Annotated in this window: 47 protein-coding genes (1 of these 47 running past the window's edge); 20 read left to right on the forward strand and 27 right to left on the reverse strand. The window is 58.1% G+C overall.

All coding sequences use genetic code 11. The annotated features are described in order from the left end of the window. From GOX53_RS20030 to GOX53_RS20040, 3 genes are all read left to right on the forward strand, one after another. A partial coding sequence (locus tag GOX53_RS20030; RefSeq protein WP_171179505.1) for a hypothetical protein occupies positions 1 to 336 on the forward strand: 336 nt, incomplete at its 5' end. A 356-nt stretch (positions 337 to 692) separates the two neighbouring features. Next, entirely contained in the window at positions 693 to 1,274 is a 582-nt protein-coding gene (locus GOX53_RS20035) for a methylenetetrahydrofolate reductase C-terminal domain-containing protein (protein WP_171179507.1), read from the forward strand. Next, on the forward strand, positions 1,271 to 2,263 hold the full coding sequence (locus tag GOX53_RS20040; protein WP_171179509.1) for a methylenetetrahydrofolate reductase: 993 nt from the start codon (positions 1,271 to 1,273) through the stop codon (positions 2,261 to 2,263). The genes GOX53_RS20035 and GOX53_RS20040 overlap by 4 nt, the downstream gene beginning before the upstream one ends. Positions 2,264 to 2,515: 252 nt before the next feature. On the opposite strand, the gene GOX53_RS20045 is transcribed toward GOX53_RS20040, so the two are convergent. Together GOX53_RS20045 and GOX53_RS20050 are read right to left on the reverse strand one after the other, a co-directional pair. Beyond that, positions 2,516 to 3,481 (reverse strand): pirin family protein, encoded by a 966-nt coding sequence (locus GOX53_RS20045; protein ID WP_171179511.1) that lies wholly within the window; start codon positions 3,479 to 3,481, stop codon positions 2,516 to 2,518. A 380-nt stretch (positions 3,482 to 3,861) separates the two neighbouring features. Next, on the reverse strand, positions 3,862 to 4,911 hold the full coding sequence (locus GOX53_RS20050; protein WP_171179513.1) for an OmpA family protein: 1,050 nt from the start codon (positions 4,909 to 4,911) through the stop codon (positions 3,862 to 3,864). Positions 4,912 to 4,994: 83 nt separating this feature from the next. On the opposite strand from GOX53_RS20050, the gene GOX53_RS20055 reads away from it, so the two are divergent. Continuing rightward, a complete protein-coding gene (locus GOX53_RS20055; RefSeq protein WP_171179515.1) occupies positions 4,995 to 6,119 on the forward strand; it encodes a caspase family protein in 1,125 nt (374 codons plus the stop codon). A 280-nt stretch (positions 6,120 to 6,399) separates the two neighbouring features. On the opposite strand, the gene GOX53_RS20060 is transcribed toward GOX53_RS20055, so the two are convergent. Beyond that, a complete protein-coding gene (locus GOX53_RS20060; RefSeq protein WP_217351858.1) occupies positions 6,400 to 6,786 on the reverse strand; it encodes a helix-turn-helix transcriptional regulator in 387 nt (128 codons plus the stop codon). 15 nt (positions 6,787 to 6,801) lie between these two features. On the opposite strand from GOX53_RS20060, the gene GOX53_RS20065 reads away from it, so the two are divergent. The 4 genes from GOX53_RS20065 (at position 6,802) to GOX53_RS20080 (ending at position 10,295) form a co-directional block, all read left to right on the forward strand. Next, positions 6,802 to 7,173, forward strand: a complete 372-nt coding sequence (locus tag GOX53_RS20065; protein ID WP_171179517.1) for a nuclear transport factor 2 family protein — start codon at positions 6,802 to 6,804, stop codon at positions 7,171 to 7,173. Next, entirely contained in the window at positions 7,170 to 7,529 is a 360-nt protein-coding gene (locus tag GOX53_RS20070) for a DUF1801 domain-containing protein (protein ID WP_171179519.1), read from the forward strand. The genes GOX53_RS20065 and GOX53_RS20070 overlap by 4 nt, the downstream gene beginning before the upstream one ends. A gap of 437 nt (positions 7,530 to 7,966) precedes the next feature. Then, on the forward strand, positions 7,967 to 9,160 hold the full coding sequence (locus GOX53_RS20075; protein WP_171179521.1) for a CaiB/BaiF CoA-transferase family protein: 1,194 nt from the start codon (positions 7,967 to 7,969) through the stop codon (positions 9,158 to 9,160). Between the two features lie 208 nt (positions 9,161 to 9,368). Beyond that, positions 9,369 to 10,295, forward strand: coding sequence for a carbohydrate kinase (locus GOX53_RS20080; protein WP_171179523.1), 927 nt, complete (start codon positions 9,369 to 9,371; stop codon positions 10,293 to 10,295). 238 nt (positions 10,296 to 10,533) lie between these two features. Here the strand turns inward: GOX53_RS20080 and GOX53_RS20085 are convergent, their stop codons facing one another. The 17 genes from GOX53_RS20085 to GOX53_RS20165 all read right to left on the reverse strand — a co-directional run bounded on the left by GOX53_RS20085 (position 10,534) and on the right by GOX53_RS20165 (position 32,816). After that, entirely contained in the window at positions 10,534 to 12,165 is a 1,632-nt protein-coding gene (locus tag GOX53_RS20085; protein WP_171179525.1) for an alpha-D-glucose phosphate-specific phosphoglucomutase, read from the reverse strand. Then, on the reverse strand, positions 12,153 to 14,147 hold the full coding sequence (gene malQ / locus GOX53_RS20090) for a 4-alpha-glucanotransferase (protein WP_217351859.1): 1,995 nt from the start codon (positions 14,145 to 14,147) through the stop codon (positions 12,153 to 12,155). Before malQ ends, GOX53_RS20085 begins: the two co-directional genes overlap by 13 nt. Before the next feature lie 14 nt (positions 14,148 to 14,161). Continuing rightward, positions 14,162 to 16,252, reverse strand: coding sequence for a glycogen debranching protein GlgX (gene glgX / locus GOX53_RS20095; protein ID WP_254446654.1), 2,091 nt, complete (start codon positions 16,250 to 16,252; stop codon positions 14,162 to 14,164). Then, the gene (gene glgA / locus GOX53_RS20100) at positions 16,249 to 17,685 is read right to left on the reverse strand and encodes a glycogen synthase GlgA (RefSeq protein WP_171179529.1); all 1,437 of its coding nucleotides are present in this window, start codon (positions 17,683 to 17,685) and stop codon (positions 16,249 to 16,251) included. The genes glgX and glgA overlap by 4 nt, the downstream gene beginning before the upstream one ends. 1 nt (position 17,686) lies before the next feature. Next, positions 17,687 to 18,946 (reverse strand): glucose-1-phosphate adenylyltransferase, encoded by a 1,260-nt coding sequence (glgC, locus tag GOX53_RS20105; protein ID WP_171179530.1) that lies wholly within the window; start codon positions 18,944 to 18,946, stop codon positions 17,687 to 17,689. 27 nt (positions 18,947 to 18,973) lie between these two features. Continuing rightward, positions 18,974 to 21,181, reverse strand: a complete 2,208-nt coding sequence (gene glgB / locus GOX53_RS20110; protein WP_171179532.1) for a 1,4-alpha-glucan branching protein GlgB — start codon at positions 21,179 to 21,181, stop codon at positions 18,974 to 18,976. Next, complete coding sequence (locus tag GOX53_RS20115) at positions 21,178 to 23,556, reverse strand: glycogen/starch/alpha-glucan phosphorylase (protein WP_171179534.1); 2,379 nt, start codon at positions 23,554 to 23,556, stop codon at positions 21,178 to 21,180. Before GOX53_RS20115 ends, glgB begins: the two co-directional genes overlap by 4 nt. A gap of 21 nt (positions 23,557 to 23,577) precedes the next feature. After that, positions 23,578 to 23,847 (reverse strand): helix-turn-helix domain-containing protein, encoded by a 270-nt coding sequence (locus GOX53_RS20120; protein ID WP_371810370.1) that lies wholly within the window; start codon positions 23,845 to 23,847, stop codon positions 23,578 to 23,580. 37 nt (positions 23,848 to 23,884) lie between these two features. Continuing rightward, entirely contained in the window at positions 23,885 to 25,357 is a 1,473-nt protein-coding gene (locus GOX53_RS20125; protein WP_171179538.1) for a mannitol dehydrogenase family protein, read from the reverse strand. Further along, positions 25,345 to 26,118 (reverse strand): L-iditol 2-dehydrogenase, encoded by a 774-nt coding sequence (locus tag GOX53_RS20130; RefSeq protein ID WP_305851960.1) that lies wholly within the window; start codon positions 26,116 to 26,118, stop codon positions 25,345 to 25,347. Before GOX53_RS20130 ends, GOX53_RS20125 begins: the two co-directional genes overlap by 13 nt. Next, a complete protein-coding gene (locus GOX53_RS20135) occupies positions 26,115 to 27,119 on the reverse strand; it encodes an ABC transporter ATP-binding protein (protein ID WP_171179540.1) in 1,005 nt (334 codons plus the stop codon). Before GOX53_RS20135 ends, GOX53_RS20130 begins: the two co-directional genes overlap by 4 nt. 15 nt (positions 27,120 to 27,134) lie before the next feature. Continuing rightward, positions 27,135 to 27,965, reverse strand: coding sequence for a carbohydrate ABC transporter permease (locus GOX53_RS20140; protein WP_171179542.1), 831 nt, complete (start codon positions 27,963 to 27,965; stop codon positions 27,135 to 27,137). A gap of 10 nt (positions 27,966 to 27,975) precedes the next feature. Continuing rightward, positions 27,976 to 28,842, reverse strand: a complete 867-nt coding sequence (locus GOX53_RS20145; RefSeq protein ID WP_171179543.1) for a carbohydrate ABC transporter permease — start codon at positions 28,840 to 28,842, stop codon at positions 27,976 to 27,978. 119 nt (positions 28,843 to 28,961) lie between these two features. Further along, positions 28,962 to 30,233, reverse strand: a complete 1,272-nt coding sequence (locus GOX53_RS20150) for a sugar ABC transporter substrate-binding protein (protein ID WP_254446663.1) — start codon at positions 30,231 to 30,233, stop codon at positions 28,962 to 28,964. Between the two features lie 154 nt (positions 30,234 to 30,387). Beyond that, positions 30,388 to 31,419, reverse strand: coding sequence for a LacI family DNA-binding transcriptional regulator (locus tag GOX53_RS20155; protein ID WP_171179547.1), 1,032 nt, complete (start codon positions 31,417 to 31,419; stop codon positions 30,388 to 30,390). Positions 31,420 to 31,720: 301 nt separating this feature from the next. Then, the gene (locus tag GOX53_RS20160) at positions 31,721 to 32,386 is read right to left on the reverse strand and encodes a GntR family transcriptional regulator (RefSeq protein ID WP_171179549.1); all 666 of its coding nucleotides are present in this window, start codon (positions 32,384 to 32,386) and stop codon (positions 31,721 to 31,723) included. Between the two features lie 43 nt (positions 32,387 to 32,429). Then, positions 32,430 to 32,816 carry a YciI family protein gene (locus GOX53_RS20165; RefSeq protein ID WP_171179551.1) on the reverse strand — a complete coding sequence of 129 codons (387 nt, stop codon included), beginning with the start codon at positions 32,814 to 32,816 and terminating at the stop codon, positions 32,430 to 32,432. A gap of 83 nt (positions 32,817 to 32,899) precedes the next feature. Between GOX53_RS20165 and GOX53_RS20170 the strand changes: the two genes are divergently transcribed. The 8 genes from GOX53_RS20170 to GOX53_RS20205 all read left to right on the forward strand — a co-directional run bounded on the left by GOX53_RS20170 (position 32,900) and on the right by GOX53_RS20205 (position 39,534). Beyond that, positions 32,900 to 33,784 carry a fumarylacetoacetate hydrolase family protein gene (locus tag GOX53_RS20170; protein ID WP_171179553.1) on the forward strand — a complete coding sequence of 295 codons (885 nt, stop codon included), beginning with the start codon at positions 32,900 to 32,902 and terminating at the stop codon, positions 33,782 to 33,784. Then, the gene (locus GOX53_RS20175) at positions 33,781 to 34,446 is read left to right on the forward strand and encodes a malonic semialdehyde reductase (protein ID WP_171179554.1); all 666 of its coding nucleotides are present in this window, start codon (positions 33,781 to 33,783) and stop codon (positions 34,444 to 34,446) included. Before GOX53_RS20170 ends, GOX53_RS20175 begins: the two co-directional genes overlap by 4 nt. 24 nt (positions 34,447 to 34,470) lie before the next feature. Beyond that, positions 34,471 to 34,917, forward strand: a complete 447-nt coding sequence (locus GOX53_RS20180) for an OsmC family protein (RefSeq protein WP_171179650.1) — start codon at positions 34,471 to 34,473, stop codon at positions 34,915 to 34,917. 37 nt (positions 34,918 to 34,954) lie between these two features. Next, on the forward strand, positions 34,955 to 36,028 hold the full coding sequence (locus tag GOX53_RS20185; protein WP_171179556.1) for a C4-dicarboxylate TRAP transporter substrate-binding protein: 1,074 nt from the start codon (positions 34,955 to 34,957) through the stop codon (positions 36,026 to 36,028). Positions 36,029 to 36,058: 30 nt separating this feature from the next. Next, the gene (locus GOX53_RS20190; RefSeq protein ID WP_171179558.1) at positions 36,059 to 36,610 is read left to right on the forward strand and encodes a TRAP transporter small permease subunit; all 552 of its coding nucleotides are present in this window, start codon (positions 36,059 to 36,061) and stop codon (positions 36,608 to 36,610) included. Then, positions 36,607 to 37,911 carry a TRAP transporter large permease gene (locus GOX53_RS20195; RefSeq protein WP_171179559.1) on the forward strand — a complete coding sequence of 435 codons (1,305 nt, stop codon included), beginning with the start codon at positions 36,607 to 36,609 and terminating at the stop codon, positions 37,909 to 37,911. The genes GOX53_RS20190 and GOX53_RS20195 overlap by 4 nt, the downstream gene beginning before the upstream one ends. Positions 37,912 to 37,921: 10 nt before the next feature. Next, the gene (locus GOX53_RS20200; protein ID WP_171179561.1) at positions 37,922 to 38,788 is read left to right on the forward strand and encodes a dioxygenase; all 867 of its coding nucleotides are present in this window, start codon (positions 37,922 to 37,924) and stop codon (positions 38,786 to 38,788) included. Between the two features lie 92 nt (positions 38,789 to 38,880). Then, complete coding sequence (locus tag GOX53_RS20205; protein WP_171179563.1) at positions 38,881 to 39,534, forward strand: hypothetical protein; 654 nt, start codon at positions 38,881 to 38,883, stop codon at positions 39,532 to 39,534. Positions 39,535 to 39,685: 151 nt separating this feature from the next. Here the strand turns inward: GOX53_RS20205 and GOX53_RS20210 are convergent, their stop codons facing one another. Together GOX53_RS20210 and GOX53_RS20215 are read right to left on the reverse strand one after the other, a co-directional pair. Continuing rightward, entirely contained in the window at positions 39,686 to 39,940 is a 255-nt protein-coding gene (locus GOX53_RS20210; RefSeq protein ID WP_171179565.1) for a helix-turn-helix domain-containing protein, read from the reverse strand. A 180-nt stretch (positions 39,941 to 40,120) separates the two neighbouring features. Then, entirely contained in the window at positions 40,121 to 40,405 is a 285-nt protein-coding gene (locus tag GOX53_RS20215) for a cyclic nucleotide-binding domain-containing protein (protein WP_171179568.1), read from the reverse strand. Positions 40,406 to 40,929: 524 nt separating this feature from the next. On the opposite strand from GOX53_RS20215, the gene GOX53_RS30225 reads away from it, so the two are divergent. Further along, positions 40,930 to 46,845 (forward strand): hypothetical protein, encoded by a 5,916-nt coding sequence (locus GOX53_RS30225; protein ID WP_171179570.1) that lies wholly within the window; start codon positions 40,930 to 40,932, stop codon positions 46,843 to 46,845. A gap of 640 nt (positions 46,846 to 47,485) precedes the next feature. Here GOX53_RS30225 and GOX53_RS20225 read toward each other — a convergent pair. The 5 genes from GOX53_RS20225 to GOX53_RS20245 form a co-directional block, all read right to left on the reverse strand. Further along, the gene (locus GOX53_RS20225) at positions 47,486 to 48,418 is read right to left on the reverse strand and encodes a sulfotransferase (RefSeq protein WP_171179571.1); all 933 of its coding nucleotides are present in this window, start codon (positions 48,416 to 48,418) and stop codon (positions 47,486 to 47,488) included. A gap of 87 nt (positions 48,419 to 48,505) precedes the next feature. Further along, positions 48,506 to 49,654, reverse strand: coding sequence for a glycosyltransferase (locus GOX53_RS20230; protein ID WP_171179573.1), 1,149 nt, complete (start codon positions 49,652 to 49,654; stop codon positions 48,506 to 48,508). 30 nt (positions 49,655 to 49,684) lie between these two features. After that, positions 49,685 to 50,773 carry a glycosyltransferase gene (locus GOX53_RS20235; protein ID WP_171179575.1) on the reverse strand — a complete coding sequence of 363 codons (1,089 nt, stop codon included), beginning with the start codon at positions 50,771 to 50,773 and terminating at the stop codon, positions 49,685 to 49,687. Positions 50,774 to 50,849: 76 nt separating this feature from the next. Then, the gene (locus GOX53_RS20240; protein WP_171179576.1) at positions 50,850 to 51,620 is read right to left on the reverse strand and encodes a sulfotransferase family 2 domain-containing protein; all 771 of its coding nucleotides are present in this window, start codon (positions 51,618 to 51,620) and stop codon (positions 50,850 to 50,852) included. Positions 51,621 to 51,663: 43 nt separating this feature from the next. Continuing rightward, positions 51,664 to 53,184 carry a lipopolysaccharide biosynthesis protein gene (locus GOX53_RS20245; protein ID WP_171179578.1) on the reverse strand — a complete coding sequence of 507 codons (1,521 nt, stop codon included), beginning with the start codon at positions 53,182 to 53,184 and terminating at the stop codon, positions 51,664 to 51,666. Positions 53,185 to 53,535: 351 nt separating this feature from the next. On the opposite strand from GOX53_RS20245, the gene GOX53_RS20250 reads away from it, so the two are divergent. The 3 genes from GOX53_RS20250 to GOX53_RS20260 all read left to right on the forward strand — a co-directional run. Beyond that, on the forward strand, positions 53,536 to 56,724 hold the full coding sequence (locus tag GOX53_RS20250) for a glycosyltransferase (RefSeq protein ID WP_171179580.1): 3,189 nt from the start codon (positions 53,536 to 53,538) through the stop codon (positions 56,722 to 56,724). A gap of 307 nt (positions 56,725 to 57,031) precedes the next feature. Next, positions 57,032 to 57,280: a hypothetical protein gene (locus GOX53_RS20255; RefSeq protein WP_171179583.1), complete on the forward strand. Its 249-nt coding sequence runs from the start codon at positions 57,032 to 57,034 to the stop codon at positions 57,278 to 57,280. Positions 57,281 to 57,405: 125 nt separating this feature from the next. After that, a protein-coding gene (locus GOX53_RS20260) for a glycosyltransferase family 2 protein (RefSeq protein WP_171179585.1) crosses the window boundary here: on the forward strand, positions 57,406 to 57,671 show its start. The gene runs 730 nt beyond the window's last position; the window shows 266 of its 996 coding nt (coding positions 1-266); the start codon lies at positions 57,406 to 57,408; its stop codon lies off the right edge, out of view.

The raw sequence follows: 57,671 nt of genomic DNA on the forward strand, positions 1-57,671 counted from the left end.
CACACTGACAACCATTTGGGAATCCCCCGATTCAAGTTTTCGGCGGGATGCTTTAGGCAAAACTACTACAGCGTCAGTTACAAATTCGAATATCAGGGGAGCGAGATCAAAGCTGACGATATCCGCGTGTCTGTTCCGGTGGGACGAAAACTTGCAGCTCAACGCAAGCAACAACGCAACACGCCGATCGACATCTACTACTTGCCGTCTCGACCTGAACTTACCCTTCCATCCATTGCTGTCGATACCTTCGATTTCGTGAACCTGAAGCTGATATTGGCCCTCGGCATGATCCTCGCACCCTTTGGGGAATGGGTGTTTTCCAGAAAATCCTGAAAGGAGTCTTCTGCCGAAAAGAAGCTGTCAGTAGATGAGGCTGTGACCCAGCCCCCTCTGATCTGGGCCGTTCTCCGTTGACGCTGCGGGCCATAGTAGTTGCGCAACGTGCTCGCCCACAGCGCCACGCCGATCGTTCCGGGTGTATGAGCATCGGCTCTTGCCTTGGCTTCGTAGTGTACGGCAGTGGCTTGTCATCTGGTTCTCAGCCTGTCCCGAGACACAGCACAAGAGAGGGTTCACTTGATCGCGCAAACCTCGGCTGCTTAGAATGAGAGACCAAAACCGCAGATGCTCCATATGCCTGTTCCGGAGCGGCAATCGGCACGCGCGGATGTTCGGAAAGGGTGAGCGTCATGTATCGATTGCGTCTGTATTCTGTCCGCCAAGCGCGTGCGTTTGAATGGATCTACAAGCGTGTCGAAGCTGTCATGGTTGCCCTGGATCCGGTGTTCCGGCGGCTCGGCTACAACCGGGTCGAACGACCGGTTGCCTTTGTCGAAAAGTGCGTCAAGACGCTGCTCTTTGATTGCAGGATGTGCGGCCAGTGTGTTCTGTCTTCGACTGGAATGTCCTGTCCGATGAATTGCCCCAAACAGCTGCGCAATGGCCCCTGCGGCGGCGTCAGGCCGGGCGGGTTTTGCGAGGTGAAGCCTGATATGAAATGCGTATGGGCTCTTGCCTGGGACGGAGCCAGCCGGATGCGCGAGGGCGCCGACAGGATCAATGAAGTGCTGCCCCCGGTCGAGCACGGGTTGACTGGGTCTTCGTCCTGGTTGCGGGTCAGCCGCGAAATCGCCGCCGCTCGTCGCACTGCCAAGGACGCCGCGAGACAGACCCTGGCAGAGGCGTTTTCCGGCGCGCGTGCCGCAGAACCGGCCGCGGCCCCCCTTGCGGAAGAGCCTGAAAAGGCCGTCAAACGGAATTCAGGCGTATGAGTGCCGCCGACGCCGGCAGCGACGCCGCCCTCGGGTATGTGCCCGTTCCCGACGGCTTCGTATCGCACAGCAGGCTGGAGCGGGTCCTGAAATCCGGACGATTTGCGGTCACTGCCGAGCTGAACCCCCCGGACAGCGCCGATCCCGAAGATGTGTATCAGGCCGCGCAGCCGCTTGGAGAAGTCGCCGATGCCATCAATGCAACCGATGCGTCGGGTGCCAATTGCCATATGTCGTCGATCGGTATCTGCGCGCTTTTGACCCGTGCCGGATATTCTCCGGTGTATCAGATTTCCTGTCGCGACCGGAACAGGATCGCAATTCAGGGGGATGTGCTCGGGGCGGCGGCGCTCGGTGTCAGCAACGTCCTGTGCCTTACCGGCGACGGGGTCGGTGTGGGAGATCAGCCGGGGGCAAAGCCGGTTTTCGATTTCGACTCGCTCACACTTCTTCGCACCATTCGCACGATGCGGGACCAGGGCAAATTCCTGTCGGGGCGAAAGATCGCGCGGCCTCCGCAATTGTTTCTGGGGGCCGCCGAAAACCCCTGCATCCCGCCATACGAATGGCGTCCCGACAGGCTGGCGAAAAAGATCAGAGCCGGCGCAGAGTTCATCCAGACAAATTACATCTTCGACATTCCGCTGTTCGAGAATTTCATGGCCCGGGCGCGCGACCTGGGTCTGGACGGGCGCGCTTACATCATAGCTGGCGTTGGACCACTTGCATCCCCGCGCGCAGCACGCTGGATGCGCAGCAACGTCCCCGGCATTCACATCCCGGACCCCATCATCCACCGAATGGAACAGGCGGAAAACCCGTCAGATGAGGGCAAGAAAATTTGCATCGAGCTCATTCAGCAAATCCGCGAGATTGCGGGCGTGTCGGGTGTCCACGTCATGGCATATCGGCGGGAACACCTTGTTTCGGATATTATCCTGGAATCGGGCGTGTTGCGCGGGCGCGGTCAAATCCGCACTGGCAAATAGCAAGGTGGCCGTCCCATAATTTGCGCGACGTAAGTGTGGCGACGATCACCTCTCACGCCGCACTCGATATCGCAGGCGAAGCACGCGATCAAACAATGTCCCTGTAGCGGTTCGTGGGTCGTGATTGGAGCAGTTCCAGGGTCGTTTTCTTGCGGCTGCCTTGAGCTATCTACGGCAGGTTAAGTTGACCAAATGAAGGTTTGGAAATTTGCGAGCTGCACGATTTGCCAGTCCGGTGAAGCTGCGCTGAGGCTATCTTGGCTCTTTCGGCCGCATCCGTTCCAGTTCGGGAGTGATGGGGATGAATTCCTCGGTATCGCCGGGCGGCAACGTGAACATGCCGTTTTCCCAATCCGCCGACTTCCACGCCTCTTTTGCCGTCTCGATCCGGTCTTTTGATGATGAGACGAAATTCCACCAGATATAGCGATGTTCGTTCAGCGTCGCTCCGCCAAGTGCCATCAGCCGGGCGCCTTGCGTGCCAGCCGTGACGGAGATGCGGTCGCCAGGGCGAAACACCATCATCCGGCCAGCCTCGAACGTGTTGCCGGCGACGTCGATTGACCCCTCGGTGACATAAATGCCGCGATCCTCATGATCGTCGGGCAGCGGGAAAGCCGCGCCAGGGGCAAGCGTCACGTCCAGATAGAAGGTCTCGGAGGGCATTGTCACCGGGCTTTGCTGCCCATAGGCGGTGCCGAGGATCAGCCTTGCCTGTGTTCCATCATCCTCAATGAAGGGAAGCACGCCTTGTTTGTGATGTTCGAAGTCGGGGGCCATCTCCTCCTGATCCTCGGGCAGGGCAATCCAGGTCTGAATGCCAAACAGGCGGTGACGGGATGCGCGTGTTTCGGCGCTGGTCCGTTCGGAATGGGTAACGCCGCGCCCGGCGATCATCCAGTTCACTTCGCCGGGATAGATCATCTGGTGCGTGCCCAGACTGTCGCGGTGCTCAAACTCGCCCTTATACAGGTAGGTGACCGTGCCCAGCCCAATATGAGGGTGCGGCCGCACGTCGATGCCGCCATCGGTGATGAATTCAGCCGGACCCATCTGATCAAAGAAAATGAACGGGCCGACCATCTGCCGTTTGGGCGAGGGCAGGGCGCGGCGCACCTCGAACCCGCCCAGATCGCGCGCGCGGGGAATGATCAGGGTTTCGAGCGGGTCGCAGCCAGTCTGAGGGCATTCCGGCGTGTGGGTCGGGTTCCAGCTCATCGGCTTTTCCTTTCGCGTCTCAGGAATTCAGGTCGGTCGAGATTATCCGGTGCACGATAGTGGCGAAGCATTGCTTAGCTGCCGTGGGTCCAGCACTTTCAGGTTGGCAGCGTCAGGCGCCTCCCTCCCACCATATTTGGATTTCAGTTCTTATAAAGTGCCCCGGCCAGGGCCGAGCTTGCGGCACACCGCCGCTGTTGGCATCTCGGCTTCGTGTTCCTTGATCAACCCAATGGTCGGGCTTCCCATTCATCTGCACCTTCGAGGTGGAGCAGGCTCCATATAGTTGTGGGGGAGGGACGTCGTGAGCGCTGATTACCTTAAGGGCCGCCAAAATATGGCACCGTGTATTCCCGAACTGCAGAGCGGCTTGAGGTGCCCTACAACCCGGGCACGGTGAACTCGATCCGCCGGTTCTTCCAGCGACCTTTGCGCGTGTTGTTATCTGCAATCGGTCGTGCCTCGCCATATCCTTTGACTCTCAATCTCTCCGACGGGATGCCTCGGACTGCCAAGTATGTGACAACCGCCGCCGCTCTCCGATCTGAAAGTTCCAGGTTGAATTCATCCGAACCGCGGTTGTCGGTGTGCCCTTCGACCAGCACATCCAACCCATCGCATTGATGGATCGTGTCGGCGATTGCATCCAGCAACGGGAAGGATTTGCTCTCAAGCTCTGCCGATCCGGAGGTGAAATAGACCTGATCCGTTCCTGCTATTGTGGCGATCCTCTTTGCGCACGCCTCCAGCGAAATCTCACCGGCGCTTCCAGCCGGTCGAGCCGTTTCCGCACTGAACAGAAGTTCAAACTCGATATCTGTGCGGGGCACAATCTTGAGGCCTGTCGAACCTTCCAGCTTCTCCAGTCCTGCAAGCAAATTGAAATCTGACAGATCGAGCTGAATTGGTTCGACGGTCGAAACGGAAACGATGTCATCCGCGAGAAGCGTAACATCAAGTTCGGTGTCTATCCGGCCTTTACGATCGTTTAGTTCCAAGATGACCGGCAAGGTGATTGCCACGCTGCGCCGCTCTTTAAGCCTGGTAAGAGCAACCGGGTCGATTTGAGCTGTGATCTGTGCCGATGGTCGGCGAAAGCTCTCAAACAATAAAAACCGCAGGCGGGCGTCCCACAAGTCATCACCGGTTGCAACGCTGTCCAGCGAGACAGAAAGCGTCGCCGAGCCATCTTTCGCGATCATCCCGTCAATGGCTTGGAACGAGCCTACCTCTGTGGCACCTCCCAGAACGCTGGTGGCAAAGGTCAGGGAGTAAGCCCCTTCGTGCAACGTCCAGGACTCCTTGAACGAGGACGCCAGCACTGGGTTGGCTCCAAACGCAAGACATGCGGCAAGCAAGGTTGAGCACTTGGTCATAACATTTTCCCACAAGGCGTGAATAAACACCGCTGTTGAACCGTTGTATTGCAAGAGGGTGTTTTCCCAGTGTTGCTGTTTGAATGTGAAACACGCCTAGGCAGGAATTTATTCAGATTAGTGTTAGGAGAGGCGGGATGAATTCCATGATGGCGAAGATAAGAACTCTCCTGACCGTTGTCGCAACACTTTGGGCGGGTAGCTCGCTGGCGCAGGAGCTTCCAGCGCGCATCGCTCTGGTCGTCGGTAATGCGGCCTATGAGAACGTTACGGCGTTGGACAACCCCGTTAATGATGCCCGGCTGATCGGTGATGTGCTTGAAACAGCGGGCTTTAAAGTGTCCTTCCTGATCGACGCAACGCAGGCGGAACTGAACACGGCCATCGTGAAATTCGGGCGCGATCTGCGCGAGCTCGGACCCGACACCGTAGGTCTCTTCTATTACGCCGGTCACGGGGTGCAATCTCTGGGCAAGAACTATCTTTTGCCGGTCGACGCCACACTGAGTGATGCGGCTGAGCTGGACTTGGTGGGTATCGAGGCTGACGTGATACTGCGCCAGATGGGATCGGCCCAAAACGAGACCAATATCGTGATCCTTGACGCTTGCCGGAACAATCCGTTTGCGGCCTTGGAGGGTCTGGAACAGGATGGGCTTGCCGAAATGAAAGCCTCGCCCGGAACATTTCTGTCCTATTCCACGGGTCCCGGGGACGTGGCGCTTGACGGGCTCGGACGGCATAGTCCCTTTAGCAAAGCGCTGGCACAGGCGATGCAGGTGCCGGGTGTGCCAATTGAACAAACCTTCAAGTCCGTACGAATTGACGTGGTCGATGAAACTCGCGGCATACAGACGCCGTGGGATACGTCGCTTCTGACCACCGATTTTGTTTTCTTTGAAGACCCAGCGCTTGTCCTGGTGATGGAAGAAGAAAGCGAAGAGTGGCAACTGGTCAATGGGAGCAGCGATCTGATCGCGCTCTCTCGCTTTTTGCGGGCACACCCAAAAGGGCGTTTTGCGCTGGAAGCGCGGGAACAGTTGCGGGCAAACTTGGACAAGGCGGCGCAGCGGGTGAACGAAACAGCCACCCCTGTTTTGCGTAAGGTTGGTGAAGCATCCGAAGTGTCCGATCAGCTGCTTTTCGAGGCAGCGCTGGCGTCCGGTCACCTGGCGGATTACGAGGCCTATCTACAGGCTTTCCCTGAAGGAACTTACGCAGAGTTGGCGCGTCTGGAAGTTGCTGCTCGCGAGACAAATTAGGTTGGTGCGAAGCACAAACGGATTGGCTGTACGCTCGCCCTTGGCAAGGACGCCTCTGGCAGCTTGGCGATCAATCCTTGTCGGTGACCTTAAACCATACGGGAAGGTCTGCTTTACGCCAGCGTGGTACTCGAACGCCCGGTTTGTGTAAGTGGAGCTCCGAGTTATTGGGTCAGATTGAAGTCCGATCTGTTCCGAATTTCGAATGAGTTTGTCCCGAGCCGTCCCATATCCATCTTTGGATGGATTGCGAGGGAAGCCGGTCGTTCGTAAGCTACCGCTAGATCCGCGACGCCGCGATGAGGGCCACTCGGGACAGGAGGTTCAATCGCACCAGAATTGCATGCACATGGTCCTTCACTGTCGCGATAGAAATCCCAAGCTGGGATGCAATCTGACGGTTGGAGAGGCCATCAATGACGAGTAAAGCCACCTGCGTTTGGCGCGCAGTCAATGGCGCTAAGATATCGGCAGCCGCCGTCTTTTCCACCGAGACGACCGGTACGCCGACCACACCGCTCGCGGCCACGTCCAATCGCACCCGCACACCCGGCTGTGCAATCTCAATTAATGGCCCCAAAACGTCGGCAGGCATTGCGCAGGGCGTCTTGTCGATCGCAGTCACCGCCCGCTTCAGCGCACCCAGCGTTTTCTGGTCCAGTTCCAACTTAAGGACACTCCCATGAACAGCATGCCTTTAGAGATCATCAACTTCTTCCTTGCAATGCAAGCCGGACCGCACGGGATTGACAGGCTCGCCGCTTTCTTCGCGCCCGATGCCAGTTATTCTGAACCCTTCTCAGGACAAACCGACCCTCATCAGGGTCGCGACGCCATCGTTGCTGCGTTCACCGCGAGCCGGAGTGACGAATTTGATGATGCGGTGATCCAACTGGGCGCGGTCGAGATTGATGGAGAGACCATCACCGTTAAATGGAACTGTATCTCGCAAGCCATTCCTGGGGGCCAGGGAAGCGGCACGAACGTCTTCACTCTGAAAGACGGGCTGATCACCAAGCTGGTCACCACCCTTGATATGGGAGAGCCGCCATGAGCAGCGCCGACGTTGATGCTTGGTTTGCATCCTATGACAACCCGATGAAACCCGTCGTTGCAGAAATGCGAAAGATAATCATGAACGCAGATTCTCGGATTGGCGAGTGCATCAAATGGCAGGCGCCAACCTTCACTTACAAGGGCAATATGGCCAGTTTCTTTCCAAAGTCCAAGAAACACGCGTCGCTAATGTTCCACAAGGGCGCAACCATCGAGGGGGATTTCCCGAACCTGGAAGGTGACGGAAAAGAAGCACGCAGCTTCAAGGTAAAAGGGCTGGACGATCTCGCAACCAAATCTACCGAACTCCAAGCTATTTGCGTTGCCTGGTGCGACCAACAGGACGAGCGCTGAAGAGGGCGCCGTCGCATTTTCCCCCTAGGTCTGAGTTAACACGTAACGCGCATGTTTTCTCGGACTTCGACGGGGGCGTCCTGTGACAACTTCAGTCCAGGCGCGCACCCTACAAAGGAACGATCCTGCGTGCGGGTTTCTTCAATCTCGGTTAGGGTTTGTCATATTGCGATTTATAAGAAATTCTGGCGGAATGTGGCGTTTCATTGATCGTGAAGCTGTTAACCGTTGGATCGTCAAATACGCGCAACCGGGTTACAGATACGGCTCGTTGGGTCAGAAGACTTAGGGAAGAACCTTGCAGGTTGTCGACACCAGACTGATCTCACCGAGGGCTGCGATCCAACCGGAGGAGTCCAGAACGAACCGCTCTCCAAAGTGCGAGGGCAGGTCAAACGCAAAAGACTTCTGGCTCATGAAACAGGGCGGAGCAAGCAATGCCGAAACCACTTGACGGGATCCGAGTTCTCGACCTGACAAACGTTCTGGCGGGGCCCTTTTGCTGCCATCACTTGGCGCATCTGGGGGCCGAAGTGGTCAAGGTCGAGGCTGTGGGCCGGGGCGATCTGGCGCGTCAGCTTGGGGCCGATCCCGATCTGAACGCCAAGGGAATGGGGGTGTCCTTCCTCGCTCAGAATGCGGGAAAGAAATCTACGACCGTCAACCTCAAGCATCCGAAGGGCAAGGCACTGTTCCTCAAGCTTGTCGAAACGGCCGATGTCGTGGTCGAAAACTTCCGCCCCGGCGTGATGGATCGTCTTGGCGTAGGGTATGAAGTCCTGAAGGGCCTGAATCCGCAACTGGTCTATTGTGCGATTTCAGGGTTTGGGCAAGACGGGCCGTGGGTTCACCGTCCGGCCTATGATCAGATCATACAAGGCGCGTCCGGTATAATGTCGATTACCGGCGACGGTGAAAGCGCCCCGTTGCGCGTCGGATATCCGTTGGCCGATACGGTCGGTGGTGTCACGGCGGCCTTCGCCATTGCGGCCGCTCTGAACGGAAAACCACGCGGCAGTATTATTGACGTGTCCATGCTGGAATCCGTTCTGGCTACCATGGGGTGGGTTGTGTCGAACTACCTGATTGCCGGGGTAGAGCCCACCGCGCAAGGAAATGAAAACCCGACCTCTGCTCCGTCCGGCGCGTTCGAGGCGCTCGGCGGCTTGATCAACATCGCGGCCAACAAAGATGAGCAATGGGTTCTTCTGACCGACCATCTGGGGCTGGCTGCGTTGCGGGACAGACCAGAATACGCCACCCGCGAAGACCGCAAGCGCAATCGTCTGGCCCTAAAGGCAGAGCTTGAGGACGTCCTGAAAACGCGCCCCGCGCGAGATTGGGCGAAGGAATTGAACCGTATCGGCGTGCCGTCTGGCGCGGTACTGACGGTGCCGGAGGTGCTGGAAATGCCCCAAGTTGCGGAGCGCGGGTTTCTGAACAGCTATTCGGACGTCCCCGGTGTTGGCCGAGATATCTGGGTCGCAACGACTGGGATTAAACTGGATGGCGCATCGCCAACCGTCGACACACCGCCACCTGTCCTTGGCGAGCACAATGACATGATTTGGACCGAACTGGGGCTGTCCTTGGAAGAACTGGACGAACTCAAAAAGGATGGTGTGATATGAGTGGAGTACACAGCGTCGTATCGCATTGGCACATTGCGGTGCCGTCGGGAGGAGGCATACACGCCTTCAGTAAAGTGGGGTGTGTCGAGGACCAACACTCAAATGCCCAGCCAGCCTGAGTTAATCATTGTTTGCGCTAACATATTCGGTATAAGTGCACTGACGTACCAAAACGCCCGTTGACCGACTTTGCGGAAAGGATGCCGCCATGATCCTGTGTTGCGGTGAAGCACTGATCGACATGATCCCCGAAGAAACCCTTTCTGGTGTTCAGGGGTTCGTTCCTCATTCCGGAGGCGCGGTCTTCAACACCGCAATTGCGCTGGGGCGGCTCGGCGCCTCTGCCGGTATGCTGACCGGTCTATCCACGGACATGTTCGGAGCGCAGCTAGCCAACGCCCTGAAAGACAGCCATGTCGATGCTTCGCATGTCATTTTCTCGGATCGCCCCACGACACTTGCATTCGTACAGCTTAAAGATGGGCATGCGAGTTACACCTTCGTTGACGAAAACTCTGCTGGTCGAATGCTGACCCCTCAAGACATGCCCCAGCAACTTCCGGATGCGACGGTCCTCTACTTCGGCGGAATTAGTCTGGCGGTTGAGCCGGGCGCGGACGCATACGCCGCGTTGCTGGACCGTCACGGTGCCGAGTGCGCTGTAATGCTGGACCCGAACATTCGCCCCGGCTTCATCAAGGATCAGTCCCGCTTCCGTAAAAGGCTGAACCACATGATCGCACAGGCAGATATCGTAAAGGTCTCGGACGAGGATCTGGACTGGATTGTGCCGGGTTCGCAAGGCTTGAACGAAAAGGCCTCACAAGTGCTGGGTTCCGGGCCGGTGGTTGTCATCGTGACACGCGGCGGGGACGGCGCAAGCGGGTATCTGTCCGATGGGACCGAAGTATCGGTGCCGGTCAAAAGGGTGCAGGTTGTGGACACAGTCGGAGCGGGCGACACGTTCAATGCCGGTGTTCTGGCAGAGCTCCAGCGATCCGGCAGCTTGACCAAAGCGGGTCTGCGCAATCTGCCCGCCGACACCCTCAGATCCGCGCTCTCCTTCGGTACCGAGGTGGCGGCCATCACCGTTTCACGCGCGGGTGCAAACCCACCTTGGGCACACGAACTCTGACTACCTTGCAGACCTCTGAGCATCACCGGATGCTTCGAAACCAGCCGCTGACAAGCGCGATGGCTTAGTTCTCAAATGGGTTGTCCAAAGTCACCCGAAACCGGTGTGTTCAATTGAAGGCGGATGGCGCCATCCTGGATTTGTGGCCTCCATCGGGTTGAGAATTTTGCGAGTTCATTAATTGCTTGGTCCGAGCCGAACACAACGCAAGCCATGGCGCCACGACTGCAAGACGTTGTCAGGTCATGACGTCCGGCGCCTGCCGATCACAAATCTCGGGAAGCCTGGTTATGTGCGCCATTGCTTCGGCGATGCCCTGCAAGGCAGTTTGCGTTTCCATGTCCAAATCGCCGTCCTTGGGGATGAAGCGCTCAAGGTAAACACGGATCGTCGCATTATCGGTCCCGGTTCCCGACAGACGTACCACGCCGCGACTTCCGTCTTCGAACTGCACCCGGATCCCCTGGTTTTCGCTGACCGACCCATCCACCGGATCGTGGTATGAGAATTGGTCGGCCGATGCGACGACATAGACCCCTGCGGCAGCACCGGGAAGATCGGGCAGCCGTTCAATCAGTTCCGCCATCATCTGCGCTGCCTTTGCGCTGTCCACGGCTTCGTAGTCGTGCCGCGAGTAATAATTTCGTCCATATGTGCGCCAGTGATCCTGCATGATCTCATGAACCGAGGTTTTCCGCACGGCAAGAATGTTAAGCCACAACAAAACCGCCCAGAGACCATCCTTTTCACGAACATGATCCGAGCCGGTACCGGCGCTTTCCTCACCACACAGCGTTATGCGCCCCACGTCGAGCAGGTTGCCGAAAAACTTCCAGCCGGTTGGAGTTTCAAAGCACTCGATGCTCAGCGCATCGGCCACACGATCCACGGCTGTGCTTGTGGGCATGGATCGCGCCACCCCGGCGAGACCGTTATCATACCCCGGAGCGAGATGGGCATTGGCCGCAAGGACCGCGAGGCTATCGGACGGTGTTACGTATATGCTCCGCCCGAGGATCATGTTGCGGTCGCCGTCGCCATCCGAGGCGGCGGCAAAGTCCGGGGCGGCGGACGACATCACCAAATCCACCAGCGGCTTTGCCCATATCGGGTTCGGGTCGGGGTGCCCTTTACCGAAATCGACCGATGGCACCGCATTGATCACCGATCCTTCGGGGGCTCCCAGCTCATCCTCAAGGATCGCTTTCGCGTAGGGGCCAGTTACCGCGTGCATGGCATCGAAGCGAAGTGTGAAACCCTCGGAAATAAGCGTCCTGATCCGGTCGAAATCAAAGAGCTGCCGCATCAATGCGGCGTAATCCGCCACCGGATCAACAATCTCAACGACCATGCCGTTCAGTTGTGAGACGCCGATTTGCGCCAGGTCGATGTCATCGGTGTCGAGCGTCTGGTATTCGGCAATGCGTTGGGTTTCGGCATACAGCTTTTCCGTCAGACCTTCCGGCGCGGGACCGCCATTGGCGGTGTTGTACTTCAGGCCGAAATCGGCATCCAATCCTCCGGGATTGTGACTTGCCGACAGGATGAGCCCGCCATCGGCGCCACGCTGACGAATGAGGTTCGAGGCAGCAGGTGTCGACAACAGCCCATCCTGGCCGACAATGACACGGGACGCGCCGTTGGCGGCGGCCATGCGAAGGATGGTCTGGATCGCCTCTGCATTGAAGAAACGCCCGTCCCCTCCCACAACGAAGGTCTTGCCGGACGCCCCGACGATCGCGTTGAAGATAGATTGCACGAAGGCTTCCAGATAACCGGGTTCCATAAAGACCCGTGTCTTCTTTCGCAGTCCAGAGGTTCCCGGCTTTTGTCCCGGGAAAGGCGTGCACGAGTGAGTCACGTTAGGCATGTGTCTGGTTCCCTGTTGATATCAACCGCAGGAGTTCCCCGGGTTGGCGCCATAAGCGCGCCTGTTTCAGCAATAGCAGGTGAAGTGGCGAAGTCTTCGACGGCAACCGGCAGCCGTCGCCGCCAGTTTGGATGTTCGTTGATGGTGCCCGGCAGGTTCTGCGAGTCCTCGCAGCCAAAAACGTCGTCCAACTGCACTGTCGCCAGAGCCGCAGGACTCTGGGCGAGGCCAGTGTGGATTGCTTTGCGAATATCGCCCTGGGTCGCGCTGGGCGGCACGTTACAATGTTGCCGCAGACTGTTGCGCTGCTGTGCGCGGCTCCCATGGTTCGCTTCGGCCTGTTCCGCCGTCAGCCAGCCAAGCTTGCGCCACCATTCGATGTCGCGCCCGCGCCAAAAACCATGGATCGTGGGTGTGTCGTGGGTGCCGAAACAAGTCATGCTGAACGGCCGCATGTGCTGGGCAGGTGGCAATCCGTCGCCTTCCGTTTCGTACTGCCACACTGCGTAGCTATAGAGGCCCGAGTTGTTCAGCCGCTCGCGGAAGCCCGGCGGCACAAGGCCCAGATCCTCACCCACGACCAGGCAACGGTTGCGCCAGGCCTCGATGGCTACCACGGCAAGAAGCGAGTCGAATGGCTGTTTGACATAGCCACCGGGGCTGCCGTCATCCGGCACCCAGAAGCTGCGCATAAGGCCGAGCACATGGTCGATCCTGACAATGCCCGCCCTTGCCATCAGCTTGCTCAGCAGCGATCGGATCGGCTCATACCGGTTTTGGCTGAGCTTGTTGGGCGCGTAAGCGGCGAGGGTCCAGGATTGTCCGCCCGGGCTCAAGTGGTCGGGCGGGGCGCCGATCGAAACACCATGCGCAACGATGTCCTGGTGCATCCAGACTTCTGCGCCGCCCGGTCGCGCACCCACCGCGAGATCGAGATATAGCCCGAGTGCCATGCCGCCCTCGCGCGCGGCCTTCTGTGCGCTCTCGATTTGCGTTTTCGCCTGCCATTGCAGCCATTTGTGAAACATACCCCGGGGACCGGCCTTGGGGCCGCTGGGATTCCTGAGATGCGCGGGCCAATCCCGGAAGTCACTGCCGTGGCGTTCGCTGGTGGTTTCGAAGCTGGCAAACTGAGTAAGCTCAGCCCCCTCCCTTTCGCAGAAAGACCGAAAAGCGCTCGTTGATATTGGCGCCGCACCTCGCTCGAACCGTTCATACTCTGCTTCAAGCGCCATGCGATGACGCGCACGAAAGCCTACGTAGTCGACCAGTGTGTCCACGGGGGTAGGGCCAAGCCCGCCTTCGGCAGCGATGTGGTCGATATTGAGGAAGCCGCGATGGCTCGGTGAGTAGGGGCTGATCGTGTCATTTGCTGCCCAACCAAGGGCGTGGATCGGGTTGATGCCAAAAAACAGCGCGCCGGATTGACCCAGCACTCCCATGGCAGACGCGAGATCGGAGTAATTCCCCAGCCCGCCATTCGAGGCCGAGCGCAGCGCATAGAGTGCACCCGACACCCCCCAACCTGTTCGGGTTCCGGTAAGTGCGGCGATGTCCGGAGTCGCTTCGGGACGGCTTAAGATGAACACTTCCTCGGACCAATCGGCGCTTTCGACCACCAACGTGAAATATCCGACCGGCAGCGCTTGCAGGGTGATCTCGGTTTCGCCTCGGCCTGCCTGCACCTCGTTGCCCTCAGCGTCGAGGACATGCCATTCGCAGGCAGAAGGTGCCGCTATTTCTACTGATGCGCCAGCCAGTGCCACATGTTCGTGCGGCAAATGCCTTGCCGACACGGCGGCCCTATGCGCGCGCAGCGCATCTGAGACTGCGGCGTCGGAGTGGGCTTCGATACCCAGTGCGCTCAGCAACGCCCGAAGCGTCGGCGGTTCACAGACCTGACGATGTCCGCACCAGCCGTCATACTCCATTTGTATGCCCCATTCCTGCGCGAGGAGCCTGAGTTTATCGTCGGAATTCATCTTCATAACGAGCGCTAGTTGAGAACAAAGGCCGCGACCGAATTGGCCGCAATCTTGGTAATTGGCGTTGGGACCGGGCGGGGTCGCTGCAGGTCGGACGACGTATCGATCTCCTGCCGCCACTCCTTGTCTCCCGCCGCCGGAAGTTTGAGGTCCAGAGCCTGAGACTCCCGGTTGAACGCCAAAACGACCACATCCGACAAAGCGTCACCCGCAACGCTCTCGGCGCAGCCGCGCAGGATGAGGCACAGGCTGGACAAGCCCGGATCGCGCCAGTTCAGCGCCGATCCGTCCATCGCACGCCACTCGACGTCCGGTTTTCCGTCAGCTCGCTCGGCCCCGTGCAAAAAGCGGTTCTGCCGTAGTACAGGATGGTTGGCCCGGAATCGTGACAGTGCCGCGGTAAAGTCGACCAGTTCCTCGTCCATCGCATCCCAGTCAATCCAGCTGGTCGGGTTGTCCTGGCAATAGGCATTGTTGTTTCCGTTTTGCGAATTGCCACCTTCGTCACCGGCAAGCAGCATGGGCGTGCCCTGCGAAAGCAGGACGGTGGCAATCATGTTCCGTGACCGCTGGCGCCGGGCAGCGATGATCTGAGGATCTTCGCTTTCGCCCTCGACGCCGAAATTGTCGCTGTAGTTGCTGTGGTGACCATCCCGATTGTCTTCGCCGTTGGCGATGTTGTGCCGGTGCAGATACCGTGTCGTGTCTGCAAGTGTGAAACCGTCATGCGACGCCGCAAAATTGATCGATGACCATGCTTGCCGTCCCCTGGTGTCGAACAGATCCGCCGACCCCAGCAGGGCCGAGCCCATATCCTGTGCCGAATGCCCGTCGCCGCGCCAGAACTTGCGCACGGTGTCGCGAAAACGGTCGTTCCATTCGACAAATTCCGGCGGAAAGCGTCCCAATTGATAACCGCCCGGTCCGATATCCCAGGGCTCGGCGATCAGTTTGACACCCGCCAGCACCGGGTCCTGACGCAGTGCGTCAAGAAAGCCACCGTGCGCCTCGAAACCGTGCACTTCGCGCGCCAGCGATGTCGCGAGGTCGAAACGGAACCCATCAACGCCCATCGCCTGCACCCAGAAGCGAAGACTGTCCATTACCAGACGCAGCACGAAAGGATGGCTGACCTTCAGCGTGTTTCCCGTACCGGTATCATTCACATAATAGCGGGGCTGACCGTCGAGCAGCAGGTAGTAGGATGCGTTGTCGATGCCCCGGAAACTCAGGGTCGGACCCAGATGATCGCCTTCGGCGGTGTGGTTGTAGACAACGTCCAAAATGACTTCGATACCCGCTTCGTGGAACCGGTCGACCATTGCCCGAAACCCAAACACGCCGGATGGACCAAAGTACCGGGGGTCTGGCGCAAAGAACCCGATAGTGTTGTAGCCCCAGTAGTTTTTCAGCGAACGCGCGTGCAGGGCGCCTTCGGACGTGAATGCGTGGACCGGCAATATTTCCACCGCCGTGGCGCCGAGGCGGTTCAAATGGTCGAGAATGGGTTGCGACGCCAGTCCTTCGAATGTTCCGCGCACATGTTCGGGAATGTCCGGGTGTTGTTTGGTCAGGCCTTTGGCATGAGCCTCGTAGATGAATGCGCCATCCCAGCCCCGGCCGAGCGTAACGGCATCCGGCACAAAGCTGCCCGGGTGGGAAACTACGGATTTCGGAACATAGGATGCGCTGTCAGCTTCGCTAAAGGACAGATCCCCATAGGGCGAGTCGGGCAAGTAACCCAAGACGTCGCGATGATGGGTGAAACCGCCAAAAAACTCTCGGGTGTAAGGGTCGAGCAGCAGTTTGTTGGAGTTGAACCGATGCCCCCGCTCGGGCGCAAAGGGGCCTTCGACCCGATACCCGTACAGGGTTCCAGGCTTCAGGCCTGGAACATAGCCGTGCCAGACCGCGCCGTTTCTTTCCGGCAGCGGTAGCTGTTCCAGTTCGGTTTGCCCGTCGTCGGAGAACAAGCACAGATGAACGCGTGACGCATGTTCCGAAAACAGGGCGAAATTCGTGCCCTCGCCATCGAAATGTGCGCCCAATCGCGTCGGGTTCCCCTGACTGATTATCATGTCCTTACGGCCCATATCCTTCATGAGGCCAGCTCTTTGTAGAGTTGTGCATAAGCGGAGGCAGACCGTTCCCATCCAACCGGTTGCCGCATCGCCGCACGTTGCAGTGTCTGCCAGGTCTTTTTGTCGGCAAAAGCGTCAAAGACGCGGTCAAGAGCAGCCGTGATGCCGTCGGTTGTCACCTGATCGAACACAAACCCCGTGGCACATTCCATATCGAGCGCTGCGGCATTTGCATCAATCACGGTATCGGCCAACCCTCCGGTGCGGGCGACCACGGGCAGGGTTCCGTATCGCAAGCCATAAAGCTGGGTCAGGCCACACGGTTCAAACCGCGAAGGGATCAGGATAGCGTTGCTTCCGCCCTGCAACAGATGCGCGAACTCCTCATCATAGTCGATCAGTGTGCCCACCTGACCCGGATACTCCGAGCTTCCAGCGGCAAAAGCGCTTTCGAGGTTCGCCTCGCCTGTGCCGAGCACCGCCAGCTGACCGCCGCGCTGCACGACGTGCGGAATTGCGCCCGCCAACGCGTCCAGTCCCTTTTGTTGGGTCAGGCGGCTGATCACGCAAAACAACGGTCCGGAACTGTCGCTTGCCAGACCAAGGCGGTCCGCAATCGCCGCGCGGTTCTGAGCCTTGCGGGCTAGGCTGCGCGCATTGTAGCTGCGCGCCAGTGCGGGATCGTTGGCCGGGTCCCATACGCCGGTGTCAATGCCGTTGAGTATCCCTGACAAAGCGGCGGATCGTGCCTGCAAAACACCCTCAAGCCCCATTCCGTATTCCGGTGTCAGGATCTCGCTGGAATAGGTGGGGCTGACCGTGGTGATCCGGTCGGCAAACATGAGACCGCCTTTGAGAAAACCCAGAGCACCGTGAAACTCCAGCCCCTCGGGATGATACCAGTCCCCGCGCAAGCCCAGATGTCCCATGGCACTTGGATCGAACAAGCCCTGAAAGGCAATGTTATGGATGGTCAGGATGGACTTTGGCACGGAGCAATTCGCCTGTTTCAGATAAACCGGTACCAGCGCTGCCTGCCAGTCATGCGCGTGCACGATATCGGGCCGCCAGCCGTCCGGTCCGTCCATCCCGATCCGGGCTGCCGCCTGTGCAAGCGCGCCGAAGCGCAGATGATTGTCTGGCCAATCCTCTCCGTCGGGCGCCGAATAGGGCTTGCCGGGCCGGTCAAAAAGCTGCGGAGCGTCTAGCAACAGCAAATCCACACCTTCGGCACTCACTAGGACAAGCTGCCCGTACCCGCCCGGCAGATCGTGGAACTCGGCGACTTGACGTCCATCACTGAGCAAAGGCTGCAGAGAAGGGTAGGCGGGCAGCAAGGTGCGGCATTCAATCCCGTGTCCGGCAAGAACGTTGGGCAGTGCGCCGACCACATCTGCAAGCCCACCGGTCTTGATGAAGGGGGCGCACTCCGAGGCCGCCATCAGTACTTTCATATTACATTTCCAATTGATCGATCATGGCCTGTGTGATCAGGCATATGCCGTTCTCAGTGCGTCGGAACCGTTTGGCGTCAAGTTTCGGGTCTTCTCCCACGATCAGACCGGGCGGGATCTTGACCCCGCGGTCAATGACGACATTCTTCAGGTAGGCGCGGCGCCCGACTTCGCAGTAAGGCAGTGCGACGGTGCCTTCAAGCTGTGAAAAGGAATGGGTTTTCACGCCGGTAAACAGCAGGCACTGATAGAGCGACGAGCCCGAGATGATGCAGCCTCCGGATACCATGGATGATACGGCCTGTCCGCGCCGGCCCTCTTCGTTGTGGATGAACTTCGCCGGTGGGGTCAGTTCGGAGTAGGTCCAGATCGGCCAGTCGGTAGCGTAGATATCTAGGCCTGGCTTGAAATCGGTCAGGTCGATATTCGCCCGCCAGTAGGCGTCGATGGTTCCGACGTCGCGCCAGTACGGCGTGTCCTCAAGCCCCGACATCACACAGGACCGGCTAAAGGGGTGTGCCATCGCACCGCCTTCGGCAACGATGCCCGGAATGATGTCCTTGCCAAAATCATGGCTAGATGCGTCGTTTTTTGCGTCCTTTTCCAGAAGGCTGTAAAGGTATTCCGCCTCGAAAACGTAAATCCCCATGCTGGCCAGTGCCTGATCGGGATTGCCGGGCATCGCGGGCGGGTCCTCTGGCTTTTCGACGAATTCGAGGATTTTGTCGGCCTCATCCACGGCCATCACGCCGAACCCCTTGGCCTCTTCCCGCGGCACTTCGATACAGCCGACCGTCACCTTTGCGCCGGACCGGACATGCTGTTCGATCATCAGGGAATAGTCTTGTTTGTAGATATGATCACCGGCAAGAACTAAAATGTACTTTGGCCCGTACCCGCGCAGGATGTTGATATTCTGGGTCACCGCATCGGCGGTGCCCTTGTACCAGTTATCTTCGTCGAGCTGTTGAGAGGCGGGCAAAATGTCCAGTGACTCGTTGCGTTCCGCCCGGAAAAAGCTCCAACCCCGCTGCAGGTGCCGGATCAGGCTGTGGGCCTTGTATTGCGTGGCAACACCGATCCTGCGAATGCCCGAGTTCACTGCGTTTGAGAGTGCAAAGTCGATGATCCGCGTTTTGCCTCCGAAATAGACCGCGGGTTTCGCACGGATGTCCGTCATTTCCTTCAGGCGGCTTCCGCGTCCGCCGGCCAGAACGTATGCCAAGGTTTGGTTTGCCAGTCGGCGTCGGTCTTGTTTCATCGGGGTCCTCCCAAAGACGGCTCGAAACTATTCCGGCTCAAGTTCAAAGAATACAGTGGCAAGGGGCGGCACGGTCATGACGACAGAATGGTCGCAGCCATGTGCGGCAACCGGTTCGGAGGTCAGCCCGTCCCCGTTGCCTTGATTGCCGCCGCCGTAAAACATGGAATCCGTGTTCAGACGCTCGGCCCAGAAGCCGGGCAGGGGAACGCCGATCCGATAATCCGTTCGTGTAACCGGTGTGAAATTCGAAACGACAAAAACAGGGGCGCTGCAGTCATTTCCGTAGCGAACCCATGAAAACACCGAGTCAGTGGCATTGCCGCCGTCGATCCAGCGGAACCCATCGGCGCTGTTGTCCTTCTGGTACAGCGCGGGTGTCGCCCGATAGAGTGCATTCAGGTCGCGCACCAGTTGCTGGACGCCGGCATGTGGGGCGTGTTCCAACAGGTGCCAGTCCAGGCTTTGCTCGTGGTTCCATTCCGAGGCCTGCGCAAACTCGCCGCCCATGAAAATCAGTTTCTTGCCGGGATGTCCCCACATGAACCCGAAATAGGCCCGCAGGTTGGCAAAGCGTTGCCAGTCGTCGCCGGGCATCCGGCCCAACAGCGAGCCTTTGCCGTGCACGACTTCATCGTGGCTGAGCGGCAGCACGAAGTTCTCCGAAAACGCATAGTGCAGGCCGAAGGTCATTTTGTCGTGGTGATACTTCCGATGCACCGGATCTTCGGCCATGTAGCGCAGCGTGTCGTTCATCCATCCCATGTTCCACTTGAACCCGAACCCCAATCCGCCATCCGACGTCATGCCGCAGACACCCGGAAAAGCGGTGGATTCCTCGGCAATGGTCATGGCGTCGGGATGGGCGGCATAGACGGCTTCGTTCATGCGCTGGAGAAAGCTTATCGCTTCGAGATTCTCTCGCCCGCCATGGACATTGGGCACCCACTCGCCTTCCTTGCGCGAGTAATCGCGGTACAGCATCGAGGCGACCGCATCCACCCGAAGTCCGTCGATGTGATATTCCTCCATCCAGAACTTCGCATTCGCAATCAGGTAGTTGGACACCTCGGCGCGGCCATAGTTGTAGACCAGCGTGTTCCAATCGGGATGGAACCCCTCCTTGGGATCGAGATGTTCATAAAGCGCAGAGCCGTCAAAGCGCCCAAGCCCGTGCTGGTCTGTCGGGAAATGGCCCGGCACCCAATCGATGATGAGGCCCAGATCAGCCTGATGGCAGGCATCCACCAGCGCCCGGAAATCCTCGGGTGCGCCAAACCGCGCGGTCGGCGCAAAAAGCCCGATCGGTTGATAGCCCCAGGAGCCGCCGAACGGATATTCAGATATCGGGGTCAGCTCGATATGCGTGAACCCCATGTCGCGAACATACGCCACCAGATCGGTCGCAAGCTCGCGGTAACTCAGCGGGCGGCCACCATCTTCGGTAACACGGCGCCAGCTTTCCAGATGCACTTCGTAAACGGACATGGGCTGATCGACGCCGTGTCGCCCTTTTCGGGCGTCCATCCAGGCGTCGTCACCCCATTGATACCCGGTCAGATCGCGCACGACCGAAGCCGTCTTCGGGGGTAATTCCGCGCCAACCCCAACCGGGTCGGCCTTTTGCGGCAGGAGCTGCCCGTTATGGTCCGTGATTTCGTACTTGTAGACCGTGCCGTCGGCGAGACCGGGCATGAAAATCTCATGCACACCCGTTTCGCCGCGCCGCCGCATCACGTTTCGCCGCCCATCCCAGCCATTGAAATCGCCAATCACCGATACACGCCGGGCATTCGGTGCCCAGACCGCGAAATGCACGCCTTCTGCGCCCTCGTGCTCGGCAACATGAGCCCCCAGGGCGCGCCAAAGCTGCCCGTGTGTCCCTTCGCCCAGAAGATACTCGTCGATCTCCCCGAGATACGGGCCAAAGGCGTAAGCGTCCTGCTCGGTCCAGGTGTCTTCGCCTCGGGTCAGGCGCAATAGATAGGCAAACCGATTCTTCCGCCGTGGTATGATCCCTTCAAAAACGCCGCCTTCAGGATCAACCCGCGACAACGCGCACAGCCTCCGCCCGGTCTTTCGATCAAGTACTTCGACCGCATCGGCTTCGGGGTGAAAACACCGGATGATGAGGCGTCCCTCGACGCTGTGCATCCCGAGGACCGAGAACGGGTCTTCGTGCTCACCGCGGGCAATCGCCTGCACGGCATCGTCAGAGATCGGCGCTGCGTTCATGCGGTTTTCCCCAAAACCGTGGGTTCGGCGCTCTCGGCCTGCCAGATGTCGCGTGCATATCCTTTTGTCGTCCGATCCGACGAGAACCATCCCATGCTTGCGGTGTTCCGCAACGCCATCGCGGTCCAACCGTCAGTGTTGCGATAGGCCTCGTCCGCCCGGCGCTGGGCATCAAAGTAACTGTCGAAGTCGCACGTCACCAGAAAGTAGTCGTGGTCGTAGAGCGTTCCGATCAGCGCGTGATAGCGCCCTGTTTCTTCAGGCGAGAACCGGCCGTCGAATATCTGGCCCAGAACCCGTTCCAGCCGGGGGCTGGCGGCGATTGCGGCACGCGCGTATCCGTGCTGGGTGCGCCGTTCCATGACCTCCGACGCGGTCAGGCCGAACAGAAAGAAATTGTCCGACCCGACATGTTCCCGGATCTCGACATTTGCGCCGTCCAGCGTGCCGATTGTCAAAGCACCGTTCAGAGCGAATTTCATGTTGCCGGTGCCGGACGCCTCTTTGCCGGCGGTTGAAATCTGCTCGGACAGGTCGGCAGCCGGGATCAGGCCCTCGGCCATCGTGACATTGTAGTTCGGCGGGAACACAACCTTGAGCAGGTCCGAGGTTGTCGGATCAGCATTGATGATCTTTGCCACATCGTTGATCAGACGCACGATCTGCTTGGCAACGTCATAACCCCGCGCGGCCTTGCCGCCAAAGATCTTCACCCTCGGTGTCCAGTCCTTGTTCGGATTGTCCCGCATCTCATTCCACAGCGCGATGGTCTCAAGAATATTCATGAACTGGCGCTTGTATTCGTGGATGCGCTTGATCTGCACGTCAAACATGGCGTCCGGGTCGACATGGACACCGCATTTATCCGCGATCCAGTTCGCCAACCTTTCCTTGTTTTGCCGTTTGGCGGCCTGGAAATCATTCAGAAAGGCCCGGTCTCCGGATCTCTCCTTCAGCAGTTTCAGCTGTTCAAGGTTGGCGACCCAGCCGTCCCCGATTTCCCGTGTGATCAGATCGGAAAGGTTCGGGTTGCAGGTGTGCAACCACCGGCGCGGCGTGATGCCGTTGGTCTGGTTGACGATCCGCGACGGGTGAATACGGTGCAGATCGGCAAAGACCGTGTCTTTGACCAATTCGGTGTGCAGCGCTGAGACGCCATTGACCTTGTGCGCCATGATGAAGGCAAGTTCACCCATGCGGACCTCGCCATGCTGCAAGATACGCGGACAGCCCGGATATTGTTGTTGCTGCAGGTCGTCGATGACACGAATGATCTCAAGATGCCGGGGCAGAACGCGGCCCAGAAGCCCCTCGTGCCAGCTTTCCAGAGCTTCCGGCAACAGCGTGTGATTGGTGTAGCCCAGGCACCGCCGGGCGAGGGTGATCGCCTCGTCCAGCGGCAAACCATGGTCGTCAGCCAGAATGCGCACCAGTTCGGGCCCGGCAATCGCGGGATGTGTGTCGTTCAGTTGAATGGCGACGGCATTTGGCAGTTCGTGGATATCATCGTGGTCGGTCAGAAACCGGCGCAGCAGATCCTGGATCGAGGCGGCGGTGAAAAAATACTCCTGTTTCAGGCGCAGTTCCTTGCCGGCATCGGTTGTGTCGTCAGGATAGAGAACCCGCGAGATCGTTCTGGCCAGCGCCTCGGACCGGCTGGCCGCCAGATAGTCGCCCCTGTTAAAGCTCTCCAGATCAAACTCGTTCTCGGGCTGCGCTGACCAGAGGCGGAGGGTATTGCCCCATTTGCCCTGCCAGCCGACAACCGGCGTATCGAACGCCTGCGCCACGACAATGTCCGAAGGATGCCATTCCGCCTTACCATCGTGGTGATCGACATAACCGCCGAACGCGATCCGGTACCGCACTTCGGGCCGCTCGAACTCCCACGCGAACCGTTGGCTCAGCCAGGTTTCGGCTTTTTCGATCTGCCGCCCTTCAAGGAAACTCTGCTCGAACAATCCGTGTTCATAGCGAATTCCGTAGCCGTATGCGGGAATGCCAAGGGTGGCCAGGGAATCCATGAAACACGCGGCTAGCCGCCCGAGGCCGCCATTGCCCAACGCGGCATCGGGTTCATCGTGGAAGATTATTGCGGCGTCCTGACCCAGCTCGGCAAGCGCCTCTTGAACTACTTTCGTCAGCCCCAGGTTCGCCGCCATATCCTCGATCATGCGGCCGATGAGGAATTCCATCGACAGATAATAGACACGCTTTACCCCGGACTGATACGTCGCGCGCGTGCTCTCAAACCACGGGTCAACGATACGATCCCGCAAGGTCAGTGAAAGCGCCATGCGCCAGTCATAGGTCGAGGCGTGCGGGGCGTCTTTGCCGAGCGAGTAGCTGAGGTGTCTGAGGATTTCTGATTTCATGATAGCGCGTTATTCAGGAGTTTATGGTTGATCGGGTTTGATGGCTACGCCTATCCCATCGGACATGCTGCCGTGTTTCAGGAACTGGACACCTTTGGCCTCAAGCGTCGTGCGCATTGCTTCGACCGTCGCATGTGCCACTCCGCTTTTCCCGGCCTCGAACCTGTGAACCGTCATGTGGGAGACACAGGACATATCCGCGAACTCCTTCAACGAAAGCCGGAGTGCGTGGCGGGCCATTCTGAGCTGTTCAGGTTTCACCATGTCCTCCTTTATGGGCGGTCGCATCATGGGCCGCAACGTGGTTCAGGCATCGTTGCCGCAATGACTAGCTTTTTTGGTATTCCGTCAAAGCCGCAACGCAACCCTTTTTCCAGATTAGGTCCAGCCAGCGCTCAAACTCTGCGACAAATGCCTGTTCGTTGATCAATCGGCCATAAAACGCCTTTTGTTCCAACCAGGCGATTGGGCGGGTTTTGGCCTCGCGTGCTGCCATCGTCAACTTGCCCCAAAGAGGATCGTTGGGCTCGATTTCCGAACCGTCTTCGCGTGTTCCATGGCACATTCTGGCCCACAGCGCTTCGACAAGGGCCAAGCCTTTGGCCGACCTGCCTGCGACCAGCTGATCACGGACGATTGGCAGAACAAACCCGCTATGGCGCGACGACCCATCGAAGGCCACACGGCGGGTCGTGTCGACGATCCGCGGATTCGAGAAGCGTTTCTCGATAAGCTCATAGTAGCCCAGCGCTGTCATTTCCGGAACCGGAGCAACCGTCGGAGCGATCTCAGTGGTTTGAATTTTCTTGAAAAACCGCGCGATCGACGGCTGGGCCATGCATTCAGAGATGGTCGGAACACCCAGCAACTCGCCGACATTCGCAATCACCTGATGGCCGGCGTTGAGCATTCGAATTTTCATGTTCTCGTACGCATGGACATTGTCCGAGAATGTCGCCCCGACGTGGTCCCAATCAGGGCGGCCATTGCAAAAACTGTCTTCGATGACCCATTGGCGAAAGGACTCGTGCGTTACAGGTGCAGCATCGCGCACCCCCAAGTTGCGTACCAGCTTCAGTTCATTTGGACCGACCGCAGGCGCTATGCAGTCAACCATGGAATTCGGGAACGTTGCATTCTGCTGAATCCAATTTGCTAGGTCCGGGTCCGACATGTGCGCAAGCGAAACCACCGTTTGCCGCAATACTTCTCCGTTGCCCTGAAGATTGTCGCAGCTAAGCCCTGTGAAGGGTTCATAACCCGCAAGCCGCCGCCTGTGCAGTGCGGCGACAATGGCTCCAAACACGGTGCGCGGGGTTTCGGGGTTTGCGGCGTCGTGCTGAATATCCGGATGTGTGGGGTCGAATTCCTTGGTTGCCGGATCTATGAAATAACCCCCTTCCGTGACCGTCATCGCCACGATCCTGATGGCAGGGTTTGCCATCGCCGCGATCAGCGAGGCGTTGTTTTCTTCGATGGGAAGGTAATCGATCATCGAACCGATGACCTCGGCAAAGGTACTTTCGGGTTCGAGTTCCATCAATGTCGTCAGGCAGTCCTGTGCCAACAGTTTCTCGCGCATTCCCGCATCGTAAGCCCGCACACCGGCACCGATGATGGCCCAGTCATGCGCTTCGCCTGCCTGCATGAGGCGGTGCAAATACCAAGCCTGGTGCGCGCGGTGGAAATTTCCGACCCCGATATGCACGATGCCCGGTGTCAGGCGGGATCGATCATAGTGCGGGTGTTCGATCGGCAGCTGGTCAAGTGTCGAGTTTGAAAGTGGAATTAGCTCATCCATTGTCCGCCATCCACATTGTAGCATTGTGAAACGATGTAATCGGCTTCGCTGCTCGCTAGAAACACGGCCATGCCGGTCAGATCTTCGGCCGCGCCCATGCGCCCATAGGGAACGCCAGCGCCGACCTCTTTCTTTTTCTGGCCCGGCGCCTTGCCCTCGTATTTGGCAAAGAACGCGTCCACCCCGTTCCAGTGTTCGCCGTCCACCACGCCGGGTGAGATTGCGTTGACGTTGATGCCGTGTTTGATCAGGTTTAGCCCGGCGGATTGCGTCAGACTGATCACCGCCGCTTTTGAGGCGCAATAGACGGATACCAGCGGTTCGCCACGGCGCCCGGCCTGGCTGGCAATATTGATGATCTTGCCTTTCACGCCAGCTGCAATCATGTGACGGGCCACCGCCTGCAGCGTAAAAAGTGTTCCGGCAAAATTGATGTCGAAAACGCGCTGATAGTCGCTGCGCGCAACTTCGACAATCGGTGCCGCCGTGAACACCGCGGCGTTGTTGATCAGGATGTCTATCTGACCGAAGGCGGATATTGTCTCGTCCACCGCGCTCTCGATGCTAGATTGGTCCGTGACATCCATCTTGATCGCAATCGCGGCATCGCCGAGGTCCTTGGCCGAGGCTCGCGCCTGTGCGATGTTGATGTCACCGATCGCCACTCGGGCTCCCTCGAGGATATAAGCCTCGGCGAAGGCGCGCCCGATTCCCCGGGCGGCGCCAGTAATTAGGGCTGATTTTCCAGCCAATCGCATCATTCGATCCGCAAACCTTGGGCGTCGAATTTATGCAGTTGGTCCAGCTGCGGAGACAAATAGATCGTATCCCCGTGCCGCACCGAGATATCGCCGGTGATGCGAACGGTGATCATGTCTGCAAGCCCGGTGTCGTGAACATGAATGAACGTGTCCGATCCCAGATGCTCGGCAACACCGACACGTCCCTTCCAGGTTCCCTCGGTCATGCTGACATCGGTGTGTTCGGGCCGGATTCCAATTGTATGTGCCCCAAGCTTCTGAGCTTCTTCACCCTCGATGAGGTTCATTTTGGGCGAGCCAATGAACCCGGCGACAAATACGTTTTGGGGCTTGTGGTACAGTTCGAGGGGCGAACCCACCTGCTCGATAAACCCGGCCCGCAAGACGACGATCTTGTCTGCCATGGTCATCGCTTCGACCTGGTCGTGGGTCACGTAGATCATGGTCGTTTGCAGCCGCTCGTGCAGCTCGCTGATTTCCAGCCGCATCCCTACCCGCAAGGCGGCGTCAAGGTTTGACAACGGCTCGTCGAAGAGGAAGGCGGCGGGTTCGCGGACAATCGCGCGCCCGATGGCGACGCGCTGGCGTTGCCCGCCCGATAGCTGGCCCGGCCGACGATCGAGGTAGTCGGTGAGGTTCAGCGCCTTGGCGGCCGCTTCGATTCTGCGGTTCTGCTCGGTTTCATCGATATTGGCCATACGCATCGGAAACGCGATGTTCTTGCGCACCGACATATGCGGATACAGCGCATAAGATTGAAATACCATGGCCAGACCACGCTTGGCGGGTGGTGTGTCGGTCGAATCCTGTCCGTCGATAGCGATGTGGCCCGAGGTGACATCCTCCAATCCCGCGATCAACCGGAGAAGGGTGGATTTGCCGCAGCCCGAAGGGCCGACGAAGACGCAGAACTCCCCGTCTTCGATGGTGAGGTCCAGCGGAGGAATAACCTGGACGTTGCCGAAGCTCTTGCTTACCTGGTTCAGTTGAATTTGTCCCATAGGTCTGTTCCTTCCTTATTTCACGGCGCCGAAGGTCAGGCCGCTTACGAGTTGTTTCTGGCTGAACCAGCCAAGAATGAGGATCGGCGCAATGGCCATGGTGGATGCCGCGCTGAGCTTGGCGTAAAACAGCCCTTCGGGGCTTGAGTAACTGGCGATGAAGGCCGTGAGCGGCGCAGCCTTGGCGGCTGTCAGGTTGAGGGTCCAGAACGCCTCGTTCCATGCCAGGATAAAGTTCAAGAGAACCGTCGAGGCGATGCCGGGCACGGCCATGGGCGTGAGAACATAGAGGATCTCTTCCTTGAGGGCCGCCCCGTCCATCCGTGCCGCTTCAAGAATTTCGCCGGGGATCTCCTTGAAGTAGGTGTAGAGCATCCAGACGATGATCGGCAGGTTCATGAGCATCAGCACGATGACCAAACCGGTTCTGGTATCCAGAAGCCCAAGATTGATGAACAGCAGATAGATCGGGTAAAGCACGCCAACCGCCGGGAGCATTTTTGTGGAAAGCATCCAGAGCAGAATGTCCTTGGTACGTTTCGAGGGCACGAAAGCCATCGACCAGGCGGCTGGTACTGCGACGATGATGCCAAGCAGCGTGGAACCGCCGGCAATGATGACCGAATTCCAGAGGAACCGCATGTAGTCAGAGCGTTCCATCACCACCGAGTAGTTCTCGAGTGTCCAGTCAAAGGCAAGGAACACCGGCGGGTCCGATATGGCCTGGGCTTCGGTCTTGAAGCTGGTCAGGATCGTCCAGAGGATCGGGAAGAAGATCAGCAGACCTACACCCCATGCGGCGGCTGTGTTGATGATCTTGCGTTGTTGGGTAACTGCGCGGGCCATAATATCCTCCTCACGCGTCCAGGTTCTTGCCGACCATGCGCATCAGGAAGATGGCAACGATGTTGGCGAGAATGATTGCATAGACACCACCGGCGGAACCGAGACCGACATTCTGGCTCTCCAGCACACGCTGGTAGATCAGATAGGTCAGTGTCCGTGTGCCGAACGAACCCTGCGTGGTCACGAAGATCTCGGCGAAGATCGCCAAAAGGAAGATCGTCTGGATCAGGACCACAACGGTGATCGCGCGGCCCAGGTGGGGCAGGGTGATATAGCCAAAGCGGGCAAGCGGCGGGGCGCCGTCCATCTCGGCTGCTTCAAGCTGTTCGCTGTCCAGGGACTGGATCGCCGTCAGCAGGATCAGTGTAGCGAAGGGCAGCCATTGCCAGGAAACGATCATGACGATCGAGGTCAGCGATGCCTGGCTGAGCCATTCGACAGGGGCCGCTCCGAAGAACTTCCACAGATGGGCAAACAGTCCGTTCACCGGATCCATGAACATGTTCTTCCAGACCAGCGCCGAGACGGTGGGCATGACAAAGAACGGGGCGATCACCAGAATACGGACAATACCTTGTCCCCACATGGGTTGGTTGAGGAGGATCGCCAGCAGAACGCCGAACACAACGGTGATAATCAGAACCCCTCCGACGATGGCCAGCGTTGCCAGAACGGATGGCCAGAACGAACTGGAGGTTACGAAACGGACGTAGTTGTCCAACCCCACCCAGCCAAGGTCGCCGCCACGCAGCGGAAGGTATTTCTTGAATGAAAAGTAGAGTGTCATGATTAGCGGGACGAGCATCCAGCCAAGAAGCAGGACCACCGCCGGTGCCATCATCAGGCGCGCCGCTGATCGGGAATGTTGGGTTGCCATGGGGCACCTCCTCTGTTGACTGCCAACGGGCGGTCTGAATCGAAGTGTCGATGTAGAGAGAGTACACAACCCGAGGGGTGACGTATTGGCTGCCACCCCCCAGATCGGGGAGAAATCGCCTAGTAGCCGGCGGCTTCCATTTCGTCAGCCGTAAGGGCCTGCGCCTTGTCCAGCGCTTCTTCAACAGACTGCTGCCCTGCCAGTGCGGCCGAGATTTCCTGGCCGACCTGCGTTGCAATGCCTGCAAATTCAGGAATGGCCACGAACTGAACGCCGGTGTAGGGCACTGGCTTGACCGAAGGTGCGGTCGGATCAGCGGCGTTGATCGAGCCGAGCGTCATGGCCGCAAACGGAACCTTGCTGTATTCCGGGTTCTCATAAAGCGAAGTCCGCGTGCCGGGCGGTACGTTTGCCCAACCTTCCTTGGAAGCGACCAGTTCGGTGTATTCCTTGGACGTTGCCCAAGCGACGAATGTCTTGGCCGCATCGGTTGCGTCCGAACCGGCCGGAATGGCCAGCGACCATGCCCACAGCCAGTTGCCACGCTTGCCCAGCCCGTTATCCGGGGCCAGCGCAAAGCCAACCTTATCGGCAACGGTCGAGTCATTCGGGTTTGTCACGAAGGATGCTGCAACGGTTGCGTCAATCCACATGCCGCATTTACCCTGCTGGAACAAAGACAGGTTTTCATTGAACCCGTTCGTGGATGCGCCCGGAGGACCATAGTTGTTCATCAGGTCCATGTAGAAGTTTACGGCCGTCGCCCACTCCTCACCGTTCAGTTCGGGCTTCCATTCCTCGTCGAACCACCGGGCGCCGAATGAGTTGGCCATCGCGGTCAGGAACGCCATGTTCTCGCCCCAGCCGGCCTTGCCGCGCAGGCAAACGCCGTAGATCTCGTTTTCCTTGTCGGTCATCGCCGCCGCGGCTTCTTTGATGTTCTCCCAGGTCGGTGCCTCGGGCATCTCGAGACCCGCATTTTCCATCAGGTCCTTGCGGTACATGACCATCGAGCTTTCGCCATAGAACGGTGCGGCGTAAAGTTCACCGTCGACCGTCAGGCCGTTCCGGATAGCGGGCAGAATGTCGTCGGCATCCCATTCCGCCGGCAGATCGTTGAGCGAAACCAGCCAGTCCTGCGCCCCCCAAATCGGGACTTCGTAGGTGCCGATGGTCATCACGTCGAACTGGCCGCCTTTTGCCGCGATATCCTGCGTGACACGCTGGCGAAGGACGTTTTCTTCAAGCGTCACCCACTCAAGCTGGATGTCCGGATGGGCCGCCGTGAACTCGTCGCTCAGTCCCTGCATGCGGACCATATCGCCGTTGTTCACGGTCGCGATTGTAACTGTTGTCTGAGCGTGAACCGCTCCGGACATGACCAGTGTCATCGCCGTTGCGGCGGCGAGTGATTTATGAAGTGACATCAAGGCTCCTCCCCTGAGAATTACAAAGTACAGAGAGCCTACGAAAGATAAGTACGCGCAGTCAATAAAATTTTTACGCGCGTAAATGACTTGGAATTTACGAAGCCTTTTTTGATGGTTAGGCGGAATCCCTCATGACGAGAGAGCCGCCGAACAGGGTTATGGACCGCTCATTTGACCGCTGTTCTGATTCTATGGCTTTGAACAAAGTTGCCACGGCCGTCTCGGCGATAGCCGTGTAATCCTGGGCAATCGTGGTCAGCGATGGGCATGTGAAGCGCGAAAACGGGTGATCGTCGTGACCTGCGATGCGCAAGGAACATTCCGGGCCATGTCCAACCCTGATCCCCTGTTGATAGGCTGCCGAAAGCAGGCCGATGGCCAATCGATCGTTGCTGCACAGTATCGTGTTTGTGGGAAACGCGCTTTCGGCAAGCATCCGTCCACCTTCCGACTTCCCGATTTCCTCGAAATCCCAGCCCTCACCCTTTGCCTTGAAGATATGGGTCGGGTGCCCAATCCGGTCCATTGCTTCGACAAATGCCTGATGGCGCTTGTTCGCGTTAGGGTTCGACGGTGTTTCCATTTCGAAGAAGCAAGGAGGTTCGCCACTTCGGAAAAGGTATTTTACAATCAAATCAATCGTTTGATAGTTGTCTATGCCCACAAATGCTTCGCCGCCATTAACCACATCTGCATCAAATAAAACCAACGGCACGTCCTTGCCGTAGTTTCTGATATACGCCTCGTCGGATTCTCGGCCAAACGGTGCAAGCAGTACGCCCGCGGGTCTGAGCGATTTCAGAGCCTCGAGATTCTCCCGCTCACGGTGCGTCCGACCATGAGAACTCAGAACAATTGGATTGTAGCCTGCCTCAACGCATGCAAGCTCGATCGCCCGGCTGATTTCGTTGAAGAACGGGTCGGCCAGATTTGGAACGACGATGCCAATGCTTTTTGTCGTCCTGCGGTTCTGATTCATTGCGTAAAAATTGGGACGGTAGTCGTATTGTTTCAGCGCCTTCTCAATCCGCTGCCGCGTTGATTGCCTTACACTTTCAGGGTCGTTGAAGTATTTTGACAAAGTGGGGCGTGAGATCCCGCTGGCCTTTGCGAACTCGTCCATATTTCGGAACTTTCGCTGTCCCATTTTTTACGCACCTGCTCCTTTACTATTACGCGCGACGCAGTGGACGCAACTTAGCGAGACCTCAAATCGTGTGTCAAGTTTGCGGTTTTCGGAGTGGGTCAAGCGCTGGGCTGAGGTGCTTCAGTTTACCCAAGGAGTGGCGAGGTTGGAGACTTGTTAGCAAAAGGAACTCAAAGCAGGTCGGCGTCTCACTGAGCCGGAGATGAAAAGTGAGGCAGGGACGCCGTCAGAGCTAAGCATTTTGCCGGGCCGGCGAAGCAAACAGGTCAGCGGACCGCCCCGAAATCAGTTGCGTCGCGTGTCAGGCATCCATCTGACTGCTGAGGTACTCACCCGTGCGGCGATAGTGACTGACCAAAAGCCGTGTGGTCGCGTCGGCATCCCGATCCAGCGCTGCATCCAGTATCTCCTGATGTTCGGCCGCGATATTACGTTCCTTGTAGGTCGGTCCGTCCGCCGCAAGATACCGATAGCGGATATTCAGATCGTAAAGCTGCGAACAATATCTCAGAAGCATCGGCAGGCCTGAATTGCTGAGCAACGCCATGTGAAATGCTTTATGGGCGTCCTCGAAATTCGCCGTGCCCTGTTGACTTGCCCTTCTCATGTGATGGTGGCGCAGGACAAGCTTGTCTTCCCAATGAGCATCTGCGTTCCCGATTGAGGCACGCAAGGCGGTTTCCTCCAGTGAGCACCGCAACAGTAGAATTTCCTCGAAATTCGCCTTACTAACTGGCGCCGCGCGGAAACCGCGCTGGTCAATCCTTTCTACCAACATGTCCGAGGTCAAAAGGCTGAGCGCCTCGCGAACCGGGCTGGCGCCTGTGTTCAACAATCCACGCAACTGCTCGATCTTCAGTTTTTGTCCGGCTGGGAGTTCACCGGTCAGGATCATCTTGCGCAGTTTCCGGTAGGCGCCATGCGTGGCGGATTTTTCCTTACCCTCGGTATCAAGCATGACATCCATATCTGTCTTTTCTAATGCGGCCCGGCAACGCCTGCCTCGCCCTTCAGCTAAGCGTGTTTACACCGGTCGAAAGCCCAACCGAAAGGTTGATTGAGCCCTCGTTTATCAGCCAACGGCGCAGCACAAAACTACGGGCGCCGCTCTTGTGCATAGGGTCATTCTCAGCCAGTTCCCGGGCCGCCTCCAGACTGTCCGCTCGGTAAATGATCAATCCCATACCTTGCATGTGCTCGCCTGTTTCGTCGGACATTGGACCTGCAAAGGCCAGCTGGCCTGAACGTTCAAGCTGCGCTTGGTAGACCAGATGGTCCGGTAAAGATGCCTTCACATCTTCAGGTGCCTTGGCGGGCGTGCTGTGCACAACATATAGCTCCAAGGCCAATGCCCCCCGGCTCTTTGCCTCTGATTTGTAGTCCGCCCACGCGACCATCACAGCCTCCAAAAATATCGATATTATTTGACATATCTCAAAATAGTGGGCAAAAATCAAGTGAACTGGCAAGGATGGTGAGAATGAAGTACCTGGTGGGCGAGACCTCGAAAGGCACCGAAGTCTTTGTCGTAAACGGCGAAAACGCAGTGAGTATAACGGCCTTGGATGCAGCCGTTGGCCCCGATCTGATGGGGCTTATCTCCAGTCCGGGTCTGGCCGACTCATTGACACCCAAAATCGCTGCTGCCGTGAGTGTCCCAGTGTCATCCATCACCCCTGCGCTGCCTGTGACCGCGCCCGGTACGATTATCTGCATGGGTTTGAACTACACCGACCACATCAAGGAAGGTGGCTACGACATTCCCGAATACCCGACGCTTTTCATGCGCGGTAGAAATTCGATCATGGCGGCAGGGCAACCCATGGTCCGGCCTGCATGTTCCGAAAAGCTCGACTACGAAGCCGAGCTGATGCTGATCGTTGGAAAACGCGGTCGTCATATCCCGGAAGAGGATGCGCTGGATTACGTGTTTGGCTACACAGTGTTCAACGACGGATCCCTGCGAGATTATCAGCGCAAGACGCTGCAATGGACGCCAGGCAAGAATTTCGACGACACCGGCGCGATTGGACCTTTCACCGTAACACCGGATGAACTGCCCGAAGGGGCGGCAGGTCTCAAGATCGAAAGCCGCGTGGGTGACGAAATCCTGCAAAGTTCAAACACCGCCAATATGATCTGGGGGGTTCGCCAGGTTCTTGCAACGATCTCGGAATACACGACGCTCGAGCCGGGGGATCTGATTGCGATGGGCACGCCACCGGGTGTGGGCCACGCCAAAAAACCAAACCCGCGTTGGCTGAAGCCGGGTGAGACGGTCGAGATCGAGATCGAAGGCATCGGCATTTGCGCGAGCCCTGTGATCGATGAGAAAGATGCAAAATCAAGAGTGGCCGCAGAATGAGCGCACCGAGCGGAGCAGAGTTGGAAGCATTACGTGCCAAGGCGCAGCAAGATCACCGCGATCTTCGTGCCCGCATTCCACGGCTGTCGGACGATGCAATCGCTCTGATCCTGCGCGAGTCCAGATCTCACTACGCATGGACCGACAAGCCGGTCCCCGATGCGTTGCTCAAAGAGATCTACGATATCACGATCAATGGCGCGACCAGTATGAACACGCTTCCGGCGCGCTTTGTTTTCGTGAAAAGCGCGGAGGGCAAAGAGCGGCTTGCCAAATCGCTGAAACCGAAAAACGTCCCCAAAATGATGGGCGCTCCGGTCACCGCGATCATTGCCTATGACATGGAGTTCTGGAAGGAACTGCCGTTCCTGTTCCCGCACGAGGACCGACGCCCGCTGTTCGAAAACAACCCGGAATACGTGGCGGATACGGCCTTTCGCAATGGGACCTTGCAAGGCGCCTATTTCATGATCGCAGCCCGCGCGGTTGGACTCGACGTTGGTGCGATGTCGGGTTTTTCGAACAGGATCGTCGATGAAGAGCTCTTCGCGGGCACAACGCTCAAGTCGAATTTCCTGTGCAATCTGGGATACGCGGACGAGACGGGTCTGTTTCACAAACTCCCCCGCTTTCCGTTCGAAAAGGTGTGCTCATACGCTTGAGGAGGTGGCGCCGTGGCTGTCAAAATGAAAACCGTTGTGACGTACCGAACGACCGCCCAATGTCCAACTCACGCACGAACTGAGATACCTGTTCGCGATCTAAATGTGGTCATCGATGAACCCATCGAGCGTGGTGGGACAAATCAGGGTCCATCACCGACCGAGGCGGCAATGACGGCGCTGATCGCCTGCACCAATGTCATCGGCCACAAGAATGCGCATCGGCTGGGGGTTGATCTCGGCATGGTGACCATCGACGCGAATTGCAAGTTCGACCGGCGCGGCGTTCTGATGGAAGAAGAGATCGCCGTCCCGTTTCCTGAAATCACGCTCACGGTTCTTTGCGACACGCGCGCCAGTCAGAAGGAGCTTGCGCGCGTGGGCGAGGAAACGGCGAAATATTGCGCCATTGCAAAACTGTTCAAAGCTGCGGGCACGGACCTGACTGTCAATTGGGTCAAAGCCGGCTGACACAATGAAAAGGCACGACTTTCTGGGAGGAGAGACAATGAAAAACTGGACCAAAAGCGGCCTGTTCGGAGCTGCGTTGGCAACTGTCTTGGCGGCGCCTGTAGCAGCGGAAGAGACCATTTCAGCCGTCGTAATCGATGGTTATCCCGACCGTGCATTGTGGGTGAAAGAGTTCACGAACTTCTTCATCCCTGAGGTCGACAAGCGGCTCGCGGAGTCGGGCAATTACAAGATGAACTGGCAGGAAAATTACGGCGGTTCCATTGTGAAGCCGAAGGGTGTTCTGGAAGGTGTGCAACTTGGACTTGGCGATATCGGCATCGTCACCACTATTTTTCACTCTTCCAAACTGCCCAGCCAAGGGATTTCCGGTTCTACGCCATTTGTAACATCGGACGCCCGTGCCGTGGCCAAGGCGGTGGACGAAATCGCTCGTGAATTCCCGGCCATGCAAAATGAATTTGCGGCCCAGAACCAAGTCTATCTGGCGACCGGGGTTGTTCTCGATACCTATCAGGTGTTCTGCACGAAACCGGTGTCTTCGGTTGCTGACCTTGAGGGCCGAAAAATCGCCGGGGCGGGGCTGAACCTACGCTACCTTGAAGGCATCAAAGACGCTGCGGGCGTCCGCGGAGGCCTGACCGATTTCTACAACATGCTGCAAACTGGTCTGGTCGATTGCGGAATGCTTTGGCCCGAAGCTGCCAAGACATTCAAGATCGCCGAAGTGGCCCCCTACATGCTCAAGGCTGATCTGGGCGCTGTGAACTCCAAGACCATCACCGTCAATGCGGACTATTGGGCAGGCCTGCCTGATGAAATCAAAGAGGTACTGAAGGCTGTCGCCATCGATTACCGCGACCACGTTGCAGGGATCGCGATGGACCGGGCTGCGGCATCGCGGGACGCGTATGTCGAAGCTGGTGGTACGATTGTCGAAGTGTCCGCTGAAGACCGTACCGCTTGGGCCAGTGCGATGCCCAATGTGGCGCAGGAATGGGCCGCCACACTCAATGGCAAGGGAGAACAGGGCACCGAGATGCTGGCAGCCTACCTTGGCAAGCTTCAGGACGCCGGTTTCACGGGCGTGCGGGACTGGACAGCCGAATAGTCAAACGGCGACCCGGGAAAGGGTTGTTTCATGCTGAAGTCTGCAGTTTCTGGGCTGTCGCGGGTCGCTAACACCCTCGCAATCGCCGCCAACGCCCTAGGCACGCTGGTCGTGCTGGCGTTGGTGGTTGTCCTGAACGTCGATGTGATCGCCCGCGGCCTGTTTTCCGCGCCGCTGAGAGGCACCTACGAAATGGTGCAGTTCTCTGTTGTGATGATCGTCTTTTTGCAACTCGCTGACGTTGTCCGAGTGGATCGGCTGACTCGGTCTGACGGCTTTCTAAACCTTCTGCACAATCGCCGCCCGGGCCTGACCGCAAACCTGCGGCGCATCATCAATGCAGTCTCGGCGATCTTCATGGCTTTGATCGCCTATGTCACGTTCCCCGAGTTCTTGCACATGTGGGAAACGCAGGACTATTTCGGAGTGCCGGGCCTGTTCACCTTGCCGTGGTGGCCCGTCAAACTGGTTATTGCCTGCGGGACAGCACTTGCCAGTGTGATTTTCCTGCTCAAGGTCATCACCGCCCAGGATCGCCCGCAGTTGATCCGCACTCCCGAGCATGACGAGGCTTCAACATGACGCCGATTGAGATTGGCCTGATCTCGGTCGTTGCCATCGTTTTTCTGATCTATGCGGGCGTCTACATACCGATTGCGCTTGGCGTGGTCTCGTTTGTGTCCATCTGGCTTATGCGGGACAATTTCACGCTGGCCCTCAACCTCTTGAAGGTGGCGGTTGGCGACAGTGCAATGGAATACAGTTTCGCCACCATCCCGCTCTTTACCTTTATGGGCCTCATCGTTTCAAAGGCCGGGCTTGGCAGAGACATCTACCAAGTCATGACGATGCGGTTTCGCAAGGTCAAAGGAGGTATCGGTATGGCGACGGTCGGCGCAAACGCCGTCTTTGCGGCGGTGACCGGATCTTCGATTGCGTCTGCGTCGGTATTCACCAAGGTCTCGGTGCCGCAGATGATGGCGCAGGATTACAACCCGCGCTTTGCGGTCGGCGTAGTCGCCGGGTCGTCTGTGTTGGGCATGATCATCCCCCCGTCGGCCATGTTGATCATCTATTCCTTTGTCGCCGAACAATCCGTGGGCGACATGTTTTTGGCGGGTGTCATCCCTGGCATCATGCTGGCGATCGCCTATGTCGCTGCGATCTGGGTCATGGGCCGCTTTACCCCCGGTTTCGTGGGCGGTCGCTTAGTTGGGGACTCGGAGTGGATGTCTGGGCGTGAGATCGCGTCCAAGACGTTGCCAACCGTGTTCATTATCACCGTTGTGCTCGGCGGCATTTACACCGGATGGCTGACAGCGGTCGAGGCGGGTGCAGCCGGTGCGCTGGTTGCGCTGATCATTGCGGTGGCGCGGAAGTCAATGTCACCCAGGGCGTTCTGGGATGCCTTGCTCGAAACCGGGCACATCACGGCAGCTATCCTGTTCCTGATCACGGCGGCGTCGATCTACAGCCGCATGCTCGGCCTCGCAGGCCTGCCCAACCAACTGCAGGACTTGCTGGCTGGCAATTCTGCATCGTTCTGGTCGATCATGCTGCTCTACGTGGTTTTGATGCTGTTCCTGGGCACGCTGCTCGATACAGCATCGATCATCCTGATCGTGGTGCCACTGTTCCTGCCCATGGCCGAAGCGCTTGATATGTCGCTGATCTGGTTTGGTATCATCACAGTCGTCGGAGCGGAAATCGGTCTGCTGACCCCACCGCTGGGCATTTCCTGCTTTGTCATCAAGTCTACGATCAACGATGACCGCATATCGCTTAAAGACGTGTTCATGGGGGCGCTTCCCTTCGCCTTTGTGATGCTGATCGTGCTTTTCATCCTGATCGAGTTTCCGATCCTAAGCCTTGCCCTGATCTAAGGAGGCCAAGATGCGCACAGTCACCAAGGACAATATCACCGACGTGTTCATGGGGTATCTGTCCAAGGATACTGACCCGCGCCTGCGCGAAATCATGGGCTCGCTGGTCAAGCACCTCCACGATTTTGCGCGCGAAACCAATCTGACCCATGACGAATGGCGTAAGGGCATCGCGTTCCTCGAAGGCTGCACAGCAGTCCAGACGGAGGACCGGCATGAATTTGTTCTGGCTTCCGACGTGCTGGGCCTGTCGTCTCTGGTTGATATGCTGCATTCCAGCCCAGACGCCACAAGCTCGTCAGTGCTGGGGCCATTCCACGTTTCCGGTGCACCACCTCTGGCAATCGGTGGAGATATGAAGCGCCACTACGGTGGTCCGGTGCTTCTCGCCGAAGGTACAATCAAGGATACGGACGGGAACCCAATTGCTGGTGCCGAGCTTGATATCTGGCAAACCGCGCCAAACGGGCTCTACGCCAGCCAGGACGACGAACAGGACACGTATTCGTTTCACGGCTTGATGACCGTTGGCGCAGACGGACGATATGCGTTCACAACCGTTAAGCCCGTAGAATACACCGTGCCGTCAGACGGGCCGGTTGGAGACATCCTGCGGGCCTGTGGGCGCCATCCATGGAGGCCTTCCCACCTGCATTTCATCGTGAAGGCGCCCGGATACAAGTCTTTGGTCACCGAGATATTTCCGGACGATGATCCGTATCTGGACGAAGACACCGTTTTTGGTGTCCGCGATGATTTGGTGATGACCTATGTGGAACGCCCCGCCGCCGATTTCCCGGACGGCATGGAGATTTCCGGTCGGGTGATGGAACCATTCCTTCACGTAAATTTTGACGTAACCCTCGCACGCGATTGAAGGAGCGCTAACCTGACACAGAAGAACTGAGTGAATTGCCGGAACACGGTACTTCAAAGAAATCTCACTACCATCTCTAAAAGGAGGTTCAGATGATCCGCACAATGGCCGCAATAACACTTTTCGGAAGCAGTTTTGCCTCGGGTGCCGTCCTTGCCCAGGCGACCAATGTCCAGCAACCGATGGGTTTCTTTGTAACTTCTATCGGTTTGGGTGACGGAGGCAACCTGGGCGGCCTCGAAGGGGCGGATGCGCATTGCCAGAGCCTTGCCGAGGCCGCCGGCTCCGGCGACCGGGTATGGCGCGCCTACCTTTCGACGCAAGAAGAGGGCAAGCGTGGAATTTCGGCACGAAGCCGCATTGGTCAGGGTCCTTGGTATAACGCGCATGGCGAGTTGATTGCGTCGGATCTCGATCAATTGCACATCTTGCCTAACATCTACTATCGGACGGCGGTCGACGAAAACGGGAGTACGATCAAAGGGCGGGGCGACAGCCCAAATGAACACGACATACTAACCGGGACACAAGCCGACGGTACGGCATATTTCCCCTGGCAAGAAGGCGACAAGACGTGTTCGAACTGGACCTCAAATGGAGAAGGTGCGGCGACGGTGGGTCACCATGACCGGCATGGTGGCGGCAATACGTCCTGGAACGCGGCACACAACAGCCGTGGATGCTCGGCAGAAGACCTTCGGGGTACCGGCGGGAACGGTTACTTTTACTGTTTTGCTGCCGACTGAGAGTTGGGACGGGTCTGAGTAAATATGACCCGTCCGCACTAGGCGCTCAACATCCGCCCTCGTCATACCAAACTGCCCTGCCTGCCGAGATTAAACTTCAGCAAGATGACATGCACTCCAAATCATCAGAACGGGGCCAAGGGCCTTTTGCTTAGCTTGAAATCAGGCCGGACAGCCAATCGCGGTCGATGACATAGATCGATCTGTTGCGGATTTTGATGATGCCGCACTGTTCCCATTTCTTCAGGCGACGGTTCACGTTGCTGCGGGTGCAGCGCGCCATGCTTCCGATTACGGACTGGGTAATGCATGACCCGATAATCTCGACCTTTCTCCCATCGATGACCGCTTGCTGTCCGATCTGTCTGGCGATCCGCAGCAAAGCGTATGCAAGGCGCGCGGTCATGCTGTTCGCCATCAGGCACCGGGTGGCCTCCATGTAACAGCGGTACCTTTGGGCCACCAGCCAGGCAAGTGCATCGCCAGCCATCATATTGCTGCATGCTATCGAATTCAGCAGGTCGCGACGGATCTGGTAGACAACCGTCGGGCTGAGCGCATTGGCCGTATCGGCATGGTGGGAATTCTAGAACACTCCCAATTCACCACATGTTTCACCCGGGCCAAAGACGGCATGGGTAAAGTTGAAACTGTCTTCCGTCAAAACGCTCAACTGAACGAAACCGCTGACTAGAAAATACAGGTGCTGAGCGTCGGCACCCTGGTGGTACAACGCCTCCCCTTTGCCGTAGCTGCGCACAACGGATGCATCGGCCAATTCACGCACGATGCTTTTTTCCAAGCGGGACAGAAACTTTTGCTGTTCGCACCAGATCGGCATGTTCTTGGCACAGCAGTAGGATGTGTTCATGTTCGTGTCGGCCTGCAGAAGCGTCCGTTGTTTCCAGATACGATCTCTTCAGCTCAGATTCCCGCACTCATGTTGCAATGAGGTGAGAAGCCTGAAATCGCGTGACACACAGTTAGTGACCGGCCCTACACCGGACAAATAACAGTCTCTGCCGATCGCTGAAACTTGGTTGAAGTTTGTTACACCGCGGGACCGGGCAACCCTTCGTATCTCGGTACGGAAGTGCATGGCGGTGTTTGTTGCAAGGGCTCAAAAGCCGGCGTCACGCCGCCTCCCGCAGGTCGCCGGAACAACCAGAAACCAATCGTGACTTTTTTGGAGAACCTGTGCTGGCCAACACAGTCAATTTAATTCGAATGCGATAAGCCACTTGTGCCCGGTGCCACAACCAACACGCGCACTCAGCCGGGCGATACAACACGCGCCGCGAATTTGTGTGGCGATGCAGGCAGTTAGGCCGAACCACCACCGGCTTATCCACCACTCACGGCCTGCTCTGATCAAAACTAAATTGGGATGGAAACATGACCACGGGAACCACGACCACTGGCACAATGATCGATTTTACTGGCGCCGAAACCGAGCTTGAGTCCACGGCAATGCAGGCGGCGGTAAACCAAGCGCTACAGACAAGTTTACAGGATGCCTTTACCAAAACAGGATCGTTATCTCAGGCGCAAATCGTTGGTTCCATTATCAAGTCAATCAAGGACGCAGGGGCAAGCAAGACGGCGGATGCATTCCAAGAATTGTTTGAGCTGGAAGACGCCCAAAGCTATGTCGGAGAACTGCAATCCGTCGCGGACGGCGGAGTGAGCCTGTCCGATCTGGGTTCCAGCACTGATCTGGATTTTGCCGATTTCGATGACTTTCTTCGCGAAGCGGCCAGTTTGAAGGGTACCAGCAAAGATTCGCTCCTTAGCGAAGTTGCGGATGGCGTAGGGCGAACGGACACGGCAACCTTTCTGGCCAGGTCACTGAACAGCCAAATCGCAACAGCTGTCGCGATCGCAAACGAGGACTTTCTGGGAAAAACGACCACGCTGACGCGTCTCGAGGCAGGGACATCCGCATTGGCGGGCGTCGGTGATCTCACAGCAGGCGGTTTGAGTTTCGTTTCGGCCGGTTTCAGCATTGATGCAGGTGTCGATGGGGGCGACAGTCTTCAGATCGCGCAAGGGTCCTTCGGCATCGCAAATGGTCTGTTCAAATCCTTCACAGGTGTCACCAGCCTGCTGTCGCGGTTTGGATCAACCGCGGTTTCAAGTTTCGCAAGTAGTGTCAATCCGACACTAACCGCTGCCAGCAGTGGCTTTGGCGCGTTGAGCACCGGTAGCCAGGCGGTTGCGGTTGGTATTGCGGGAATCGGCGGCGTTATTGGTACTGCGCTGGGCATCACGTCATTCGTTTCATCTGTGAAGAGCGCTTTCGAAGCCGACCAGTTTGGCAGCACGACCGGCGCTGCATTGCACGGAGTTGCGGCAGCGTTTCAATTGATCGGTGCCGGACTGGCCGCCGTCAACATTGTCACTGGCTTCATCCCGGTTGTGGGGCAGATCATCGGATTGGTGCAGGGTCTGGTCGCTTCTGTCGGAACAATGTTTAGCACGCTTGCAAACCTGTTTGTCTCGGACGAACAGATGTCGGCCCAGGAATTCCAGAACTACATCAATTCCGACGAGTTCACCGCGTATATCGACGCTCAGGCGGACGCGTTCGAAGAGCAGGGCTTTGATCTCTTTGCATACATCACGGATTCCGAGGCCGTAACCGGCAGCGATGCCGCCGACCTTACCCACGTTGTCGAGCGACAGCTTACAACAGCGGCTGAAAACGCCCCCAATGATCCCGACCTGAACCGGGCGATTGTAGATGCGTCCTCGGTTGGGCGGATTCTGACCGGCATGAATGGCGACGACTTTCTTTTCGAAGGTGACGGGGCCGGCATTCTCTTTGGTGGGGGCGGCAATGACACGTTGATCGGTGGCTCGGGGAGCGACATCCTGCGCGGCGGACCGGGCAATGACATATTGAAGATCGAGGCCTCAATCGACCCGGTTGCCGATGGTGGAACCGGAACGGATCTTGCTGTGAATGACCGTGTCGTTTTCTTTGATCTCGGGGTCAACGATGGCGATATCACCACCGAGTTCGGCTTTACCCAGCACACAGTTCATATCACGCTGGATGACAACGGTGACGGAACTGCGTCCTCCATACCAATCTCCGTAGACGGCCACATTGCCGGTTCTCAGGTCGTAAACAGACCGCAGTTCGAACTGACGAGTATCGTCGACGGCGTCCCGGATACGGTTGCCCTGTCCGGGCCCTGGTTTGCACTGATAAGGAGCGGTGCAAACGGTGATCTGATCCCCGGCCTGGGTGTGCAACCCATATCCGTGCGGGCACTGCCCCTGATTGTGGCCAGCCTTGAGGCTGAAGCGGCGAATGCTACCACCGAAACCGTGAATCTGAAAACGCGCGATGTCGCATCTGATCTGGCGGAGTCCGGCGGACAGTTGGTGCGCCTGACCGAGGACTATGCGTTTGACGGAGAATACTTTTACACACTGTCTTCTGATGCCGAAACGTTGGTGACCCGATTCAGCAACGGCTCGGTTCTGAACCGCGACATTGACGACCAGAATGCGGGCCTCGATGGACTTACCTTTATCTTGCGCAGCTTCTTTGGCGAGACACGGCTCGAGAGTATCGAAAACTTGCGGACCACTTCGGCAGGCGATGTTGTCACGACTGGTGCACGCAGCGAAAGCATCTATCTGGATGAAAACAGGGCATACGATTCTCGGGACATCATCGACGCGGGCGGCGGGGACGATTTTGTACTGGCCGGACTTGCAGGCAGTACCTCTATAAGAGGTTTGGGCAATGAAATCGATGGCGGTGCAGGCATCGACACCATTTCCTTTGCCAATGCCGAAACCGCCGTTTCAGCAGATCTGTCCGAGAACACCGCGACAGTTGGAACCAAAAACCAAGATACCGTCAAAAACTTCGAAAACGTTGTGGGCGGCCGGCATGATGACACGATCACCGGCACCGACGGATCAAACTCCCTGTTCGGACTTGGTGGTGACAATCACATAAAGGGACTGGCCGGGGATGATCTGATCGCGTCCGGGATCGGAGCGGATCACCTTGATGGCGGCGACGACATCGACACCGTGGATTTCAGTCGCGCTGACGACGCGGAGTTCGACGAGAACACACCTCAGGAAGATCGTGGCGCGTTTTCGGTGCGTGATATCGATATTGACCTGGCAAGGGACGAAAGCCGCAGTGCGACCGGCAAGGAAGACACTCTTATGAACTTCGAAAACGCAATCGGTACGGACGGCAAAAACGAAATCACAGGCAATAAAGAGGTGAATATTATCAGAGCGCGCGGTGGCGACGACACTCTCCGAGGGCGCGGTGGCGACGACACGCTTTCCGGTGGGCTTGGCAAAGACACGCTCCGCGGTGGAGACGGAGCCGACACGGCCGACTATTCGATGGACGAGGCTGAGCGGGACCGAGACATCGACATCAACATCTCCGATATGTCCAAGGGATATTCGGAAACGGCGGATGGGCGCGAAGACAAGCTGATCAATATCGAGAACATTACGGCCACAACCGGCAATAACAGCATCACTGGCAACGGGCTGGACAACGTAATCAGGGTCCTTGGAGGAGATGACACCGTCGATGCAGGTGCGGGGAACGATACGGTTTATGCCGGCGGGTATGGGACACGCGACCTTGACGGTGGTGTCGATACCGATACGCTTTCTCTGGCGGATCACCACCTGACCCTCGCGCAATCGGCACAGGATCGTCTAAGCGCGGCAAACCACCTGATTTCCTTCACACTTACGACCGTGGACGCACCCAGTGGTGTCGCTGGTATCGGATCGGCCGATGCACTCACATCTGACGCCTCATTCGGAGAGCCCGGTGTATCGTTTTCGATTGTAGACAAACTTCTGCTTGAAGGAGACAGCCGACAATCAGCCAACCTGATCGAGGGGTCAGTGTATCTGACCGAGGGACAAAGGCAGTTTGCGATCGAGTCTGAAAACGGGTTTATCTTGCGCGTCAACGGCGAAGAGCTGTTCAGGCTTGAGGATGATGGCGCCTCCCGGATCACATTCATCCCCTACAGTGTCGAGGAAAGTGGTATTGCCGAAATCGAAATTGTCTACACCGACGCAGGACAAGGAGGCGATTTCAAAGTTAAGTTGGACGGGCGAACTCTGACAACCGCCGGGAACCGCGACGATTTTGCACAAGCGCTGACCACACAACCTGAATTGGCCTCCAATGCGCTGGGCGCGACCGTCGCTCTGGACATCGGGGTTTTGAACTATCAGAATTCGGATCCGAACCTGCAATCTTCAACGATCCAGAACTTTGAAAATGTCGAAGGGGGCATTGGCGATGATCTGATCATCGGAGACGTCGGGGCCAACCGGATCAATGGCGGGGCCGGGGACGACCGGCTTCTGGGTCGTGGCGGTGATGACACAATTTTAGCGACCGAGGGAACCGATATTGTAGTCGGCGGCAGTGGTGTGGACACGCTCGTGCTGTCGTCGAAGTCGCGCAATACATCCCTGTCAATCGACGATCCGGATGTGGTCGCCTTCAGCGACCTGAACATTAACGATGTCGAAATCGTCGTCCCAGATGCCGGACAGCTTGAATTCAGGCATGCCAGGAACGGTGCGGTGTTGGCAACAGTCGATCTGTCCTCGCTCGATGTCGTTCACACGACGGGCTCAGGCGCGCCACCGAGCACCCAGGAACTGGTTGGTCTTTCTTATAGCCTGGACGCTTTGGGCGCCACAGTCGCCGATTTCCAAGTTTTCCAGGAGCAGCAGGCCACCCCCGGAGAGACATCAGGACCGGTTGATATCGCGGTGCAGGTGTCTGCCTATATTCCGACCATTGCGTTCGCCGATACAACGCTGTCGGGAAACAACCTGACGCGGCATCTTGCGGAACAGATCGGACGCGGATCGGTAATCCGGGACAGCGACGGAAACGTGACGAGGATTGCTGGCGGCGCCGAGGACAACGTGATCTACGGGCTGGAGAGCGAACTGATTACGACAGCGGCGGGCGATGATCGCGTCGTCACCGATGGGGATACGCACTCTGTCATTCATCTGGGCGACGGTGACGACAGGATCTTCAGCGGAGGGGCTCGTGACACGGTTGTGGTTGGCCGCGGCAACGATGTTGTCGATGTTTCAACTGAATCCAACGCCCACATTGTGTTCACCCGGGGCGAAACCGAAGATATCAACACTCTGAACCTGACGGATGTCGCATTCAGCGAGTTGGAGGTTTCCCGGAATGGCGACATCCTCCTGCTCGCCAAGGGCGGGGATGTCTTTGCGCAAATACTCGTGCCATGGAACCCGTTGGCGCATGATGTACAACTCGACCACATCCGCTTTTCCGGCGGTGAAATCGTTACGGATGCCGAAGCGTTTCTGAACGGCAGAGTGAATGGCCAAGTTGGGGAGTACCATATTCAAGTCGGGGACGATGACGATAACCGGCTTGGCCCCGACACCGAACCGCTGGTGGCCAGTGAATCCGGCAGTTCCCTGTTTGGCTTCGGCGGGAATGACGATCTACTCGGATTGACGGGCGATGACTTCCTGGATGGCGGATTGGGCAACGACAATCTCCGGGGCCAGGATGGCAACGACACCTATGTCTACGGTCGCGGCTTCGGTTTCGACACCATCTTCGACCTCGGGTTCTCCAGCGCTTTTCGGCCCGGGGACAGCAGTAGCGACAGACTGGAGTTCGACGACAGCATCAAGCTCGATGCGCTGCGAATTGAACGGGACGGCAACAGCCTGATCCTTACCGACACGATCGTCGTCGATGGAGAAGCCCAAGATATCGGAAGAGTTTATATCTCCAGCCACTTCGAAACCGACCATGCGATTGAGACGATCCTGATCGAGGGAACTGAATACACGGTTGCTGAAATGGCAGCGATGGCAACGGATCTTCCGCCGCCAGCGCCAGAGCCCATTGATCCGGCAACTGCGGAAATCACATTGCTTGGTGCTGAAGACGTTGATGGTGTTGATGGGACTGCCGAAACCTTCATTCTTTCCGTCGGAACCACCGACGCCGGTGACTACGCTCCGGTCATCAACAATTTCAACCCGGACGAAGATCTGATCGACGTGTCCGAAATCGGCCTGGACGCATCCTACTATGGCGCACTGAGCTATTCCGGCGGGTACGAGATTGTGGATATCTCGGGAACGCATGCCACGGCGGGGCAGCCTTTCGTGTCCGAGTTGAGGTTCCACACAGACACTGGCACCGCCTCTCTTCAGGTGTTCTCCGACGCCGGATTGCTCACTGACGAGTTTCTGTTTGGTCTGGACGAAAGTATCGCGTAGCCGATAACCGTGGGCGGGTAGGTCCAAATCGCTTGCCCGCACATGTATACGTCGGATGTGTTCGTGTGAATCTATCGCAAACTCTTGCCGCATCTATCTGATCTGACGAAGGCATGAGGAAGTGTCCCAAACTTTCGGCCCGGATTGGCGAGATTGCGTGTTTTGGCACTTGTTGCCTGCACAACAAACGTGTGCAGGTTTTGGCATGACCTCGTTCGAAGGTGCCGACTTCCCCAAGTATGCGATCCTGCCTGCCGTTTTCTGATGACGGTGTTACTCGGTTACGCAATATTCTCCGTTGATCGCAACTCGCGCGCGAACGAAAGGGCGTGCGACACAGAATCCCTGATGACGGTCCGATCCGGTGTGCCACAGGCGATCTAGCAAACACGTGTCGGTCGCGAACCGGCGGGACGCCCGTCGCGGGCGAAAGCCTTTGACGCGAGGCAGCCGTATGTCTGACTAATCCTTCTTCAACGTATCCCTTGAAACGCGCCGGATGCGCTGCTGGCAATGGTGCTGACATGGTCCATCCTCTCACAGAGGAGGATTTACAATCAGACGCCCATGCGACGCCCGTCCGATTCAGGCTTTGCTGTGAACGCCTCAGCCGTCAACGTTAACAGTTTGCAACAGAACATTATGAGAACCCTGTCCAATGCAGACTCAGATCCTTTCCGAGAAGATCTGAGAGCCCTGCATTTCGGTCAGACAGATGCCGACTAAGACAGGCGCGTGTTTTTGACCGCATTTCGGATGGTGGCCGGTCCCGGGTCAAAACGCTTTTCTCCACAAAGCGGAACCAACGGCGGTACGCCTTGTGCGCCACGCGCGAAACGACTCCGCTGTCGTCTCCGAAGTGGCGCGCATACCGATATCGCACCAGTATCCGGCCGATCCGGTTCAGACGCAGCAGAGTTTCTGTCCGGGCCGGGTATTTTGTTCGATTATGCCAGGTTTCAACTTGTTCAAGGGGCAAAGGAGGCACCCCAAGAAAAGCGGTCACGCAATCCATCGCGGCTTGCTGGTTGGCCCGGAACTCTTCGAACAGCACGACGTGCACACGCTCTTTGCCAAGCGCTTGGTAGAAGTGCCGCAATCGGGGAGCATAGGTTGACCCCAAAATGATCGACGGTTCGCTGCTCAGCGCCTTTTCAAACGACACGCACGTCCGTCCGCTGCGCACGAGATGCCAGTATTGCGAAAAAGCCCGCTCGACCGGGTCGCGTAGCATGAAGATGATCTTTACCTTGGGATCTGCCGCTTTGATACGGAACGCGGCAACATCGGACATCAGGTAGGTCGTCGTATCCTCACCAACCAGGCATCCATCCGGAGCGTCTGCGAAACGGCTCTGATACCACCCGCGCAATGCCTCGTCATGTGGTGCACGCCATGCAAGGTCATCCCCGTTCATCCCAAGGAAGTCGGCATGCGCAACGGGATCGTCTGCATCAAAGAAATACAACTCGTTTCTGGCCATCCAGATGTCCGGATGTTGGTGCAGCACCTGATGCAGTGAGGTCGTGCCGCATTTCGGGGCACCGCCAATGATGAAATCCGGAAAGGCCAAAGTCTTCACCTCGTGCAATGCAAACGGGTCGGCGAGCTTCGGAGGACACGGTGAATGCCTTCCCTTGGTCTTTCCTGTGTTGATGCGTCAGAGAAGGTCATGGCACCGTTCCAGAAACTGGGTGTTTTGTCGGTCTTCATTGAATTCGCGAAGAACTTTGTCGCGCGCGGCAGTTGAAAGGCCCTTGGCCGCATCGGTGTTTTGCACAAGGAAGAGGACATTCTGGTACAGCTCTTCCGCGTCGCGCTCACCGGACAACAATCCGGTTTCACCATGCTCGACCAGTTCCGGGATGCCGGAATGGCGCGTGGTGCAAATGGGCGTGCCAAGGGCCATGGCTTCCATGAGCGTAACGGGGATGCCCTCCTGGTCCCCATCCTCTGCCGTGCAGCTTGGAACCAGCATGATATCCGCGTCAATCATTCGGCGCAGCGCGTCCTGATGCGGCAAGGCCCCGAGGAACCGGATGCGATCCTGAAGCTTCGCATGCGTCACCTGCATGCGCAGTTCTTCCGCCAAAGGGCCATCGCCGCCAATGTCATAGAGCCAGTCAATCCCGGGGTGCCTGTCGCGCAACAGTGCAAGCGCTTCGATGGACGTCCTGAGTCCTTTTTTTTCGACCAGCCGGCAAATGCTGAGAAACCGCAGTGGCGCGTGAAACTTGGGGGTCGAGAACGGGTAGCCGGACACCGGAATACCCAGATGCCGGGTCTCGACCCGCGATTCCGGGGCGCCGCATTCGACAAGGCGTCTGGCGAACATGGCGTTGACTGTGACATGCAGATCCCCGTCGGTGAACAGGTTGCGAAAACGGGACATGGCGTCCCGCCGGTATTCAACGCTGACATCACGCCCGTGAAACACGGTCACCAGTCGCGGACGGTGTTTCCAGCCCCGCTGCGCAAGCTCAACCGCCGCGCCGCGATATCCGAAATGCGCGACGACAAGATCCGCATCGATCTGCCGTCGCCACGCAGACCGGCCCAGCCGTGCGGCGATGCGATCGGACAGACTGGTCGGCAACGTCCGCAAAAGCCAGGGCCGTTTCGGCGGCCAAACCACAATTCGCACGTTGCCAAGATCGTGTTCCTGGTCAGGCGACAGCGGTGTTCGGTGGTCGAAGGATTTGCAGGCCACCGTCACTTCATGCCCCTGCCGCACCGCGTGAAGCACTTGAGAAGTCACAAAGGTTTGGGACAGGGCAGGAAAGTTTGAGACGCAAAAGCAGATCTTCATCGGCTGGCTCCGATTTGTTTGCGGTCTGCCTTAAGCTGAACAGCGGGCATGGTGTTGTGAAACGGCGCGGTCCAGTACGGACATGAACGCCGCATGCTGCCGATGGAAATCGAGCTCGGTGCGTTTGGCATAATTCAGCGCCCTTTCGGACAGATCTGCATAAGCAACCTCATCCGACCAAAGCCTGCGCAGCGCGGCCACCCACTCGTCGATCGGCGCATCATGAGGCAGGACGATACCGCCCGGCCCGATAGCCTGGCTCAGGCCGCCCCGGTTGGATCCGATCACCGGGATACCGCTGCAATGGGCCTCGGACGCGACACGGCCCCAGGCCTCTTCCCATTGGCTGGGCGCCAGCAGCACCCGGGTGCGCCCGTAGACCTTCGACATGTCCGAGGTGCGGCTCATGAAAGTGACATTCGGCAGCGTGTCGATTTCGGCCATGATCTGCTTGAACAGCCCGTCCCACAGCGTCCAGGCTTCGACCAAGAGGAAGGGAATGTCGGGGCAGGCGCGCGCCATCTCGCGCACCACCTCGTACCCTTTCTTTGGATGGATGTTGATGAGTGTTGCGTATTCCTTGGTGGTTTCGCAGCGGTATTCGTCAAAGTTGATCGTCGGGGTGATCACCGTGCAGTCAATGCCATAAGCATCGCAGTACGCACCGGCGGTGAAATTGGAGTTGGCGATGAAGCTTGCCCCCGGGATCGCGCTGACATCTCCTTCGTTTTCGTCAAACTCGACGTTGCGCAGATAAAGCACAACGGGAAGGCCGAGTTTCGAGAACTCCAAACCCAACTGGGCCGAATGGCGGGTCTGGATCACCACAACATCGGGCCGGAACCGCTTGGCGGCGGCGGCAATCCGCACAGGATCAACCGGTTCCCAGGTGCGCATGACCTCATAGCCCTGACTGCGATCCACGCTGAACGGCCGACCTGTTATCTTGCGCTGTGCACGCATCCGGAAACCGAACACCCCGCGGCCCGAAAACCCGCAATAGACTGCGCAGTCGTGCCCCTGCGCGATGCTTTGCCGGATCAGGTGATCGGTGCTGTTCTGAGTGCCACCGCTGGCTTCGGGTAGCCAGCCATTTCCACCGGCAAAGAGAATTCGCATGTTCATACCCTTACTGGATGGCGCAGGCTGGCTGCGCATGTTGAAATGCCGCGACGGATGACGTTGGGGCGCATCTTCATCGTGCGGTTGCTCCGGTTGCCCGATGCGCGTTGTCGGGCCGTGTTGCGCTCCACACTTCGTCAACGTGGGCGAATAAGGCGGCGTCTGCGGAGTAGAGATGGAGGATTTGGTCGACACGCGATTGCGTCAGGTCGGATTTCAGCGTTCGCGGGCCCGAGGTTTTGTTCGCATGTGTCAGCAGACTGGGGTCGACGTCTGCCAGTTTGGTCAACCCTTCGGCCATCTTGGGAAACGGGATCAAAGTATCGACCATGACCGTTCTCCCGTCGCAAACGTAGTCCACCTGCGGGCGGAAATGGAAATACCGCATAGATCCGTTTCGAAAGCTCGTGTCTGATGACAACCTGTCAATGAACGCACCCACGGTCTGCGTGCCGATCATTCTGGCGCTGTACCTGCGGTCGGTTTCGTTGCGTCCGCCGGTCTTCAGATAGTCGAAGGCCGACAGAAACCGGTCAACCGGGTCGCGCAGTATGGCGATTTTGGGCAGGGTCCGCCAGGCGCGCGGGCATGTGGCCTTGATCTCTTGCCAGGTCCGATGACGTACGCGGTATCCAAATAATACGTCTTCCACCGAGGTGCCTGCGTTCTTGGGGATGTGAATCAGGATCAGGCCACGCCTGAGATAGACGTCCGCGAGGTTCGGATCGTCTCTGGGGCGTGACCGGTCGATCATCCGGCCGGGCGCAACCCGCCAACCGATATCGGTTCCGATCTGGGTCAGGCTTGGCAATGCGGTTTCTCCGGTGTCCGGGCGTAGCAGCATGCATGAAGTCGCGATGCGGCAGATGGGTGTGTTTCGAAACGGGTCATGCGGGCCTCTTTGAACGGCGTTTGCGCACTTCCCAAAGGGCTTTGAAGGCGAGGGTTTTCACCTCAACCAAGATCTGGCGGCCATAGTTGCTGAGGGTCAGGATGCCTGCGAAAACCGCGTAGCTAATGGCGATACCGCACAGCAATTTCAGAACCGCAACGCTTGGCAACGAGGTTTGCACCATCAGAACAACTGCATAAGCGGCAAGACCCGCACAGAAGACCGGCAGAATGCGCCCGTGGATGTTGTCCCGTCCGACTGGTCCCTTGCGGGTGACGAGCAGCCATAGTGGAAACAGCTTCAGCATCGTGACCGCAGCATAGGCTATCGCCAGTTCCCGAACGCCGTATTGCACACCCCAAACGAACGCACCGCAGGTGACCACGGCAGAGGCCAACCCCCACCAACCCATCTCGGTGGTGCGACCCTGGCTGACAAACAGCCAGCCTGTAGGGTTCGCCAGCGGTTGCGCCAGCGCGGCGATCCCCAGTGCCGCGAAGATCGGGGCGCTGTCCGCCCATGGTGTGCCCAGCAAGAAGGGAACCGCCGTATCTGCCATCCCGGTCATGGCCGCGACACCGGGAAGAACGGCAAGCTGCATGAGCCCGAAAACGCGAAAGAACGCGTGGGCGTACCGATAGGGTTCGTCTTGCATCCGCGACAGAACCGGAACCATGACCTGTGACAGCGGCTGTGCGACACGGTCAAGCGGAAACAGGATCAGCTTGTAGGCCCGGTCATAAAACCCCAGTGCGGCCCCACCCCAGACGCGACCAATCAGGATGTTGTCGAGATTGCGCGACAGGAAATTCGCCAGTTTGAACCCTGTCACCCCTGCGCCGAACCCCAGCAGATCGGCCGTTCCGGGTGCCAGCGCCGGACGCGAAGGCTGCCAGGGGACCCAGATCCAGACCAGCGCCGCGCCGACAATTCCGCCTGCCAGCGTACCCGCCACCAGCGCCCAGGGTGTAGGCGAAACCAACGCCCACAGGATCGACGTCAATAGAGTACACAACGAGACTACGCTTGCGTTGACGGCGATCCTGCCAAAGATCATGCCGCGATTGAGCAAGGCGAAGTGTTGTGCTCCAAGGGCGGTGATCACCATGTTCAGCGCCATCACCCGGATAAGCCATGTCAGATCGGGCTGGTTGTAGAGTGCCGCGGCCAGGGGCGCCGCTGCGATCAACAGAACCGTCAGCGACAGGCTGACGGCCAGATTGATCCAGAACAGCGCGTTGAGCTGCCCATATGTCAGCGACCGTTTCTGTATGACAGCCTGTAGCAGGCCCATTTCCTTGAACAGCGACAGAAACGCGATGATCGGACCAATCATCGCGATCAGACCGAAATCGGCGGGCATGAGCAAACGCGACAGGATCAGCACCGAGCCGATCTGACACCCGACCACCACACACTGGCTGAGCGCGGTGTAAAAGCTGCCTAGCACGACGGTTCCGCCGTAGGTATCCCGGGCAGCGGTCTCGACCGCCTCATGAGGTTCGCGTTGGGCCATGTATTTGGGTCTTTCCGTCGAGTCGACGCGGCGAGAATTGCATGGCCTGCGGTGCCGCGCCCGCCCTTGGCAGGTGCAGCATCTTTTTCAGCAACTTCCTGCCAAACAAGCACCATGCAATGACGCAAAAGCGCCTGCACGCCATGCTACGAAAGCAAAATTTGATCGTCTGAGTGTTGAGTGCATGAGTTTTGTAACATGTCGGCAATTTCCCCGGATCGACGTTTTTTTGCTCATCCGCTGACACGAGACCGGCTCAGTTTCGCCGGTTGAAGGGTGCGGCTTTGACATTGGCCCGCGTGACCTTCTAGCTGGAGTTCTTGGGTCTATCTGCGACAGGATGTTCGATCCGTGGCGACGGTCAGAGACAGCGATAGCGGGCGGACCCCCAAACGGTCCGAACCGAAGAAACGCATTCTCTATCTTGCGCATGATCTGGATGACGCGGCCATTTGGCGCCGGGTGGATATGCTGCGCATGGGCGACGCAGAGGTTTCGATCGCCGGGTTCCGGCGCCGGTCCGGCGTATTGCCCGAAAACGCTTTGGAGCTTGGACGGACCCACAACGGCAGGATGATGCAGCGCGCGCTGTCAGTGCTTGGGCAACGCATGAGGCTACGCGCGACGTTTAAGGATCTGCCGCCCCCGGACACGATCCTGTGCCGTAATCTTGAGATGCTGGCACTTGCCGCGCCGCTGCGCCGCGCGATGTGGTCGCAACATCCGGTCCGGCTGGTGTACGAGGTTCTCGACATTCACCGCCTTATGGTCGGACCGTCTTTCAAGGCGCGGACCATGCGCTGGGTCGAGGGTCGGCTTTGTCGTGATGTCGATAACATCATCGTATCGTCCCCCGCCTTCCAAAGAGAGCATTTCGAAGCTCATCAGCAATGCAAGGCGCCAGTGCTTCTGGTTGAAAACAAGGTGGTTGCACCGGATGCGAAACCCTCACGTCCTTGCACTGACCCGCCCGCGGTCGCGGATCAAGCACCGCTGCGCATCGGCTGGTTCGGCATCCTCAGGTGCAGCTTTTCGTTACACTGCCTTGACGGACTGACACGCGCGCGTCCGGGGCGTTACCGGGTCGTTCTGCGCGGACGCCCGGCGCTGGATGAGGTGCCGGACTTTCACCGCGTCGTGGATGCCAATCCCGATCTTGTGTTCGAAGGGGCCTATTCCTATCCGGCTGACCTTGAGGAGATCTACGGCAGCGTCGATCTTGCATGGTTGGTCGATCGATACGACAAGGAGCAGAATTCAGACTGGCTGTTGCCGAACCGCCTGTACGAAAGCGGCCTGAACCGTGTTCCCCCGATTGCGCTGGCCGGAACCGCAACCGCGCGCCGATTAAAGGATCTTGGCATCGGGCTGGTACTCGACAGCGCCGAAGAGGCGACGGTGATCGAAGCGATGGATCAGGTGTCGCCCGAAACCTTGGATGGCCTGAGAACAGTGCAAAATGCTGTTCCCTCAGACGTCTGGAGGACAACCCGGCAAGAGGCTCGAGAACTAGTTGACGCGATTGCTGGAGATGCGGTCAGCCTGCACCGGGAACCATGCGATACGTCCCGAGATGCCGTGCTGATCGTGGTGCCGACATTGAACGAGGCACCGCATATCACTGGAGTGATTGACGGGCTGGCCGGCTTTCTTCAACGCCGACAGCGCCTCGGCGCACCAGTGCGTCTGGTGATTGTGGACGGCGGTTCAACGGATGGCACGCAGGGCATCGTCAGGGATCGGATCGCTGCTTTGCCGGATTTCGACATACAGCTGGTGGACAACCCGGCCCGCCTTCAAAGCGCGGCGCTGAACGCGGCATGTGACCGGTTTGCAGACGGTGTGGATTGGCTGATCCGTATGGATGCGCATTCCCGCTACCCCGAGGACTATGCGGATATTCTGTTGGAGGAGGCTGGGCGGACGGAGGCTGCGAGCGTCGTCGTGTCGATGCGTGCGGTCGGCACGACGCGGATGCAACGGATCATAGCCCTGACGCAGAACTCGCGGCTTGGCAATGGCGGGTCGGCGCATCGGGTCGGCGGCTCGGGGCGGTTTGTCGATCATGGGCACCATGCCCTGATGCGGCTTGATGCGTTCCGGTCCGTTGGCGGCTATGACGCCAGCTTTTCGCATAATGAGGACGCTGAGCTGGATATGCGGCTGACGCAGGCGGGTTATCGGATCTGGCTGACATCGCGCACCTGGCTCGACTACCTGCCGCGCGGCTCGATCCCCGCGCTCTTTCGGCAATATTTCAACTTTGGCCGTGGCCGGGCCCGCACGATGCTGAAACATCGCAAGCGACCCCGTCTGCGCCAGCTGGCGATGATATCCGTCGCTCCGATGCTTGGACTGGTGGTGCTGGCGCCGCTGTCTGTGGTCATTGCGCTGCCCGCGATGGCGTGGATCTCCGCCTGTCTTATTGGTGGCGTTGCGCTGGCTCTGGCGCGCCGTGATCTGATGGCGCTTTGGGCCGGACCTATCGCGGCTGCCATGCACCTGGGGTGGTCGTCCGGATTCTGGCGGCAGTTGTTGAAACGCCCGTTTGTTGCCCAAGGCGTTTCCAGGCTCGCCTCTGCTGTTCGCAAAACCGCGATTCCCGTTGATCACATCGCGGTCGGTGTTTGCACTTATCGGCGATCCAGCCTGTTGGACACTCTACGCACGCTTGAACAGCAGAACCTTGCGGACGGCACCCGCCTTTCGATCATCGTCGTCGATAACGACGATAGCCCCAGCGCGCGAGGCATCGTTGACGGCTTTGCCAAGGGTTCCCGGCATAACGTGATCTACCGTTTTGCCCCCTGCGGCAACATCTCGATCGCGCGCAATGCGGCGCTGGAAGAGGCCGAACGCAACGGGTTGCGGGTGTTTGCCTTCATCGACGATGATGAACTGGCCTCACAAAACTGGCTGAACGCGCTTGTCTCGCGCCTATGCGAGGCGGATGCAGAGGCGGTCGTCGGGCCGGTCCGCGCGATCTATGCATCCGATGCACCGGAGTGGATGAAGTCTCTGCGCATTCATGACACCAACCCGGAACGAGCGCCAGATGGTCGGCCGATTGCAGGCCACAGCTGCAATGTCATCATGGACCTGGCCAGTGCGCCCCTTGCTGGTCGGCGTTTTGACTTGGCGCGCGGTGTTTCCGGGGGTGAAGACACCGCGTTCTTCAAAGACGCAATGGAGGCTGGTGCACGGCTCGCCTTTGCCCCGTTGGCCACGCTGGATGAGCCGGTCGCGCCATCGCGGACGACTATGGTCTGGTTGCTGAAGCGACGCTTCAGAATGGGGCAAACCCATGGTGGCCTGTTGCGCAAATATGGCGCCGCACGCGCGCGCCTGCTGACACTGCCGCTTGCATTCGCCAAGGTTCTCTATTGCTTTGCATTTGCGCTGGTGACCGCCCCTTTTGCCGCCAGGCGTAACTCAAATCTTTTGCGGGGTGCGCTTCATGCCGGCACAATCGCGTCTCTGATCGGGTTCCCGGAGGTCGCCGTATATGGTGCGTCTCGGGACAAGGCACAGGCAAGCTGAGTAAAGGTCAAACATTCAACTCCGTGACCCTAGTGCCGGGCTCGCTATGTCCGAACTCTGTTTCTCAAGATGCGCCAAGTTGTTCACGATGGAGGTTCGGGAAAAACCCGAATTGCCAGTACCCTGCCGCGCCTTACGCCCTTGGGACAATGGCGACCAATCATGGGTCGGGTATCTCCCCAAACGCTCTAGACATCGACAACCGGTCAGAATTTTGAGTGGTGGCTCGTGGTGGTTTTGCTGTAGGCTTCCTTAAGTGATGCGGGCTAAGAGGCCCTCAAAGGGGGCCCGGCCTTTGGAGACATTGATGCGGTTGCCGATTTTTATTGTGGGTCTATTTCTGTCCGTCGCCCTGTCGGCGTTGATTGGCTTTCTGGCGGGTTTCAAAACGTCCCAACTGGTTTTGTTCGTCATCGCCGTCGCGATTGTGCTGCAACTTGCTTATGTCCTGATTGTCGCGCTGCTGGCCGTCGAGCGAAAGCGCAAAACTCGCGACGCGGATGGCGAAGTGCCCACCGCACCGCCCTCGCCGGTGTCCCAGGAGACCGATGCCTGACGGCAAATGAATGCTGACGGGCTGGGTACCGCGCCCGAAGTGCTTGGACAGCACAGAGGGATACTCTACCCCTGTTGCTATCTCTAAGGAACGCCCTCTCGCCACATACAACTGAGCCGGGTCCGATGTCCGCATGCGTCACCGTCATCATCGCTGCATTCAATGCGCAAACCACGTTGTCACGTGCGATCCGATCCGCTTTGGTGCAGCCGGAAACGGCTGAAGTGATCGTTGTGGATGATGCATCCGGCGACGACACATGCGCGGTCGCCAGGGATGAGGTCGAACGGGACCCGCGCGTTCGGCTGATCCGGCAGGAGACAAATCAGGGACCTGCAGCGGCACGCAACAGAGCCCTGGATGCTGCAACGTCGGAATTTGTCGCTGTGCT

It is taken from the genome of Ruegeria sp. HKCCD8929, from assembly GCF_013031405.1.
Lineage (GTDB): Bacteria > Pseudomonadota > Alphaproteobacteria > Rhodobacterales > Rhodobacteraceae > Ruegeria.

Bases quoted from the DNA above. Each gene is read 5' to 3' on its own strand.
- GOX53_RS20035 (WP_171179507.1), top strand. From the start codon at position 693: ATGTATCGATTGCGTCTGTATTCTGTCCGCCAAGCGCGTGCGTTTGAA.
- GOX53_RS20040 (WP_171179509.1), top strand. From the start codon at position 1,271: ATGAGTGCCGCCGACGCCGGCAGCGACGCCGCCCTCGGGTATGTGCCC.
- GOX53_RS20045 (WP_171179511.1), bottom strand. From the start codon at position 3,481: ATGAGCTGGAACCCGACCCACACGCCGGAATGCCCTCAGACTGGCTGC.
- GOX53_RS20055 (WP_171179515.1), top strand. From the start codon at position 4,995: ATGAATTCCATGATGGCGAAGATAAGAACTCTCCTGACCGTTGTCGCA.
- GOX53_RS20065 (WP_171179517.1), top strand. From the start codon at position 6,802: ATGAACAGCATGCCTTTAGAGATCATCAACTTCTTCCTTGCAATGCAA.
- GOX53_RS20070 (WP_171179519.1), top strand. From the start codon at position 7,170: ATGAGCAGCGCCGACGTTGATGCTTGGTTTGCATCCTATGACAACCCG.
- GOX53_RS20075 (WP_171179521.1), top strand. From the start codon at position 7,967: ATGCCGAAACCACTTGACGGGATCCGAGTTCTCGACCTGACAAACGTT.
- GOX53_RS20080 (WP_171179523.1), top strand. From the start codon at position 9,369: ATGATCCTGTGTTGCGGTGAAGCACTGATCGACATGATCCCCGAAGAA.
- GOX53_RS20085 (WP_171179525.1), bottom strand. From the start codon at position 12,165: ATGCCTAACGTGACTCACTCGTGCACGCCTTTCCCGGGACAAAAGCCG.
- malQ (WP_217351859.1), bottom strand. From the start codon at position 14,147: ATGAATTCCGACGATAAACTCAGGCTCCTCGCGCAGGAATGGGGCATA.
- glgX (WP_254446654.1), bottom strand. From the start codon at position 16,252: ATGAAGGATATGGGCCGTAAGGACATGATAATCAGTCAGGGGAACCCG.
- glgA (WP_171179529.1), bottom strand. From the start codon at position 17,685: ATGAAAGTACTGATGGCGGCCTCGGAGTGCGCCCCCTTCATCAAGACC.
- glgC (WP_171179530.1), bottom strand. From the start codon at position 18,946: ATGAAACAAGACCGACGCCGACTGGCAAACCAAACCTTGGCATACGTT.
- glgB (WP_171179532.1), bottom strand. From the start codon at position 21,181: ATGAACGCAGCGCCGATCTCTGACGATGCCGTGCAGGCGATTGCCCGC.
- GOX53_RS20115 (WP_171179534.1), bottom strand. From the start codon at position 23,556: ATGAAATCAGAAATCCTCAGACACCTCAGCTACTCGCTCGGCAAAGAC.
- GOX53_RS20120 (WP_371810370.1), bottom strand. From the start codon at position 23,847: ATGATGCGACCGCCCATAAAGGAGGACATGGTGAAACCTGAACAGCTC.
- GOX53_RS20125 (WP_171179538.1), bottom strand. From the start codon at position 25,357: ATGGATGAGCTAATTCCACTTTCAAACTCGACACTTGACCAGCTGCCG.
- GOX53_RS20130 (WP_305851960.1), bottom strand. From the start codon at position 26,118: ATGATGCGATTGGCTGGAAAATCAGCCCTAATTACTGGCGCCGCCCGG.
- GOX53_RS20135 (WP_171179540.1), bottom strand. From the start codon at position 27,119: ATGGGACAAATTCAACTGAACCAGGTAAGCAAGAGCTTCGGCAACGTC.
- GOX53_RS20140 (WP_171179542.1), bottom strand. From the start codon at position 27,965: ATGGCCCGCGCAGTTACCCAACAACGCAAGATCATCAACACAGCCGCC.
- GOX53_RS20145 (WP_171179543.1), bottom strand. From the start codon at position 28,842: ATGGCAACCCAACATTCCCGATCAGCGGCGCGCCTGATGATGGCACCG.
- GOX53_RS20150 (WP_254446663.1), bottom strand. From the start codon at position 30,233: ATGACACTGGTCATGTCCGGAGCGGTTCACGCTCAGACAACAGTTACA.
- GOX53_RS20155 (WP_171179547.1), bottom strand. From the start codon at position 31,419: ATGGGACAGCGAAAGTTCCGAAATATGGACGAGTTCGCAAAGGCCAGC.
- GOX53_RS20160 (WP_171179549.1), bottom strand. From the start codon at position 32,386: ATGGATGTCATGCTTGATACCGAGGGTAAGGAAAAATCCGCCACGCAT.
- GOX53_RS20165 (WP_171179551.1), bottom strand. From the start codon at position 32,816: ATGGTCGCGTGGGCGGACTACAAATCAGAGGCAAAGAGCCGGGGGGCA.
- GOX53_RS20170 (WP_171179553.1), top strand. From the start codon at position 32,900: ATGAAGTACCTGGTGGGCGAGACCTCGAAAGGCACCGAAGTCTTTGTC.
- GOX53_RS20175 (WP_171179554.1), top strand. From the start codon at position 33,781: ATGAGCGCACCGAGCGGAGCAGAGTTGGAAGCATTACGTGCCAAGGCG.
- GOX53_RS20180 (WP_171179650.1), top strand. From the start codon at position 34,471: ATGAAAACCGTTGTGACGTACCGAACGACCGCCCAATGTCCAACTCAC.
- GOX53_RS20185 (WP_171179556.1), top strand. From the start codon at position 34,955: ATGAAAAACTGGACCAAAAGCGGCCTGTTCGGAGCTGCGTTGGCAACT.
- GOX53_RS20190 (WP_171179558.1), top strand. From the start codon at position 36,059: ATGCTGAAGTCTGCAGTTTCTGGGCTGTCGCGGGTCGCTAACACCCTC.
- GOX53_RS20195 (WP_171179559.1), top strand. From the start codon at position 36,607: ATGACGCCGATTGAGATTGGCCTGATCTCGGTCGTTGCCATCGTTTTT.
- GOX53_RS20200 (WP_171179561.1), top strand. From the start codon at position 37,922: ATGCGCACAGTCACCAAGGACAATATCACCGACGTGTTCATGGGGTAT.
- GOX53_RS20205 (WP_171179563.1), top strand. From the start codon at position 38,881: ATGATCCGCACAATGGCCGCAATAACACTTTTCGGAAGCAGTTTTGCC.
- GOX53_RS20210 (WP_171179565.1), bottom strand. From the start codon at position 39,940: ATGACCGCGCGCCTTGCATACGCTTTGCTGCGGATCGCCAGACAGATC.
- GOX53_RS20215 (WP_171179568.1), bottom strand. From the start codon at position 40,405: ATGAACACATCCTACTGCTGTGCCAAGAACATGCCGATCTGGTGCGAA.
- GOX53_RS30225 (WP_171179570.1), top strand. From the start codon at position 40,930: ATGACCACGGGAACCACGACCACTGGCACAATGATCGATTTTACTGGC.
- GOX53_RS20230 (WP_171179573.1), bottom strand. From the start codon at position 49,654: ATGAAGATCTGCTTTTGCGTCTCAAACTTTCCTGCCCTGTCCCAAACC.
- GOX53_RS20235 (WP_171179575.1), bottom strand. From the start codon at position 50,773: ATGCGAATTCTCTTTGCCGGTGGAAATGGCTGGCTACCCGAAGCCAGC.
- GOX53_RS20240 (WP_171179576.1), bottom strand. From the start codon at position 51,620: ATGCTGCTACGCCCGGACACCGGAGAAACCGCATTGCCAAGCCTGACC.
- GOX53_RS20245 (WP_171179578.1), bottom strand. From the start codon at position 53,184: ATGGCCCAACGCGAACCTCATGAGGCGGTCGAGACCGCTGCCCGGGAT.
- GOX53_RS20255 (WP_171179583.1), top strand. From the start codon at position 57,032: ATGCGGTTGCCGATTTTTATTGTGGGTCTATTTCTGTCCGTCGCCCTG.